Below are 56276 nucleotides of genomic sequence, written 5' to 3' on the forward strand. Positions count from 1 at the left end.
CCGCGGTCAGGAAATAGCGCCCGGACGCGTCCCAGCCGCCGTCGTGCAGAAAGCGCGAGGTATCGATCTCCACGGTGGACATGGCGTCCATGTCCTCGTAGTTGACCAGGCGCACCTTGCCGGTCTCCTTGATGTTGACGATGAACTCGGGGTGCTGGTGCGAGCCCACGATCGCCGCCACCCGCGGTTCCGGATGGTACTCCTGGGTATCCACCGTCATGCCCCGGGTGCTGACGATCTTCTTCGGCTCGAGCGTCTGGCCGTCCATGATCACGTACTGCGGCGGCCAGTAGGCGCCGGCAATGGCCAGGTCATCCTCGTACCCTTCGAACTTGGAGGTTTCCACCGAGCGCGCCTCCATGCCGATCTTGATGGTGGCCACGACGCTCGGGTCTTCCATCCACAGGTCAATCATGTCGACCTTGGCATCCCGTCCGATGACGAAGATGTAGCGCCCGGACGCCGACATGCGCGAAATATGCACGGCGTAACCGGTGTCGAGCACCTTGGCAATTTCCTTGGTCTCGCCGTCGATCAGCGCAATCTGGCCGGCGTCGCGCAGGGTCACCGAGAACAGGTTCTCGATGTCCCAGTCGTTCATCTTCTCGGTGGGCCGGTCTTCGGGCGCCACCAGCACTTCCCAGGTATCGCGCATCTCGGGCATGCCGAACTCCGGCGGCACCGGCGGCTCGTGCATCACGTACTTGGCCATGAGCTCGACTTCATCCGCGGTGAAATCGCCCGACGTGCCCCAGTTGGGCATGCCGGCGGGCGAGCCGTAGTTGATGAAGGTCTTGAGGTACTCGATCCCGCGCTCCTGGGTAATATCGGTGGTCAGCGGCTTGCCCGTGGCCCCCTTGCGCAGCACGCCGTGGCAGCCGGCGCAGCGCTGAAAGTAGATCTCCTTGGCCTTTTCGAACTCGGCTTCGGTCAGATCCGGCGCGCCCGGCGTTTTCACCACCTTCGCCGAATCCGCGTCTACCGCCGACTCGCCCCCTTTATACGCCGCCTCAGACTCGTCAATGTCCTTGTGCTGGGCGTTGGCGGCTCCCATTCCCAGCGCCAGTGCGGCAATGGCCACGGCCAGCGGCGTCCGGTATCCCTTTTTGATCGTCATCGTTTTACCTCTGTGTCATGAGACTGACTGCGTCAGCAAACTGCGCGGTTTTCGTCAGGTTCCGATGCTTGTTGTTTTCTGGGTTCAGTGTGGCGCACAAAGGTGCCTTTCTCATGCCTGTTCGCGCGGTTTTCGCGCTTATCCGCCGTCTTTTTGACGTGCGTCAACAACTCGGCGCGCATCGCCGAGGAAACGTTGCAGGGCCGATCAGGCTGTGAAGTTCGTGAGGCGCGAAACGCTATGCAACGGGGCGCAATAAAGACCTTGTCTGTGAAAACCGGGGGCAGCGGCGCTTTCTTGACGTGCATCAAGGCAGGGCCGGCGTTAGCCGGCAAGACTATAAAGAAGCATTGGGGATAGGCGTTCAATGCCGCTCGGAACCCACTGGCATTCAGGAGACACCATGGCTGTTCGTCACTGCGCGCAAAAGGCGCGTTACGCCGCGGGCGCAGGGCTCGCCGCCTGCCTGCTGGCAGCAGTTCTCGCGGGCAGCGCGGCCGCCGACGACGGGCTTTCCGCCGCGCGCCAGGACGAGCTCGACACCCTGCTCTATCAGGACTGCGGCTCCTGTCACGGCATGACCCTGCGCGGCGGTCTGGGGCCGGCCCTGGCGCCTGCGCGCATGCAGGCCTACGGCGAAGAGGCGCTGGCCGCGCTGATTCTCGAAGGCGTCCCCGGCACCGCCATGCCCGCCTGGAAGTCGCTGCTCACCGAGCAGGAGGCACGCTGGCTGGCCGATCAGCTGATCCATCACAACCCCTTGTCTACCCGCGCGCCACAGGAGTAAGCCATGACGCTCAAGCTTGACCGTATTTTCTACCCCCGGCCCCGGCGTCTCCAGGCGGTGGTCGCCGCCTCGTCCCTTGCCCTGCTGGCCGCCCAGCCCCCGGCGACGGCTGCCGCCGACGAGCTGCGCGGCACCGGGGATCTGGGGGTGGTCATCGAGCGCGCCTCCGGCCGGGTGGCCGTGGTGGACACCAGCGCCCGGGAAGTGCTCGAGCGGATCGAGGGCCTGGGCGATCTCTCCCACGCCTCGGTGAAGTTCGCCCGGGACGGACGCTTTGCGTTCATTTTCGGTCGCGACGGCGGGCTCAGCCGAGTGGACCTGCTGAGCGGCGAGATTACCCACCGCATCATTCAATCGGGCAACAGCATCGGCGGGGCGATTTCCCAGGACGGCTCGCTGGTCGCCGTGGCCAACTATGAACCCGGCGGCGTGCGGGTGTTCGACAGCCAAACCCTGGAACCGGTGGCCGAATTTCCCGCCCTGTACGAAGACAAGAACGGCGAGGAGCAGCGCTCCCGGGTGGTGGGGCTGGTGGACGCGCCGGGCAATCGCTTTGTCTACAGCCTGTTTGACGCCGGCGAAATCCGCGTGGCGGACATGAACCGGGAGCCCGGCGCCGCGCCGCCAGAGAACGGCAAGGCGGCGTTTGACGTCACCCGCTTTACCGACATCGGCAAAAAGCCCTACGACGCGCTGATCGGCCCGGACGGGCGCTACTATATCGCCGGGCTGTTCGGCGAGGACGGGCTGGCCATGCTGGATTTATGGCACCCCGAAGACGGCGTGAAGCGGATTCTGCCGGACTACGGGCGCGGGGAAGCGCGGCTGCCGGTGTACAAGATGCCGCATCTGGAAGGCTGGACCATGGCCGGCCGCCAGGCGTTCTTCCCCGCCGTGGGCCGCCACGAGGTGCTGGTCGCCGACACCGCCGACTGGTCGCTTGCCGATCGCATTGCCGTCCACGGCCAGCCCATCTTTGTCATGAGCCGGCCGGACAAGCGCCAGCTGTGGGTCAACTTTGCCCACCCGGACAACGACGTGGTGCAGGTGATCGACACCGAAAAACGCGAGGTGGTCGCCACGCTGTCCCCGGGCGAGGCGGTGCTGCACATGGAGTTTTCGCCCAAGGGCGAGCAGGTTTGGGTATCGGCCAGGGACAGCAACCGGGTGACGGTCTACGACACCCGCACCCTCGAGGAAATCGCCCGGCTGGAAAGCGAATCGCCCAGCGGGATATTTTTCACCCACCGGGCGCATCGTATCGGGCTTTAGGTGGGATCAGTCGCGCGGGCGGCGGTCGCCTTCGAGAAAGTTGGCGGTAAAGACGGCCTTGCCGTAGGTTTCAAACGACCATTTCATCACCGCGGAAAGCGCGTCCATTACCGCGTCGAACTCGCCAAACACCTGGGTGCCCAGGCGGTCGGGATAAACTTCGAGACCGCTGGCTTCCAGGCGCTGGACCACTTCTCTCACCGGCTGCTTGTAATCGTCTTTCAGCGGATAGTAGCTAAGCTTCACGGATAGATACATGATACCTCCATGAGGATCAGAGGGTGACCTGTGGGACACCCCACGCTAACACAGAAGACGCGCCGGCGGGCCACCGCCTCAAGACAGCGACCGCCTCAAAACAGCGAAAGCTGCGCCTCGGGCGCCGGATCAACCAGCCGGTAGCCCACGCCCAAAAGCCGCACCGGGCGGCGGCCACGCTGCCAGCCGGCGTCGAGCAGCGCGGCAAAGGGCGCGTCCTCCATGACCGCGCCGGCGTGCTCCACGGTGGTCTGGGTAAAGTCGTTGAACTTGATCTTGACCATGGCCCCGCGCACCCCGGGCGGCGGGTCCAGCCGCCGGTAGCGGCGCTGCAGATCCTCGATCAGCGTCGGCAGCTCGCCGTGGCAGGCCGCAAGCGTGGGCAAATCCCGGGGATAGGTCTGCTCGGTGCTCACCGACTTGCGCTCCCGGCGGGTTTTCACCGGGCGCTCGTCGATGCCCCAGCTCAGCTCGTAAAGCCGCTTGCCGAAGCTGCCGAAATGTTCGGCAAGCTCGGGAAGAGTGCGCTTGCGCACATCCGTGCAGGTGTCAATGCCCAGCGCCCTGAGCTTTTCGCCGGTACGCGGCCCCACGCCGTGGATCTTGTTCACCGGCAGCGCGCGGACAAACTCATCGATGGCGTCGGGGGGCACCACGCAGAGCCCGTCGGGCTTGTGCCAGTCGCTGGCAATCTTGGCCAGAAACTTGTTGGGCGCCACGCCGGCGGACACGGTAATGCCCACCTCCCGGGCGACCCGAGCGCGGATGGCCTGGGCCATGCGGGTGGCGCTGCCCTGGTGGGCGCTCACGCCGGTGACGTCGAGGTAGGCCTCGTCCAGCGACAGCGGCTCGATGCGCTCGGTGACGTCGCGGTAAATGGCAAACACCTCCTGTGCCACCGCCCTGTATTTGGGCATGTCGCCGCGGATCAGCGTCAGGTGCGGGCAGCGCTTGAACGCCTGGGCGGTGGGCATGGCCGAATGAATGCCGTACTCCCGGGCCGGGTAGTTGCAGGTGGAGACCACTCCCCGGCGCTCGACGCTGCCGCCGATGGCAATGGGAATGTCGGCAAGCGCGGGGTTGTCGCGCATTTCCACCGCGGCATAGAAGCAGTCGCAGTCGCAATGGATGATCTTGCGCACCGGCGGTGCGGAAAGTGCCATGCCCGACTCAGGTGCCGCAGAAGGTGCGCAGCACGCGCTCGCTGGCGGTGGCCGGCGCCGCCAGGCGCCGGGCTTCCGGCGTGTCGTCGAAGGGCGCGATCACCGCGCCGAGCAGCGTGTAAAACGGCTGATAGTCGCCCTCTTCGGCGGCGCTGATAGCCTCCTGCACGCGGTGGTTGCGCGGGATGATGATCGGGTTGGCTCGGCGCATGGCGGCAAGCCGCTCGGCGTTGTCGCCGGCCACCTGCTCGCCCTGCCACCGGGCAAGCCATTCCGCCAGCTTCCCGGGGGCTTCGCTCAGCGCCAGCAGGTCGTCGCGGCGCGCCTCGCCGGGGTCGGCGGCGAGATGGTAAAGGGCGTCGAAGGTGGCGGTCATGTCCATCCTGCCCCGCTCCATGGCGTCCTCCAGCCCTTCCATCAGCGGCGCGGCGCGCTCGCTTGCGGTGGCAAGGCCCAGCTTGTCGGCGTTCACCTGGCGACGCGCCTCGGCAAACGCCTCGTCGAAGCGGCGCAGCACGGCGGTGGCCTCGTTCACCCGCTCGTTTTCCTCGCCGTCCATGAGCAGCAGCAGGCACTCGGCCAGCCGGGCCAGGTTCCACTGGGCAATGGCCGGCTGGCGGGCAAAGGCGTAGCGCCCGCCTTCATCGATGGAGCTATATACCTGGTTGGGGTTGAACGCCTCCATGAAGGCGCAGGGGCCGTAGTCGATGGTCTCGCCGGCGATGCTGGCATTGTCGGTATTCATCACGCCGTGGATAAAGCCCACCCCCATCCAGCGCGCGACCAGGTACGCCTGGCGGCGCATGACGGCGTCAAACAGCGCCAGGTAGCGAGCGTTGCCGGTTTCTTCCCCTAGCGCCGGGTAGTGGCGCTCGATGGCGTGCTCCACCAGCGCCTCAAGCGCCTCGCGGTCGCCCCGGGCGGCGGCAAACTGAAAGGTCCCCACGCGCATATGGCTCGCCGCCACCCGCGTGATCACCGCCCCCGGCTCCGGCGGCATGCGCATCACCCGCTCGCCGGTGGTTACCGCCGCCAGCGCCCGGGTGGTGGGAATGCCCATGGCGGCCATGGCTTCGCTGACGAGATATTCGCGCAGCACCGGCCCCAGCGGCGCGCGGCCGTCGCCGCCGCGGGAGTACGGCGTGCGCCCGCTGCCCTTGAGCTGGATGTCCCGGCGCTCGCCGTCGGCGTCAAACGCCTCGCCCAGCCACAGCGCGCGGCCGTCGCCGAGCTTGGGCACAAAGTTGCCGAACTGATGGCCGGCGTAGGCCAGCGCCATGGGCCTGGCGCCGGGCAGCAGCTCGCTGCCGCTGAAATAGCGCGCCAGGGTCGCGTCGTCGGGCTGTTCTTCCATGCCCAGCTTCTGTGCCAGCGCGGCGTTGAACACGACCAGGCGCGGATCGGCGGCGGGGGCCGGCTTGCAGGCGGCCCACAGCGAAGCGGGAAGCTCGGCGTAGCGGTGGTGAAGCGTGAACACAAGGCTCTCCTTGAACGGGGAAAACAAAAGCCGACCGCTCAGGCCGCGCCGCGGGTCTGCTTCAGATGGCTCACGGCCTGCTCCAGCACCGGGGTCAGCGGCGCGCGCCACTTTGCCGTGAGCAGCGGATCGGCCCGGGTCACGCCCAGCGACAGCGACGCCAGCGGCATGCCCCGGGCGTGGGCCTCGCGGAAAAATCGGTAACCGGAAAACACCATCAGCGACGTGCCCACGGCCAGGGCCGCGTTGGCGCGAAAAAGCCCCTCCAGAGCCGCCTCGCGGCGCGCTCTGGGCACGACGTCACCGTAGTACACCACGTCGGGCTTGAAAATGCCGCCGCAGCGGCGGCAGTCAAGCACCCGGAAGGTGCTGAAGTCGATCTCCAGATCGGCGTCGCCGTCCGGCGCGTGGCCGGCGTCGAGCCCGGTGAAGGCCGGATTATAACGCGCCATTTCGGCGTGCAGGGCATAGCGCATCATCTTGTAGCCGCAGCTTGTGCAGCTCACGGTATCGGCGCGGCCGTGCAAGTCGATCACCCGGCGTGAGCCGGCGCGCTGGTGCAGGCGGTCGACGTTCTGGGTGACCAGCTGCTCCACGTAGCCCATGGCTTCAAGCTCGGCCAGCGCCCGGTGGGCGCCGCCGATGGTGGCCTCGCGCACGGCCTCAAAGCCCACCAGCGCCCGGGCCCAGTAGCGCCTGCGCACCGCCTCAGAGGTCATGAAGTCGCCGTGCTGCACCGGCGGCGAGCGCTTCCACTGCCCCTGGGCGTTGCGGTAGTCGGGGATGCCGCTGTCGGTGCTCACCCCGGCGCCGGTAATGATCCACAGGCGCTGTTCACGCCGGATAAAGTCGGCCAGCGCCTCGCCGGCGCGGGCCACGGCCTCTGCGGTATGGACGCTTTGCATCAATTCTCCCCTAGGCAAGGCAGGCACCCCTCGACGATACTGGGCTCAGGACCCGTTATACTACGCCATGACTCGTTTTTACCGGAGGATGCAACATGCAGCGCGATCATGAAATCGTTATCGTCGGCGGCGGCATGGTGGGCGCTGCGCTGGCTGCTCGGCTGGGTTACGCCGGTGTCAACGTGGGGCTTGTCGAGCGCGGCGACGCGCCCGCCGAGCCCCGGGGCGACTTTGACCTGCGTATCTCGTCGCTGAACACCCGTTCGCTCGCCTTTATCGAAGCCGGGGGCACCCGAATCCCCCCGGACCGCAGCTGCGTGTTCCGCCATATCGAAGGCTGGAACCAGGACGGGCACGGCCACAGCGTCTTTTCCGCCGCCGACAGCGGCCTCGACGACTTTGGCCGCTTCGTGGAAAACAAGGCCCTGCAGCATGCCCTCTGGCGCCAGCTCGAGCGCCTCCCCGGCGTCACCCTCTACACCCGCTGCGCGCCGCTTTCCACGGTGGCCGGCAACCACGCCCGACTGTTGGAGCTGGACAGCGGCAAGACGCTCTCCGCCGCTCTGGTGGTCGGCGCCGACGGCGCGGGCTCTCGCCTGCGCGAGCTTGCCGGGATCGAGGTGAGCACCTACGACTACCGCCAGCGGGCGCTGATCACCAACGTCGAAACCGAGCTGCCCCAGCAGGACGTCAGCTGGCAGTGTTTCACGCCTACCGGGCCCATGGCCATGCTGCCGCTGCCAGGCCACCACGCCTCGCTGATCTGGTACGACCGCGACAGCACCACCCGGGCCCGGGAGATGCTCAGCGACGACGCGCTTGCCCGCGCCATCGAGGCGGCCTTTCCCCCGCGGCTGGGCAACATCTTGCGCGTAACCGGGCGGGCGAGCTTTCCCATCAAGCGCCAGCACGCCCGGCGCTATATCGGCAAGCGCCTGGCGCTGATCGGCGATGCCGCCCACGTCGTCCACCCGCTGGCGGGCCAGGGGCTCAACATCGGCCTGCACGACGCCGACACCCTGGCCGAGCTGATTCTGGCCCGGCGCGACGCCGGCGAGACCCGCGCCCTGCGCCGCTTTGAAATCCAGCGCCGGCTGGCCAACCAGGCCATGCTGGCCGCCACGGACAGCTTTCATCACCTCTTTACCGGCGCCCGGCCGCTGCGCCAGATTGGCGACTGTGGCCTGACCCTGGCCGAGCGGCTGCCCGGCGCCAAGCGCATGATGTCGCGCCAGGCCAACGGGCTGAACCCGTTTTCCCGCCGCTGCCGTTGAGGCGACGGCAGACTAACCGGAAAGTTCTGGCACACAAGAGACCCTGGAGCCTTTATGCCCCGCTATCCGCACCATCTTGACGGCGACGGCCCGCATAACCCCTTCCCCGGCATCAAGGTGCTGGAGCGCAAGCTCGGCCACGCCATCCCCCACCGGCTGGGCTCCAACGAGGGGCTGGACATGCCCCACCGCGCCCTGCGCGAGCGCTTTGGCGACGCCGCCGTCGAGCACGCCTACGGCTACGGTGACACCGAGGCGCTGGGCGTGCGCCGGCGGCTGGCCGCCCAGCAGGGTATCGAGCTTGACACCCTGCTCGTCGACGCCGGCGCCGACAGCCTGATCGCGCTTTCGCTGCGCGCGCTGGTGGAGCCGGGCAACGCCGTCGTTGCCACCGCGGGCACCTACCCCACGTTTGGCTACTTTGCCCGGGGCCACGGCGCCGAGGTGGTGGAAGTTCCCTACCGCCAGGCGCCCGGCGTGCTTGCGCCGGACCTCGAGGCCCTGGCGGGCGCCGCCCGGCGTCACCGAGCCAGGCTTGTGTATCTGGCCAACCCGGACAACCCCGGCGGCCACCTGCATACCGACGCCGACGTGGCCGCGCTGCGCGCCGAGCTGCCCGACGGCTGCTGGCTGCTGCTCGACGAGGCCTACGGCGATTTTCGCCACGACGCGAACAGCGACTCGCTCGCCCGAGCGCTGCCCGACGCTATTCGCCTGCGCACGCTGTCCAAGGCCCATGGCCTGGCCGGGCTAAGGATCGGCTACGCCATCGCCGAGCCCTGGGTGGTAGCGCTGATGATGAAGGTAAGGATTCACTACGCGGTGTCGACGCTGACCCAGGCCATGGCGGAAACCGTGCTCGATCATCCGGGCGAGACCCGGGCGCATATCGAGGCGGTCAAGGAGCGCCGGGAGCGCCTGGCCGCGCACCTGCGGGGTCTGGGGGGCGAAGTGCTGCCGAGCGCCACCAACTTTGTCGCCCTGCGGCTGGAAAGCGCGGAGGCGGCGGCCCGGGTTCACCAGGCGCTGCTCGGCGAGGGCAAGCTCATCGCCCGCCCCGGGCATCCGGACATCGCCAGCCTGCTGCGCATCACCGCCGTGGAGGACGCCCTGGCCCCCGGCCGGCTGGCGCCGCTGGAAGCGGCGCTGCGCGCCGGCGCCGCGCCTAGCTGATCCGGCTGTAGCCGCCCTCGACGCCGTGCTTGCTCAGCACCAGCTGCCACAGCTGCAGCTCCCGGGCGCGGAAGGCGCCGGCGCAGCTGAGCAGGTAATAGCGCCACATGCGGTAGAAGGTATCGCCGTACGCCTCGCGGAACCTGGGCCAGTTCTCGCGAAAGTTGTCGTGCCAGGCCGTCAGCGTGTGATCGTAGTCGGCGCCAAAGTTGTGCACGTCTTCGAGCACGAACAGACCGTTGAAGGCCTCGGCAATGCGGTTGAACGAGGGAATTTCACCGTTGGGGAAAATATACTTGTCGATCCAGGGGTCCGGCGGCGTGGAGGCCACGTTCTTGCCGATGGTGTGCAGCAAAAACAGGCCGTCCTCTTTCAGGCAGCGCCTGGCCACCTCCATGAACTCGCGGTAGTTCTTGCGCCCCACGTGCTCGAACATGCCGATACTCACCACGCGGTCGAAGACTTCGGTTTCCTCACGATAGTCGCGCAGGCGAAACTCCACCGGCAGCCCTTGCTTCATCAGCCGCTTGCCGAACTCGGTCTGTTCCCGGGACACCGTCAGCCCCACGCACTCCACGCCGTAGTGCTCGGCGGCGTAGGCCATGAAGCTGCCCCAGCCGCAGCCGATATCCAGCACTCGCATGCCGGGCTCAAGGCCCAGCTTGCGGCACACAAGGTCAAGCTTGGCCTCCTGGGCTTCGTCCAGGGTGGCCGCGCCTTTCCAGTAGCCGCAGGTGTAGGTCATGCGCGCATCGAGCATGGCGGCGTAGAAGTCGTTGCCCAGATCGTAGTGCTCCTGGCCTACCTGCCAGGCGCGCTTGACGCTTTGCAGGTTGAGCAGCCGAGCGCGCAGCGCGTGATACATCAGCTGGGTTGACTTGACCCGGCGGTTGAGCCGGGCCCGCATCAGGCGATAAAAAAACTGGTCCAGCGCCTCGGCTTCCCAGTCGCCGTGCATATAGCTTTCTCCCAGCCCCAGGTTGCCCCGGGAGAGAGCGTGCTCGATCACCCCCGGCGCCTTGAGCTGAATATCCCAGGGGCGATCGCCGTTAATGCGGATATCCGCTTCGGCCAGCAGTTCCTCGGCGTAGCGGTGGGTCGACGAGGCCGGATCAAAGTAGGTATCTCGCTTGGTTGACATAGGCACAAGACCACTCAGGCAGGGTGAGAAACGTGACGCTTATCCAGGCAGCGCGCATTTATATAGCATGCTACCCATTTGCGCGCCCCCGAACCACCTCACTTTCGCCGCATACTGCCGCCGCATACCGGCGGCGTCAGCGTAAAATCAGCACCGGAATATGGGCGTTGCGCAGCATGCTGGTGGTCGTGCTGCCCACCAGAAACTGGCGAATGCGCGAATGGCCGTAGGCGCCCATGACGGTCATGTCGATGTTGTTGTCGGCCTCGAAGGCATGCAGGGTGGCCTCCACCTCGCCGGCGCGGATGGTGCCCTCGGCCTCGAGCCCGGCCTGCTGCAACACGTCCACCGCCCAGGCGAGCGCCATGCGGTGCTCGGCGGTATCGGCGCTCACTGACACCACGTGGCAGGCAACCCCGTGAAACAGCGGGCTTTTGGCCAGCATTTCCACGCCCTTGCGGGCGGTCTTGCTGCCGTCGAAGGCGATCATGACGTTTTCCGGCGCCTTGAAGCCGGTGCGCGGCACCATCAGAATCGGCCGGCGCAGCTCGCGCACCACGCGCTCCAGGTTCGACCCCAGATGACCGCTGGCCTGGTCGGCGTTCTCGCCGCGCTTGCCCAGCACCAGAAGGCGCGTCTCGCTTTCGTACTCGGCCAGGGTATCCACCAGGGTGCCGTTGCGCTGGCGCGAGCGGGCATCGCTCACTCCCTTTTCGCCGGCCCGGCGGCAGGCCTCTTCCAGCATCAGCCGCCCCTGCTCGCGGTTGATCCGGGCGCGCTTTTCGTCAAGCTCGGCAAGCTCGTTGAGCAGCGTTTCCCGAGCGCCCAGGCGCAGGCTGCCGGATAGGTCAGGGTCCTCCACCGTGGGCGGGTGGTTATCCACCGCGTGCAGAAACTGAAGCGGCGTGGAAAGCGCCCGGCTGGCCCAGGCGGCGTAGTCGCAGACGCTTTCGGAAAACGACGAGCCGTCGATCGCGGCCATTACGTATTCGGTCATCCTAGTCTCCAGATAAGGGCCCTATGCCGAGCCCGACGGGGCGAACGCCGACGGCTTTCAGCCCATGAGCTTTTCTACCGCTTCGGCGTCGTTATGGATCGCGTAGCGGTCAACGATGGTGGCACTGGCTTCGTTCAGCCCTACCAGATTCACCCTGGTGCCTTCCCGGCGGAACTTGATCACTACCCGGTCCAGCGCCTGAACCGCACTGATGTCCCAGAAGTGCGCCCGGGACAGGTCAATCGTCACCTCGTCGACGCTCTCCTTGAAGTCAAACCCTGCGCCAAAGCGGTCGCAGGAGGCAAAGAACACCTGCCCCACGACCTGGTATTCCCGGGCCCTGCCGGCTTCGACTTCATGCGAACCAATATAGAGGATATTGCCCACCTTGTTGGCAAAGTTCATCGCGGCAAGCAGCACGCCGACGAACACGCCCAGCGCTAGGTTGTGGGTGAACACGGTCACCGCCACCGTCGCCAGCATCACCATGTTGGTGCTCATGGGGTGCTTTTTCAGATCGCGGATGGACTCCCAGCTGAACGTGCCCACGGACACCATGATCATGACGGCCACCAGCGCGGCCATGGGAATCAGCGAGACAAAGTCGGACAGAAACACCACCAGCAGCAAAAGGCCAACACCCGCTACCAGCGTGGACGTGCGCTGGCGCCCGCCGGATTTCACGTTGATCACCGACTGGCCGATCATCGCGCAGCCGGCCATGCCGCCCAGAAGCCCGGCGCCGATGTTGGCTACGCCCTGGCCCTTGCACTCGCGGTTCTTGTTGCTCGGGGTATCGGTGAGGTCATCGACGATGGTCGCCGTCATCATCGATTCCAGCAGCCCCACCACGGCGAGCATCACCGAATAGGGGAAAATGATTTTGAGCGTTTCCAGGTTCAGCGGCACGTCGGGCCACAGAAACACCGGCAGGCTGTCGGGGAGCTCGCCCATGTCGCCCACGGTGCGGATGTCCATGCCCGTGGCCAGATACACCGCGGTGAGCGCCAGAATGCACACCAGCGGCGAAGGAATGGACGTCCCCACCTTGGGCAGGTAGGGAAAACCGTAGATGATCCCGAGCCCCGCGGCCGTCATGGCGTAGACGTGCCAGGTGACGCCGGTGAGCTCCGGCAGCTGGGCCATGAAGATCAGAATCGCCAGGGCGTTGACGAACCCGGTGACCACCGAGCGCGAGACAAAGCGCATCAGATCCGCCAGGCGCAGATAGCCCGCCGCAATCTGCAAAACGCCGGTGAGAAGCGTCGCGGCAAGCAGATACTCAAGCCCGTGCTCCTTGACCAGGGTGACCATCAGCAGCGCCATGGCGCCGGTGGCCGCCGAGATCATGCCCGAACGCCCGCCGGCAAAGGCAATGATCACGCAGATGGCGAAGGAGGCGTACAGCCCCACCTTGGGGTCGACGCCGGCGATGATGGAAAAGGCAATGGCTTCGGGAATCAGCGCCAGCGCGACGACGATGCCCGACAGCACATCGGCTTTCAGGTTGGAAAGCCAGGTCTGCTTGAACGACTCGATCATTGATCAGTTCCGCGGTTGGAAGGTTAAGACACGTAAAGAGAAACAGGGCCGCGCATTCTACCTGCCCCACACGCCTCTTGCATGTGCAGGCATCCGGGCGCCTTACGCCTCCGGCGGGAAGCCCTGGTTGTCCAGAGTGCGACGCCAGCGCATTTCCAGACGCCGCTCGATCAGGCTCTTGATCACCAGAGTGCCGATCACCAGGGCGCCGCCGATAAAGGCAAGATTCGAGGGTCGCTCGCCGAGCAGCCACCAGACCCAGAGCGTGCCGGTGACGGTTTCCAGCAGGAACAGCAGGCTGACCTCCGCGGCGGGCAGATACAGCGGGCCGCGCTGGATCAGGGTAAAGCCGATGGGAATCAGGATCAGGCACAGCAGGATCAAGTACCTGGCCTGGTCTGCGTCAGGCAGCGCCCAGCCGCCGCTGGCAAGCCAGGGGGACAGCAGCGCCACCGTCAGCCCCGCCAGCACCAGCATGGGGCTCATGTCCACCCCCGGGCGGGTGCGGCAAAGCGTAAAGTTGGCCGCCAGGGAAAGCGCCGCCAGCAGGGCGAAGCCGTTGCCGATCCAGGAGCCGGCACCGGCGTCGTCGAAGACGATCAGCGAGGTGCCGGACAGGCACAGCACAATGGCGATCCAGGTGCGAAGCGGCTGACGCTCGTGCAGGAAGAATCGCGACAATAGCGCGGCGATCAACGGCGCCCCGGCCAGGATCATCAGCACGTTGCCGCCCTTGGTATAGTGGTTGCCCAGCACGAAGCCGAAGTTGGAAAGCGTAAAGAGCCCCGCCACGCCGAGCCCCACCAGACCGCAGCGACGAAATACCGCCCAGGTTCGGCGGCCGCTGCGCAGAACCACGATGGTGAAAAAACCGATCGCCGTGAGCAGCCCCCGCCAGAACAGCATCTGGCTGTCCGGCAGGTCGATCAGCTTGATGAGAAGCGCATCCGGGGAAATGATCAAGGGCCCCGCCGCGGTGAGCAGAAGGCCTTTCTGGCGGCGGGAAAGAGCGTGGGTCATGCGCCGGATGTCTCCTCGGTTGAAATCCCTGAGTCAGGCCCCTGGCCGGCGCCTGAACCAGAGCCCGCGCCGCCTGATGCAGTTCCTTTTATTTTCATGTGCTTAAAAGCCTCCATGATATCCATGGGCAGCGGAAACACAATCGTCGAGGCATTCTTGTTGCTCATGTCGCTCATGGTCTGCAGATAGCGCAGCTGCAGCGCGGCGGCGTTTTCATTCATGGTGTTGGCCGCCTCCACCAGTTTTGCCGCGGCCTGTTGCTCGCCCTCGGCGTGAATGACCTTGGCCCGGCGCTCGCGCTCGGCCTCGGCCTGGCGCCCGATGGCGCGAATCATGCTCTCGTCCAGGTCCACGTGCTTGATCTCCACGTTGGCGACCTTGATGCCCCAGGCCTCGGTCTGGGTATCGATGATCTCCTGAATGTCGTTGTTGAGCTTGTCGCGCTCGGAGAGCATTTCGTCCAGGTCGTGCTTGCCCAGCACCGAGCGCAGGGTGGTTTGCGCGAGCTGGCTGGTCGCCACGATATAGTTTTCCACCTGGATAATGGCTTTTTCCGGGTCCACCACGCGGAAGTACAGCACGGCGTTGACCTTGACCGTGACGTTGTCCTGGGAAATGACGTCCTGCTCGGGGACGTCCATGGTGATCACCCGCAAATCGACCTTCTGCATCGACTGGATCAGCGGAATGACGATGATAAGCCCGGGCCCCTTGACCGCCTGGTAGCGCCCCAGAAAGAACACCACGCCGCGCTTGTATTCCGGCAGAATACGAATCGACAGCGCGATCAGCAGAACCAGCAGCACAATGGGGACAAGATACGCAAGCATCATGACGCAGCTCCTTCGGTTAACGATTCGTCAAAGATCTGACGCTGTCCTCCAGCCTAGCAGCAAAGCGCCCGGCCGTGCCCAGGGGCCGGCAGGGTGACGTTTTCCGCCCGCTTGGCGTACCATTACGCAGCGTTCACCCCCATCAGCGATCAGCTTAAGGAGCACGAAATGAGCCAGTCTATTGCGGTCATCAAGGGCGACGGCATTGGCCCCGAGATCATGGATGCCACCCTGCGCGTACTCGACGCGCTGGACTGCGGCTTCACCTACGACATCGTTGATGCCGGGCTCGGCGCGCTCGAGGCGCACGGCACCCTGGTTCCCCGCTCCTCGCTGGAGGCCATCGAAAAGCACGGCCTGGCGCTCAAGGGCCCGCTGACCACGCCGATCGGCAAGGGCTTTTCCTCGATCAACGTGCAGCTGCGCCGCCACTTCGACCTCTACGCCAACGTGCGCCCGGCGGTCAGCTTCCCCGGCACTCGCTCGCGCTACGACAATATCGACATGATCACCGTGCGCGAAAACACCGAAGGGGCCTACATGTCCGACGGCCAGGAAATGGTCGACGACGGCAACACCGGCATTTCGCAGATCAAGGTGACGCGCAAGGGCTCCGAGCGCATTGTCCGCTACGCCTTTGAGCTGGCCCGGCAAAACGGCCGCAGAAAGGTCACCGCGCTGCACAAGGCCAACATCATCAAAACCGCCTCGGGCCTGTTCCTCGACGTCGCCCGAGAAGTCGCCAGCGACTACCCGGACATCGAGTTCGAGGAAATGATCGTGGACAACGCCTGCATGCAGCTGGTGATGGACCCCTACCAGTTCGACGTGGTCGTCACCACCAACCTGTTCGGCGACATCACCTCGGACCTGTGCGCCGGCCTCGTCGGCGGGCTGGGCCTGGCCCCCGGGGCGAACATCGGCGAAAACGCCGCCATCTTCGAGGCCGTTCACGGCTCGGCGCCGGACATCGCCGGCAAGAAAATCGCCAACCCCTGCGCCCTGCTGCTGGCCGCCGCGCAGATGCTCGACCACCTGGGGATGAACGACAAGGGCACGGCCATCCGCGAAGGCATCCGCGACGTGCTGGAAAAGCGCCGCGACATGGTCACCCCGGACATGGGCGGCAGCGGCACTACCGACACCTTCGCCGAGGCGCTGGTGGAATACGCCACCGCCCGCGCCTGAAACGCCCACCGCCAGGGAGAAACGCCATGAGCCCACTCCGCCTGGGATTTATCGGCATCGGCCTGATGGGCACGCCCATGACCCGACGCCTGCTCGAGGCGGGCTTTGACGTCACGGTCTGGAACCGCTCGGCGGACAAGGCCCGCGCGCTCGAAGCCGACGGCGCGCGCCTGGCCGCGAGCATCGCCGAGCTCACCCAGGGCGTCGACGTCGTCATGCTGTGCCTGGCCAACACCGCCGTGGTAAAAGAGGTGGTGTTCGGCGACGGCGGCGTGGCAAGCGTAGGCAGCGCCGGCAAAACGCTGGTGGACTTCTCCAGCAGCGACCCGGCGGCCACCCGGGACATGGCCGCGAGGCTTGAAGCCGCCTGCGGCATGGGCTGGGTGGACAGCCCGGTTTCCGGCGGCGTGGCCGGCGCCGAGGCTGGGAGTCTCGCCGTCATGTGCGGCGGCGACGCCGACCGCATGGCGGCGGTTGAGCCGCTGCTGGCCCCGCTTGCCGCACGGGTGACCCACATGGGTGGCGTGGGCAGCGGCCAGGTGACCAAGGTGTGCAACCAGATGGTGGTGGGCTGCCAGGCGGCGGTGCTCGCGGAAACCGTGGCGCTGGCCGAATCCAGCGGGGTGGACTCCACCCGGCTGGTAGAGGCGCTGTCCGGCGGCTTTGCCGACTCCAAACCGTTTCAGATCCTCACCCCGCGCATGGCCTCAGCCGACTACGCCGAGCCGCCCTGGCACTTGCGCACCCTGCTCAAGGACCTCGACATGGCCGTGGCGCAAAGCCAGCGCAGCCAGAGCGCCACGCCCATGAGCGGCCTGGCCGCCCAGCTGATGCGCGCCCACGCCACTCGCGGCCATGCGGAAGACGACCCGGCGACGCTGGTGGAAAGCTACCGCGGGCCCCGTGACTAACCGCCGCCGGAGGCCCGGCGTGCCTGACGAATGCGCTGCAGCCAGCGCTGGCGGGCGTAGCTCTGCAGGTTGTCCACGCGGTCGGTCTCATCGACGATCTCCTGACCCAGCAGGGTTTCGAGCACGTCTTCCAGGGTGATCAGCCCCACGAAGCTTCCGTGGGCATCGTAGACCGCGCGCATATGGTGGTTATCGCCGAGCATGGCGGCAAACGCCTGCTCGACGTTTTGCTCCGCCTCCAGCCGGCCAATGGGATGCATCATCGAGGACATGGTGGCGTCCGGCTCGGCCTGGTACATATCCACCTTGTGCACGTAGCCAAACGCCTGTTCGCCTTCGTCCATCACCGGAAAGCGAGTAAACGGCGCCTGCCCGTATTCCTGCTCGAACTCCTTTACCGTCATGTGCGGCAGCACCGTCTGGCACACGATGCGCGGCGTCATCGCCCGGGACACGGGGATTTCGTGCAGGTTGAGCACGTTGGTAATGGTGCGGGTCTCGTCGGCGTCGAGCACGTTCTTCTCCTGGCCTACCCGGGCCAGCACCTTGATCTCGTCGCGCAGGTCGATGGCGTTTTCTTCCTGCCCGCCCAGGCGCCGGGTAATCTGTTCGGACAGCCAGATAAACGGCAGCAGCACGGCGGTCATCACGCGCAGCACCGGCGGCAGCATGACCGCCAGGCGCTTCCAGTGGGTAGCGCCCAGGGTCTTGGGGATAATTTCGGAAAATACCAGGATCAAGAACGTCATCACCGCCGAGACCATACCCACCCAGGACTCGCCGAAGACGGCTGCCGCCCGGGCCCCCACGGCCGTGGCGCCTACCGTATGAGCAATGGTATTGAGGGTGAGAATCGCCGCCAGCGGGCGATCAATATTGGCCTTAAGGCGTTCGAGGGAGGCGTGCAGCCCCGGGTTGTCCTCACGCTGGCGGGCAATGAAGCTCGGCGTGATCGACAGCAGGACAGCCTCGAGCACCGAGCACAGAAACGAAAAGCCGATGGCGAAAACGGCAATGATGATCAGCAGCAGCATGGGCCCTCGGCGCGGTCAGGTATCGCGCTGTTATAGACGGCCCGTGCGTTGACCGTCAAGGCCCGGCCGTTGCGATACCGAGCCTTGCTTCCCTCCTCTTCTCAGGGTATCAGGGTCTGTGCCGCTTCCAGGTACGTCTGGCCGCTGTCGGCCACCTGCTCCGGCGCACCGGTTTCCGAGCCCACGTGAACTTCCTCGAGCGATACAGCCATGCCCTCCACCTCATCATCGATTTTCGCCAGGGCGTTTTCCAGCGTATAGCTCAGCTGATGGATCTCGGCCAGCTGCTCGTCGTCCAGCGTATCGGCCTTTAGCAGCTCGGCCAGGCGCTGGTTGCCCTCGGAGAAGTTGGTTACCGCGGCTTCCAGCGTTTCTGCGGGCTTGCCGTCGAAATGATCGGGGCGGTCGTTGTCATCTGCGGCGGCGGTGCCGGTGACCAACAGCGCGGCGAACAGCGTCATGGCAAAATTTTTCATCTTTGTCTCCCGTTGAAAAGCGGTTCTCGTTAACAATAAATCGCGCGGCCGGTGGCCGCACAGCGAATGAACAAGGTAAGGCGAACAATTCGCATTAACTATAGTAAACAACGAAAGGCGTAGCGCAAGCGGTTTCGTTCGCCGCAACGCGGGGCTATGATCCAGGTCATGGTTTGCCGTCAACAAACGGCGCCGGCGGCAGTTAACCCCGCTAGATCGCTGTAAAAAAGCGTTTCTTCAGCAGAGCTTGACCGTTAAAATCGCCGCCCTTTAGCGCAAAACAACAGTGATAACCTTCACAGGAGACGCATCATGGCAGCCGGTTCCGCTTTTAATTTCTGGCGACGCATCCCGCTCTGGCAGCGCATTCTTGCCGGTTTGTTTCTGGGTATTCTCGCCGGTGCCCTGATGGGCGAAAACGCCGGCGTGTTCAAGCCGCTGGGGGACATTTTCATCAGCGCGATCAAGATGCTGATCGTGCCGCTGGTGTTTTCCACCCTGGTGGTGGGCATCACCGCCATGCGCGACCCGCAGAAAATGGGCCGCATCGGCGCGCGCACCATCGGGCTTTACCTGCTCACCACCGCTTTTGCCATCGCCATCGGGCTTTTGGCCTCGACGATTTTCCAGCCCGGCGCCGGCGTGGACATGAGCTTTGACAAGCCCATGGAATCCAAGGATGCGCCTTCGCTGGTCGAGATTCTTGTCGACCTTGTCCCGCAGAACCCCATTGACGCGCTGGCCGAGGGCAACATCCTGCAGATCATCGTCTTTGCCCTGGGCCTGGGCATTTCGCTGATGCTGATTGGCGAAAGAGGCGAGCCGGTAGTGCGCCTGTTCGAAAGCTTCGCCGAGGCCATGTACAAGCTCACCGAAATCGTCATGGCCTTTGCGCCGTTCGGCGTGTTCGGACTGATTGCCTTTGTCGCCGGCAACTACGGGCTCGAGGTGCTGCTGCCGCTGGCCAAGGTGATCGGCGTGGCCTATCTCGCAAGTGTGATTCACGTGCTGGTGGTGTACAGCGGGTTTTTGGCGCTGCTTGGCCGGCTCAACCCCAAACGCTACCTGAGCGGCATTCTCGATGCCCTGGTAGTGGCCTACTCCTCGGCGTCGTCCTCGGGCACGCTGCCGGTGTCGATCCGCTGCGCGCAGAAAAACCTCGGCGTCTCCGAGGGCGTCTCGGGCTTTGTGCTGCCGGTGGGTGCGACCATCAACATGGACGGTACCGCCATTTATCAGGGCGTGGTGGCCCTCTTTATCGCCCAGATGCTGGGGGTGGACCTGAGCGTGGCCGACTACGGCATGATCATCCTCACCGGCACGCTGGCCTCCATCGGCAGCGCCGGCGTTCCCGGCGCCGGGCTGATCATGCTCTCGATTGTGCTCTCCCAGGTCGGCCTGCCGCTTGAGGCCATCGCCGTGGTCGCGGGCATCGACCGCATCCTCGACATGGCGCGCACCAGCGTCAACGTCGCCGGCGACCTGATGGTCACCACCCTTGTGGGCAAGAGCGAAGGCGAACTGGACGAAGACGTTTACAACGGCCCGAACCAGGCTTGATAGATTAGTTGGCTTGGTAAGAAAAACGCCCCCTTCGTTGTGCGGTTCATGCAGCGAAGGGGGCGCTTTTCACGTTTGAGGAAGGTTTTTTTGGGTGGCTCGCCGTCTTGTTTGGAATATAACGCCCAAGCTCAGTTGCCGCCGGAGCGGCCGCAGGCCGCAGAAGAGAACCCAAAGCGCAGCAGCGCTTTGGGCGGTCAACTGAAGCGATCTGTTGGGCCTTCTCACTGAAGCGGACGAATAAATAGACTCCAAAGGTGTTCAGCCGCTCCTTGTTGGGAAAGCGCTTTCTCAGCGCGATTTCCAAACGACTGCATGCCCATGGGCGCTAGCGCGAGAGTGTGACCATCGTCAACGACAGATATCATTTCGTTGAAACTATTGCGGCTGTTGTCTTCTGAGTTTGAATAGCAAATACCATGGCCGCCGAACGTGCCACCAAACCAGATAGAACACGTAGCCGAGCGCGCTCCAGATGAATAGATTGAGCCTATAAAGCGCGTATTGTCGATGCGCTTAAACCGAGCTTGGATTTGCGGGTTCCGTTGTTCGAGCTCTTCTAAGGAGCCATCAAAGAAGCGCGCTATATATTCGTAGCTATTTTCTAAAAACTCGTCTTTTTCGTGATCATTAAAACTACGCTTAATCCCAGCTTATTCATGAGATCGGCCTGAAAACGAAGATGGCGAGTGGTTTTCTCTTGTAGAATCAGCATGTTCCTGCCAGAACACAATTCAAGAGGACCACTCGCCATGGGTGAAACCCTAACGACCTGGTCGCCCTCGTGCAACGGCTCTGTCCGTGTCGAGCTGAGCGGCCACCGCACCACCAGCGACAGCGGCGCTCTGTTGCTGCGTGAAGCCCTCGACAACAGCGGAGTGATCGAGGCGCTCGAAGACAACCTGGTCGATCGACGCCATCCGCTGCGTATCCGCCACTTGCTGGCCAGTCAGCTGCGAACCCTAGTCCTGCAGCGGGCGATGGGCTGGATCGATCTCAGTGACACCGACACATTGCGGCATGATCCCCTCTGGCAGCTGGCCTGCAGCGATGCCCGCGGAATGACGCCACTGGCCCAGGACCGGCCATCCCAAGCCACGTTGTCGCGGCTGCTGACCTGCCTCGGAAACAACGACAACATCGATGCCGTGCATGAAGGTCTGCTGCGGCTGGTGGTCTGGCGCCTGACCTCGCTGAAGAACGGCGAGTGCCCCAAGCAACTGACGCTCGATATCGACGGCCTGCCGATCAAAGTCCACGGTCACCAAGGTGGCTCGGCCTATCATGGCCTTTACGGGGTCCGCATCTACTCGCCGCTGGTCGCCTCGCTGGCCGAAACTGGCGACATGGTGGGCGGCCTGCTGCACGAGGGCAACGCTGGCCCGGCCGAGAACGCCGATACCTGGATCCCGCACTTGGTGAAGCGGCTCAACGAGAGCACCGGCGCCCAGATTCGGGTACGCATCGATGCCGGGTTCACCGACAACGACACGCTGGAGGCGCTGGAAAAGCGCGGCATCGAGTATCTGGGCCGGCTGCGCAGTCACACCGGCCTGCAGAAACTGGCGTCGCCGCACCTGAAACGGCCACGAGGCCGGCCACCCGAGCAGCCTCGGGAATGGTGTCATGACCTGGAGTACCAAGCTGGTTCCTGGCCTGAACCACGGCGCGTGGTGCTGGTGGTACAGGAACGCCCCGATGACCTGCTGCTGCATGCCTTCTTCCTGGTCACCAACCTCAGCAAGTTCGACTGGCCGCCGGAGAAGGTCCTGGCGCTCTACCGCAAGCGCGGCAGCGCCGAAGCGCACATGGGCGAGGTAAAGTCGGCGCTCGACGTGCATCCGGAACCTGTCAACCTGATTCGGACAGCTCGTTAAAAATTAATGTCGATTTCGTCGCGGTGTTGCTTGCCGCCGATAGTGTCGGGAAGTTCACCACGCTGTAGGGGGCCGGGCCGTCGTCATCGGGCTGTACCGGATTGATCGAGACACTGGCTGGTGGCATTGCCACCTTGGGGCGTCCGCGTATGAACCGCTCGGGGTGCACCTCGAAGCTGTCATCAAGTGCTCGCTGGCGAACCTCCGCGATCTCGCGATATCGGCCCGTGAAGACCTGCTCCGGCGTAAAGCCAGCCAGCCCGCTGTGATGGTGCTGCAGGTTGTACCAGTCGACATAGGCGCTGTACCACTGCCGGGCATGAACAATGCTCTCGAAGCGCCCGGGATAATCGGGCTGGTACTTGCTGGTCTTGAACTGGCTTTCACTGAAGGGGTTGTCATTACTCACTCGCGGGCGGCTATGGCTGCACGTCACCCCCAGCTCTCCCATGAGGTCCAGGTAGCTGCGAGCGATCATCGGCGAGCCTCTGTCCTGGTGGAGCGTCAGCGCTCCATGCGGGATTCCGTAGCGATCCACGGCCTCCTGAAAGAGTTGCTGGGCCAACGCTGCATTCTCCTTGTGAGAAACCATCCAGGCCACGATGAAGCGGCTGTATAGGTCCAGCACCACGTAGAGATTGAGGTAGACGCCGCGTCGCCGCGTGGGCAGTTTGCTTATGTCCCACGTCCACGCCTCATTGGCAGCCCTTGCCGTGATGCGTGGCACGGCATGGTGTTGAGGCGCACGTTGAGGGCGGCGGTCACCGCTTTCCTTGGCCTCACGCAGCTGTCGGTACCAGGTACTGAGCGAGCCGAGATAGATCCCTTGCTGCAGCAGGTCGTGGTAGATCTCATACACCGGCTGATCCCGGTAGGGCTCGCTATGCGCGATCTCGAGGATTTGCGCTCGCTCCTCGGCCGATAACGCTCTGGGCTGCGGACAGTGCCGGCGCGATGTGGGTGCCTTTGTCGGGGGCTCATGTCGCCGTTGTCGCCAGGCATACACCGTGCTTCGGTTGATGCCCAGAACTCGGCAAGCCCTGGTCAATGGGAGATGCGCCGGGCGCGCTTCGAGCACCGTGATCATGGTTTGCTCCCATTGTTCATGCGATCGAGCATCGATAATGCTTTTTTTTGGAGCGATAGGCAGTCTTCGGCAGTCGAGAGCTTCTGCTGAAGACGGGCGTTCTCACGCTCCAGTGCCTCGATCTGCTTCTGCTCCGGGGTCTTGCTCGGGTTCGGCCCCGGGGCGGTCTTGTGGAGCTTCTCCACGCCGTTCTCGGCAAGCTCCTTGCGCCATGTGGTCAGCTGGCTGCTGTACAGCTTTTCTCGGCGCAATAGCTCCCCGAGTTCGCCATGTTGACAGGCATCGGCTTCAGCCAGGATGCGCAGCTTGTACTCAGTCGAGAACTGGCGACGTGTGCGCTTCTCCAGCTTGGGGTTGGGCGTGACCTGGTGGTCGGGCAGCTCGCTTGGCGGTTTAGGCATGATACAGACTCCTGAACCTCGGGCTCTGATATTGAGCTTAACTCACTGAGCCGGTGTATGGATTCAGGTTGATACACAGGGCATCTCTCATCGACGGATCGCGGCGCTTCTACCGTTCAGGACGTGATGGCGCGCAACGAGGTGAGCCTGCTACTCAGCCTCTACGCCTACCAGGTTTTGCATGGCCTGCGATGTCTGCTGGAGCGACAGACCCGGCAAGGTTGGAGTCTGAGCCGGATGCGCGAGCAGGTACTCAAGGTTGCCGCCACGCTGAGACTGCACGCTCGGCGCATCACCGTTCACCTCGGCGCTGCGGCCGACAAGTGGTGGCCGACGTTGCTGAAGGGGTTGCCGAGACTGACCGCCCTGAGCTAATAGCTAGCGTAACCACCACATCACCAGGAATCGAGCGGTCGCATCGGCGGGCGACGCTCACGGCTGCATTGACGGCGGCCGTTGGTTCCTTAACGTTATAGAAAAGCGGCATGACAGCAGCATTTTGGCATGACTCGGCGGCTCATCACGGCATAGACAACGATTCTGATGGGAGAAGTCACCAGCTAGCCGTTTCAGACTGCCTGATCAGAGCCCTCGTGAATGAGGCGGGCTGAAGGGATCTCTGACATGGGACCGGGGCACAGAGCTGGCGGCACATAAGGACTTCACCATTGCTACAAATATCCAGGTCTACTTTTGTGACCCGCAGAGCCCATGGCAGCGGGGAACCAACGAGAATACCAACCGCTTGCTGAGACAGTACTACCCAAAGGGAATGGATTTATCCACGCTCACCCAGCAAGCCCTTGACCAAGTAGCTCGGCGGCTAAACGAGCGTCCCAGAAAGACTTTGGGCTACAAGACACCCGCCGAGGTGTTATCAACCACTGTTGCATTGACCGGTTGAGCACAAGGCGGCCTTTTTTGTTATGGCCAATTCCTCTGACATTTCAGCGAGTTGCCGCTTAAGTCGGGCATTTTCTTCAGCCAGTGACCGCTCGCGTTCGGAGGTGTTTTTCTTCTGCTGGGCCTCGGCACGCCATTGATAAAGCTGGCTGGGATGCAAGCCCAGCTCACGGGCGGCAGCGGCAGCCCCCACCTGGTCAGCGAGGGCAAGTGCTTCCTCGCGGTAGGCATCGGAGTAACGGACACGTGTTTTCTTCATCGGGGTAGCTTGCTTTGCCATGGGTCACCTCGTTCAGTGTAATACCTTAACGGGGGGACCACTGTTGGTGGGCAAGATCAGACATCACATGCCGCCTCCGCACTCCAGCGAGCACGATCCAACAGGCACTGCACGCCATCGGGAGTGGCATCACCGAGCCACTCGGCAAATGCTAGCTATTCTTGCGTTCGCACTGACCGAGCAGTCCCTGAAGGTAACGTAAGGCACGATCAAGTGTCTCGGATCGCACAAAGAGCGGGCCTAACCGCGCTGCCAGGTCATCCAATAATGCCTGACGAATCCCCACGAATATGTTGCTACTCGCCGCATAGGCTCTGCTCCCTGACTTCCTCGCGAAGTCGTGCTCGGAGGGTTGTCCAAGCAGGCCAAGGCACGGCGTCGGGTTGATGACGACGAAGACATTCCAAGCCCAGGCGCCACACGGAAAGCACGCTCCGGTGCCGGATACTGTTGCTCTGATAGCGCCGCTGTTGCCCCCGGGCTCGGACATCCAGGCCGGCCACCATCATGGCCACGTTCGCCAACATGGCGATCAGCAGCAGGACCTCGATGCGCTTGCCCTGGCGAGACTGATGCATGCCGAAGCCCAGCCCGAACAAGGGACTTTTGACATCGCGGAACCCTTCCTCAATCTGCATGCGCTGTCGGTAGATCGTTACCACTTTATTCGCCAGCGTTGAGCGGTCCGGCAGATTGCTGACCAGCACCCAGGGCTCCTGCTGACGCCGGGCGATCGTCCGGCTGCCGCCGTCCCGAGAGATCCGGCCTTGTTTATTGCGATGCTTACGTCCCCGTGGCGGTCGATAATAGAGCACCATCTGAGCGCGGAACGGATGGTTTTCGGCGATCCGGACGGAGCCCCACGCCTGCGGTTCCGATGTCGCGTGTTGAAACAGGGTCTTCACGGGTTGCCATGCTTCGCCTGACGCCTGGTAACGGGCGGGCTGACGGACCCGTCCAACGATATACCAGCCGCGCGCTTCAACGGCCCGAAACCACGGGTTACGAAAGCCGGCATCGGTCACCAGGATCGGCGTGGCCTTGTCGGGCAGGATCCTTGCCAGCGCATCCAGCAGATAGGCTTCACAGTATGGGCATCCTTCCTTGTGATGAACCTTCTCGAAGATGGGCAGCGATCGCCCGGCGAAGGGCACCGCCGCACGCAGCAGGAAATGCCTGCCGCGGTCATCAATCGGCGACCAGTCCACCAGAATCAGTGGGCGCGTTGTATGGCCGATCAGCAGCGAGGCCATGAGCCAATAGAACAGCGGTCGTTCCTGATGAAGGTGAGGGTTGCCTAATAGTCGATCGACTCGTTTGATGGCGTGCTTGGCATCCCCTGTGTGTCAACCTGAATCCATACACCGGCTCAGTGAGTTAAGCTCAATATCAGAGCCCGAGGTTCAGGAGCCCGTATCATGCCTAAACCGCCAACCGAGCTGCCCGATCATCAGGTCACGCCGAATCCCAAGCTGGAGAAGCGCACGCGTCGTCAGTTCTCGACCGAGTACAAGCTGCGCATCCTGGCAGAAGCCGATGCCTGCCGGCATGGCGAACTCGGAGAGCTGCTGCGCCGAGAAAAGCTGTATAGCAGCCAGCTGACCACCTGGCGCAAGGAGCTTGCCGAGAATGGCGTGGAGAAGCTTCACAAGACCGCCCCAGGGCCGAACCCGAGTAAGACCCCGGAGCAGAAACGTATCGAGGCACTGGAGCGTGAGAACGCCCGTCTTCAGCAGAGACTCTCGACCGCCGAAGACTGCCTATCGCTCCAAAAAAAAGCGTTATCGATGCTCGATCGCATGAACAATGGGAGCGAACCATGATCACGGTGCTCGAAGAGCGCCCGGCGCACCTCCCATTGGCCATGGCCTGTCGAGCCTTGGGCATCAACCGCAGCACGGTGTACGCCTGGCGAAAACGCCGCCATGAGCCTTCTACCGGGGCATCTACGTCGCGCCGGCACTGCCCGCAGCCCAGAGCCCTATCGGCCGAGGAGCGAGCGCAAATGCTTGAGATCGCGCATAGCGAACCCTACCGGGATCAGCCGGTGTATGAGATCTACCACGACCTGCTGCAGCAAGGGATTTATCTCGGCTCGCTCAGCACGTGGTACCGGCAGCTGCGTGAGGCCAAGGAGAGCGGTGACCGCCGCCCTCAACGTGCGCCTCAACACCATGCCGTGCCACGTATTACGGCAAGGGCCGCCAATGAGGCGTGGACATGGGACATCAGCAAACTGCCCACGCGGCGACGCGGCGTCTACCTCAATCTCTACGTGGTGCTGGATCTCTACAGCCGCTTCATCGTGGCCTGGATGGTCTCCCACAAGGAGAATGCCGCCTTGGCTCGGCAGCTCTTCCAGGAGGCGGTGGATCGCTACGGCATCCCGCATGGCGCGCTGACGCTCCATCAGGATCGAGGCTCGCCGATGATCGCCCGGAGCTATCTGGACCTCATGGGAGAGCTGGGGGTGACGTGCAGCCATAGCCGCCCACGAGTGAGCAATGACAACCCCTTCAGCGAAAGCCAGTTCAAGACCAGCAAGTACCAGCCCGACTATCCCGGGCGCTTCGAGAGCATCGTCCATGCCCGGCAGTGGTATAGCGCCTACGTCGACTGGTACAACCTGCAGCACCATCACAGCGGGTTGGCTGGCTTCACGCCGGAGCAGGTCTTCACCGGCCGATATCGCGAGATTGCGGAGGTCCGCCAGCGAGCGCTCGATGACAGCTTCGAAGCGCACCCCGAGCGGTTCATCCGCGGACGCCCCAAGGTGGCAATGCCACCGGCCAGTGTCTCGATCAATCCGGTACAGCCCGATGACGACGACCCGGCCCCCTACAGCGTGGTGAACTTCCCGACGCTATCGGCGGCAGGCGACACCGCGACGAAATCGACATTAATTTTTAACGATCTGTCCGAATCAGGTTGACAGGTTCCGCATCCGTCGAGCTCGGCAACGCACGGCCAATGGCCGTTAATCCCAGACGTCGCTCGCCCAGCAGAGCGCCAACGGTATCGAGGACGGTCTGTAGCCGCTTGGCATGGATCACGGAGAGTGAAGACGTCAGCAAGTTATGCAAGAATCGAGGGGCCTGCATGGGTCTCCTTCGCATGTTGTTGTGTGTCGTAACTCACAACATGCATGACTCATGCAGGCTTTTTCAATCCTATCATGCTGATTTTATTACCCATTTCATGGGGATTCCTCAGCAATAATGCTGAAAAAGAGAAATCCAGTTCTTGCACCTTTTACCCTGTAATTGCTTCCATATCAACCACATGCATTGTAGCTTATACAGTTACGGCTGTAGTACTAAGTTGACTGCATCTCTTAAAGATTGGATATAACCTATATGCTCGTAAAGAATATGATCTCAGACGATATAGCCTGAGCCCGCATTCTCACGCTTGTCATTGACAGTTTGTCGCTTTGATGTAAATCGCTCCAAAACACCTGGGTTGTACATTTTCACATCTATATAAATTCCTAACTCATCCTTTAAATATTTCTTGAGATTTTCTGAAACATTGTAAACATGGGATCTTTCAAGATTGTGTTTTCCTCGTGCTAGCTCCACATTGAGAATAACATTATCTGAAAACCCACGCCTTTCTATTTCCAACAAGTAATATGGCGATAGGTCTGAATAGTTGCATAAAACAGCCCCCACTTGGCTTGGGAATATATTAACCCCTTTGACAATCAGCATGTCATCAGACCGAGAGGCTATACGTTCCACCCATACACCATAAAGCCCATTTCTCTTTATAATACGAGTAATGTCACCAGTTCTATATCTTATAAGCGGAATCGCTTCTTTCAAAAAACTCGTAATCACTAACTCTCCATAACATCCATCAGGGACTAATTCACCTTTTTCGTTCACAATCTCCACATAAAAATGATCACCCCACAGTATAAGGCTGTTACTATCATCCGGGTCTTCAATCCCAACACCTGGCCCCATTATTTCTGACAAGCCATATATATTCACAGCTTTAATACCAAGTCTTTTTTCTATTTGACTTTTCATGTTGTCTGGCCATGGTTCGGCCCCCATAAAACCTAGTCTTAGAGGACTTTTCGCAATGTCAAAATTTAGTTTTTCTGATTCATCAGAAAGATGCATTGCAAAGGAAGGGGTGCTCAAAAGAACGGTGGCTCCAAGGTCTCGTAATAGGTCTATCTGTTTTGCTGTTTTTCCAGTAGAAGCAGGTATCAAAGTTGCGCCGCTAGCTTCAACTCCAAGCTGAAGACCTAGGCCACCGGTAAATACCCCGTACCCAAACGAGTTAAGTACAATGTCCTCTTTTGATAACCCATGCATCATTAGACAACGAAGAACAAGTGCTCCCCAGTTCCTAATGTCATTCTTGGTATATCCAACAATCTTTGGCTTACTTTTTGTGCCACTTGAAGAATGAATCCTAATGACTTCAGAAGTCGGAACGGCGAATAATCCATAAGGGTAATTATCTTGGAAATCTGCTTTCGTAGTAAATGGAAGGGATTCTATATCATTCAAAGAGGTAACATTTTGATATGATACGTCGAAATCCAGGAGTTTTGACTGATAAGCTGAACCACCGAAATGAATCCTCTTCAGAGCATTCGAAATACAGTTCACATAATATTCTTCCAGAATATGGTTTGAATTTTTCTCCCCATTGAAATCTGAAATTTCAAACATTGCTATTACCTCCCAAAGTCAGAGCAACGATACTTGAAATAGAAAAAACGATACCTAAAACTCTAATACGGCTAACTCTTTCCTTAAGGTATATCACACCGAGAATCACAGGAATTAGAGGGTACATTGAAATAATCAGAACACTAATTATAACTAACTGTCCTTCTTTAGCGATAGTATAGAGAACAAGACCAAGAGCGCTTGTTGCACCGGCAAACATAGCTTTTCTTGCCTGACTCCTGGTCACCTCAAAAATACTAGGCTTTGCATAGGGAAAAATTGCTGTGGCGCCAACAAACATACTCACTGCGACAGCAGCTAAGGCTCCTGAAGAAGGTACATTCCCTAATGTTACTAATTGACATGCAAATCCAAGCCCAGAAAAAATAGCTTGACTAACTCCACCTTTTTTCCGCTCAGTTATATAGTTACTATTAGAATGATTAGTATTCAAAGTCATAAGTATAATTGCTGGGATTGAAAAAACAATCCCTAGACTACTGAATAAACCAATACGTTCGCCAAGAAATAAAATGGATATAATTAGAGAGAAAACTACCATTGAAACGCCGCTAAGCGGGACAATGGCACTAACGGCACCAGTACTCATGCCTCGATAAAGAAAAATTGCGCCCCATGCTGAAGCAATACCTGACAACGCCCCCCAATAAAGAGAACTAAAGGTAAAATTAGAGAAAAAAATCGCGGCCATTAATACTATTAAAAAACCGCCCATATGTGTAAAGAAGCTTATCTTCTTCACCTCATAATGCCTAGACAACATACCATTTATAAAGTGAGTAAGCCCTAGACACGCCATTGCTATAATTGAAATAAAAATAGACAATCCGTCTACTCCACCAGGTCATCTATTGGAGGATACCCCCCTGCTTCATCATGTACCTCATCGCCTCTTGTCGGTGGCGTGAAAATACAGATCCCCCGCAGATCAGTAATGGCATGCAACTCATGCCCATCACCGATACTCAGGTAATAACACACCCCCGGATATAGCACGTGCCTGACTCCACTAAAAAAGTCATCAACATACCCAGTTCCAGAAATTATATAAACAAATTCTTCTTGATACTTGTAACAAATATTTAAAGTTTCACCAGAGCGTATGATCGTATCATGCACCGAATATATAGCGCCGTCATCACTAACAAGAAGTCTATAGCTATCAAAGTGATGATTATCTACATGCTGAAAAGATTTCCTTATCTTATCCTTGCTCCACACCCTCATTTAGCCAACTCCTCTTTCCTTTCAAGTCGTATCAGAGTTTCTTTATGATGATTGCTAAAAAAATCGCATTCTAAAAATAAATCTTTTTGAGTTATATTAGCGTTATAAGTTTTGGCAAGTGATATCAACCCGCCTTATTCACGAAGACGCTGACTGGGCGGCGTGAAGAGGCTGGCTGGCGGCGTCGCTCATCAGGATCGGCCTCTCCGACGCGAGAGGCCGCTGAGTAATGCCCGAACATGGCTTTCTTCCCGGTTTCTTATAGCTCTTGGGAATCCATTGCGACCGTCAAAGCAGCCGTGACCGCCGGCCGCTGCAGCGGTCGCTCGATTTCAGGTCCTGAAGCCGTCTCGCCGGGCGTCAACTCAGCGCCGTCAGCTTCGGCAGCCCCTTCAGCAACGTCGGCCACCACTTATCGGCGGCGGCACCCAGATGAAGGGTGATCCGCCGGGCATGCAGCTTCAGTGTGGCGGCGACCTTAAGCACCTGCTCGCGCATCCGACTCAGGCTCCAGCCTTGCCGAGTCTGCCGCTCCAGCAGGCAGCGCAGGCCATGCAGGACCTGATAAGCATAGAGGCTGAGTAGCAGGCTCACCTCGTTACGCGCCATCACGTCCTGAACCGTGGAGGCGCCACGATCCGTCGACGAGAGGTGTACGTCGAGCGCTGATTTCACCTCGCCCATGTGCGCTTCGGCGCTACCGCGCTTGCGGTACAGTGCCAGGACCTTCTCCGGCGGCCAGTCGAACTTGTTGAGGTTGGTGACCAGGAAGAAGGCATGCAACAGCAGGTCATCGGGTCGCTCTTGCACGACCAGTACCACGCGCCGTGGTTCAGGCCAGGTGCCGGCCTGGTACTCCAGGTCATGACACCATTCCCGTGGCTGCTCGGGCGGCCGACCTCGGGGCCGCTTCAGGTACGGCGCCGCCAGTGTCTGCAGCCCCGTGTGACTGCGCAGCCGGCCCAGGTACTCGATGCCGCGATCTTCCAACGCCTCCAGCGTGTCGTTGTCGGTGAACCCGGCGTCGATACGCACCCGAACCTGGGCGCCGGTGCTTTCGTTGAGCCGCTTCACCAGGTGCGGGATCCAGGTATCGGCGTTCTCGGCCGGGCCGGCGTTGCCTTCGCGTAGTAGGCCGCCCACCATGTCACCGGTTTCGGCCAGCGAGGCGACCAGCGGCGAGTAGATGCGGACCCCGTAAAGGCCATGATAGGCCGAGCCACCTTGGTGACCGTGGACCTCGATCGGCAGGCCGTCGATGTCGAGGGTCAACTGCTTGGGTCGCTCGCCGTTCTTCAGCGAGGTCAGGCGCCAGACTACCAGTCGCAGCAGGCCTTCATGCACGGCATCGATGTTGTCGTTGCGTCCAAGGCAAGTCAGCAGCCGCGACAGCGTGGCTTGAGACGGCCGGTCCTGGGCCAGTGGCGTCATTCCACGCGCATCGCTGCAGGCCAGCTGCCAGAGGGGATCACGCCGCAACGTGTCGGTATCGCTGAGGTCGATCCAGCCCATCGCGCGCTGCAGCACCAGGGTTCGCAGCTGGCTGGCCAGCGAGTGGCGGATGCGTAGCGGGTGGCGTTGATCGACCAGATTGTCTTCGAGCGCCTCGATCACACCGCTGTTGTCGAGGGCTTCACGCAGCAGCAGAGCGCCGCTGTCACTGGTGGTGCGGTGGCCGCTCAGCTCGACACGGACGGAGCCGTTGCACGAGGGCGTCCAGGTAGATAGGCTTTCACCCATAGCGGATGGCTCTCTTGGTTCAGGTTCTTGGCGGAACACATTGAATTTTCAAGAGAATACCATCCGCTATCTTCGTTTTCAGGCCGGCCTCATGAATAGGCCGGGATCAACGTGTTGTATGCTGCATCATTACTAATATCAATTGTAGCTTCAAATGCCCTAACATTTTCGCCTAAACTATCGATCAATCTTTTCACTAAAGCAAAACCCAAACCATAACTTCTTACATCAGGATCAACAGCTATCTGCCACAAAAAAAGTGTCTTGCCATCGGGTCTGATATATGCAAGTATGTAACCAAATAATTTATTCCCAGACTTGGCCATCAGAGATGTATTTCTGAAATCTCGCGACCAAACAAGATAAAAATACTCAGGACACAAATCCAAATCATCATTGCATGCTGCCATTCGAAACAAGCTTTTAGCATCACCTACCGACGGATGCTCGAATCTAATTCCACTTTGGTTCATTGCAACACCTGATTAATTTCTGTTTGATTTAGGATGCCGCAAAAATTAGGATATATAAAATCAATCCACGTCATCTTTAATATGAGGTGATTCGATGAGCAAAAAAAATGAAATAACCCTGTCACAGCTTCGCGCTTTCAAAAGTGTCGCAGATACACAATCTTACACTAAAGCTGCCTCATGCATGGGAGTAAGCCAGTCGGGCATAAGTCACTCTTTAAAAAGGCTTGAGGATTTTTTTGAGACTCCACTTTTTTCCTACAATGGACGAAACATTTCTGGACTTACTCCTGTCGGAATCGAACTATATACTTGTTCTGAAGACATTATAGTAGAACTAAACAATATTAATGCACTTGCAGATTTTTCCAGAAGCTCGCCCAAGGAACGGCTTAATATCGCTTCAATCAATAGCGTTGCCACATCATATCTAAACAATATAAAGAACAAAAAAATTGAGAGCTGTATTGGAAACATACTCACTGGTTTTGAGCATGAAGTTGAAAGGTGGGTCGTGGATGGAATAGCTGATGTCGGATTTACAACTGATATTTCAAATACTGTCTCGCAAAAGTGGAAAGGGACGTTTTATGGGAAAGTTGCATTCCAAGACGAGCTTGTTGTGGTGGTCCCCAAAGAACACCCTCTAGCTAGGGCCTGTTGACGTTTCACATTGGTAGCCATAAAAAGCCGCATGCCAAGGCCACCATGCTTTCGTAATTTCGTTTGAGCTTATCGTAGCGCGTCGCAATGGCGCGATACGGTTTCAATCGAGCAAAGGCATTCTCAACCAGATGCCGGTAGCGATATAACCCTCTGTCCAGATTGGCATTTCCTTTTTTCGAGTTACGCCTGCGTGGAATGACGGCAGCCATTCCTTTGGCTTCGACCTGCTCACGGATACGTTCACTGTCATAGCCTTTGTCAGCCACCAGCGCGTCACCTGCCGGCAAACCGTCAATCAATGCCTGGGCTTCCGTGCTGTCGTGCACTTCACCCCCGGTTATTCTGAAGGCGATCGGCAACCCATAAGCATCCACGGCCAAGTGGATCTTGCTGGTATTGCCTGCACGACTTTTGCCAATGGCTTCTGCATCTTCCGTGGCAGCCCCAGTGCTATCTTGGTGAGCCTTGACGTAGGAACCATCAATAAATAGCCACTCGACATCAGGATCTTCCACCAGAGAGATGAAAATCCTCATCAGCTTTCCACTCGCTGACCAGGCGTTGAAGCGCTTGTAGACCGTGTTCCAGGGGCCAAACGCCTCCGGTAGGTCCCGCCACGGGCAGCCGGTTCGCATCCGATAAAGGATGCCTTCCACCGTGGTACGCAGATCGGTCTTGTCATAAATACCTTGTTGAAGCAGGATAGATTTCAGCTTCGGCCAGTGTTCATCCGTGAGCATTTGTCGGGGCATGGCAGGCTTGCAGTTTGTTGGCTTAGGAACCTTTATTCTGTGAGCTTGCCCCTATCCTGCCAATACCCCTGCCATGAAACGTCAACAGACCCTAGTAACCTTGAGGTTTCCCTTGATCAAGCTAGTGACTTCCCACTAATAATTTCTTCAGGTGGATGCGAGGATTTAGTATATAAATTTTTCGAAGAATCAGGGGTTTCACGAAATGAACTTTTGATTCGCTTATGGGTTAATGATTTCAGCACTTTAATTCAAATGGTTAGAAGTGACATTGGCGCCTCTATTGTTCCTAGACTTGCACTACGCAAGGAAGACAGTAGAGGCATTGAGACACTAAGCCTAAAGCCTAGCTTGTATAGATCTATCATAGTTTTCGGACTGACGATAAATATGGATCGTCCTGAGGTAAAATATTTCTTCGAAAACTTCAAGAGCGAGTCAAAATAATTACTAATAATGAAATAAAACAGGCGATAAATTAGCCTATTTGAAAAATCACATTGTTGATGCGCCTGATAACTTTATTCTGCGGAAGAGCACTCAACAATTACTAAGAAGTACCCGCATGAAGATAAACATGTATAAATATCGAGGCACCTATAGCGAATAGGGTGATTTTTCCTGAATTCACGACACGTACCGATATCTGAAACAGCGTACTTAGATTCATAAAATAACTACAACCATTTGGACCACAAGATAGAAGCAGGAGGGTCTGCACCGTTGCCCTCCCTGCTTTACCGACCAAAGTGAAGCAGAACATGGATTCCGACAGCTGACCCAGACACAACGATACCAGATTTACGCTCGTGATGACTTAGATATGAGCCAGCGGCAGATCGCTAGAGAGCTCGGGCTCCACGGCAGACAAGGGTTACGACAGCAATGCATTACGACATTACTGCACACGTTACGGCATGCGCCCGATTATCCCCCGACGCCTTTTGGATCGACGCCCACGGCCAGTCCTACCGCATCAGTTTGACCGGCCCAAGTATCGCCAGCATAATATGGTAGAGTGGCTCTTTGGCTGGCTCAAGGAAAAACGCCAACTTAATACTCGGTACGATAAGCTCGCCAGCAGTTACAGAGCGATGGTGACGCTGGCTTGCATTGAGCGGTGTATGAGAGTCGACTTTTCAGACAAAACCTAGGGGGCGTTAACAATTAGGCCAGCCATATGGCGGCTGACACGAGGCAGAGGAGTGACTGGTAGTTTCTTGCCAGTCGCTCATAGCGTGTAGATAACCGCCGGAACTTCTTGATTTTCTGAAAGAACCTCTCCACCAGATTGCGATCTTGGTAACAGTGCCAGTCTACTTCAATGCGCGCCAAACGATTCTTTTTCGGAGGAATCACCGGCTCGGCACCTGCGGCCTGAATCATGTCCCGCAGAGCAGTGGAGTCATACCCCTTGTCGCCCAGCACTGCTTGCGGGGAAAAACCTTCCAGTAGAGCGGGAGCAGCACCATACTCCGACGCCTGGCCCGGTGTGAGAACCAATCGTACTGGGTTACCTAACGCATCGACTGCGGCATGAATTTTGGTGCTCAATCCGCCTCGAGATTTGCCCATGGCTTCGACGTCTTGCGTGTTTTTTTTGACGCTCCATGCTGGTGCACCCTGACGATGCTACCGTCGATCATCAGCTGCTCTAGATCGGGATCGTCGGCTACTGTGTCAAAAATACGCTGCCAAACGCCCTTTCGTGACCAACGGTTATACCGCATGTAGACGGTGTGCCAGCGCCCAAAAGATTCGGGAAGATCACGCCACGGGGCGCCGGTCCGAGCGATCCAGAGCACGGCTTCCACGAACAGGCGATTGTCCTTGGCAGTTACCCCACAGTCTGAGGCTTTGCCGGGGAGCAGGTGCTCGATTCGCTCCCACTGATCATCGCGTAACTTCAACCGACTCATGGCCCACCAAAATCTATGAATACTAAATCAATTTAAACGAAACTAATGATTGTTAACACACCCTAGTACTACAGCCGTAACTACTGCTGTGATCGTTCATGCATTGCCATCCGGGTTTGCTGCTGCCGACAGTGGCACTGCCAAGCTCGGTATTGGTGCTTTCGTCGCCAGTCCGACCAATGAAGCACATGGGACAGGGCCTGTTGACCTTGCCATAGATATCTCCCGATTAGTCGTCTGAGCTCGGAGAGTGTCCACTGAATCCTGTCGGAACGAGTTTTTTTTGCTGATGACTCGCTTGCCGTATCGCCACCAACAAGGCGTGGGCGAGCAGCGACAAGGTTATGTGGCGATGCCAGCTGGCCCAGCGCCTCACCTCATACTCATCCAGACCGCATTCCCCCTTGGCCGCCTGAAAACCCTGCTCGATTTTCCAGCGCTGACCCGCGACTCGAACCAGCGTCTCTATTGATACCCAGTCTCTGGGCGCATGGACCACATAATAGGCCAACTCATCCGGTGTCGAGAGGCTGCGTCGGATCAGGAGGTAATGTCCCCAGTGGCGTGCCTCTTCCGTAGGCTGCAGCCTTGTCAGCGGCGTCAATGCCCAGTCGTACCAGCGTTCGCCCTTGCTGCCTGAGCCGGCGGACAAGGTCTGCCAGGCGTCATCCGGCAGTGCCGCCGCGATGTCGTCAGCTCGCGTATACTGAAAGCTCTGCCACCACAAGGGCTCGTTGCAAGCCACTTCTAAAACAAAGGGTTGCGACCGTTCCTCCAGCCATAGGCGCAGGCTACGGTTGCCACCATAGACACTATCCCCCGTCACCCAGGCGGCCGGTATGCCCTGATCCATCGCGCGCTCCAGCATCCGGCGAGCAAGCTCGGGTTTGCTGGCGAATTCGACGTCATCTGGGATCCCGGCACGCCGACAACGTTCACGATCCTGTGTCCAGGACTTGGGCAAGTACAGGGCGCGATCCAGAAAGGCATGCCCTGTCGGACCGGCATAGAGGAGAAAGACCCCGATCTGACTATTTTCGATACGGCCGGCGGTGCCACTGTACTGGCGTTGCACGCCGGCCGAATACTGGCCTTTCTTGATAAAGCCGGTCTCGTCCAGGACCAGGACACCCTCTGAGGAGCCCAGCGTATCGATGACCCATTGGCGGAGGACATCGCGTGCTGCGTCCACATCCCAGCGGGCACGATCCAACAAGTACTGCACCCCATCCGGGGTGGCATCGCCAAGCCACTCGGCAAGATGCCAGCTATTCTTACGTTCGCACTGACTGAGCAGCCCTTGAAGGTAGCGTAGGGCACGATCGCGCGTCTCAGAGCGCGGGAAGAGGGGGCCTAACCGATCTGCCAGGTCATCCAACAATGCTGAGACAGAGAGACCTGAATTCATAGAATAACTGCAGCACTTTGGACCACAAGGTAGAGGCAGGAGGGCCAGTGCCGGTACCCTCCCTGCTTTACCGACCAAAGTGAAGCAGAGCATGGGATACCAACAGCTGACCCAGACACAACGATACCAGATTTACGCCCGCCATGACTTGGGCAGGAGCCAGCGACAGATTGCCAGGGAACTCGGGCTCCACAGCAGCACGATTAGCCGTGAGCTGCGCCGCAACGCGACGGCCAGTGGCTATGATCCTGAACAGGCTCAGGCTTGTAGCGATCACCGACGACGTACCGCCCGCAAGTGGACGAAGCGCTTGCCCAGCTTGATCGCGGCGGTGGCCGACCGACTTCGTGAAGAATGGAGCCCAGAGCAGATCAGTGGATTCATGGCACCGTTGGCCGGTATCGGCGTTAGCCATCAGTGGATTTATTCCCTGGTCTGGGAGGACAAGGCCCGCGGCGGCACGCTTTGGCAGCATCTCCGGCAGCCCAAGAGGCGCAGCAAGCACCGTGCTCACGCCAAAAACGCCGGGCTTGGCAAGATACCTGATCGCGTGGGCATCGAGCATCGTCCGGCCGAGGTTGAGAATCGGCGCCACATCGGCCACTGGGAGGGTGACACGGTGCTTCAGGGACATAAGCAATCAGGCATTGTCACGCTGGTTGAGCGCCGCAGCGGCTATCTATTGGCGGCACGGCTACCCAGCATTACAGCGGCGTTGACGAAAGCGGCCATGATCCGCCTGCTGAAGCCTCGTCGAGGTGCGGTGAAAACGATCACGCTGGATAATGGCTCGGAGTTTTCGGAGCACCAGGCCGTGGCGAGCGCCGTAGCAGCGAGAACCTACTTTTGCGACGCCTATTGCTCAGGGCAACGTGGCACCAATGAAAACACCAATGGCTTGATTCGGCAGTATTTTCCCAAGGGAACCAGCTTCCGCCAAGTCACCGATGCCGAGCTACGCAGGGTGGTGAGAAAGCTCAATGACCGCCCCCGAAAACGACTCGGCTATCGAACACCGGCACAGGTGTTTCTGGGGGAGTACTCTGGAGCACTGAATACCGCAGGTGCTGCGCTTATTGTTTGAATCCAGGAGATCCAGTTCTTGCATTCTTCACCCTATGATCGCTTCCATATCAACTACATGCATTGTAACTGATGAAGTTACGGCTGTAGTACTAGGGCCTGTTGACGTTTCATGGCAGGGGTATTGGCAGGATAGGGGCAAGCTCGCAGAATAAAGGTTCCTACACCAACAAACTGCAAGCCTGCCATGCCCCGACAAATGCTCACGGATGAACACTGGTCGAAGCTGAAACCTATCCTGCTTCAACAAGGTATTTATGACAAGGCCGACTTGCGTACCACGATAGAAGGCATCCTTTATCGGATGCGCACCGGCTGCCCGTGGCGGGACCTACCGGAGACGTTTGGCCCCTGGAACACGGTCTACAAGCGTTTTAACGCCTGGTCAGCGAGTGGAAAGCTGATGAGGCTTTTCAGCTCTCTGGTGGAGGAGCCTGATGTTGAGTGGCTGTTCATTGATGGCTCCTACGTCAAGGCCCACCAGGACAGCACCGGAGCTGCCACGGAAGACGCAGAAGCTATTGGCAAAAGTCGTGCAGGCAATACCAGCAAGATCCACTTGACCGTAGATGCCTATGGGCTACCGATCACCTTCAGAATAACCGGGGGTGAGGTGCACGACAGCACGGAAGCCCGGGCATTGATTGACGATTTGCCAGCGGGTGATGCATTGGTGGCTGACAAGGGCTATGACAGCGAGCGTATCCGTGAACAGATCGAAGCCAAGGGCATGGCTGCCGTCATTCCACGCAAACGCAACTCAAAGAAAGGAAATGCCAATCTGGACAGAGGCTTATATCGCTATCGGCATCTGGTTGAGAATGCCTTTGCTCGATTGAAGCCGTATCGCGCCATCGCAACGCGTTACGACAAGCTCAAGCGAAACTACGAAAGCATGGTGGCCTTGGCCTGCGGCTTTTTATGGCTACCAATGTGAAACGTCAACACGCCCTAATTGTTTAGTCCCGAGGTGTAGTGGTCTATCCCGCCTATTTCATCACAGCCTTCGCCGAGCGGCATTTCGGGGCTTCCCGACGGTGCTGACTGAGTGACCGCTGAATTCCGTCTCCGAACAGCGCGGCATTGATAGCCTTTAGTTTTCATTTCTGTCGATTTTATTGCCCTCAGCTATTGATCGCTGTCGATCGGCCACGGGCGATGCTCGGCGAGACGCCGATCTCGGTAGCTATTCGTGCTGTCGTGGCGTGAGCTACGCTAAGGCGCCCCATCGGGGTAGCGCCTTCAGCGCCGAGGGCCACCATCGGTTTGCGGCAGCGCCCAGCCGCAGCGTGATCTGCCGGGCGTGCACCGTGATCGTCGCCGCGACCTTGAGCAGTTGCTCTCGCAGCCGTATCAGGCTCCAGCCCTGCTGCGTCTGACCCTCGATCAGGCAGCGCAGCCCATGCAAGACCTGGTAGGCGCAGAGACTCAGCAACAGGTTGACCTGGTTGCGTGCCATCACGTCCTGCACCGTGGAGGCGCCGCGATCCGTCGACGAGAGGTGAACGTTGAGGGCCGACTTCAGCTCCCCCATGTGGGCCTCGGCCTTGCCACGCTTGCGGTACAGCGCTAACACCGTCTCCGGTGGATAATCGAGCTTGTTGAGGTTGGTGACCAGGAAGAAGGCGTGGAACAACAGATCGTCGGGATTCTCCTGAACCACCAGCACCACGCGGCGCGGTGACGCCCAACTCTCCGCCTGGTATTCCAGGTCATGGCACCATTCGCGGGGTGTCTCGGGCGGTCTGCCAGGCGGCCGGGTGAGGTAAGGCTCTGCCTTGGCCTGCAATACCGAGTTGCTCTTCAGCCTCCCCAGATAGGCGATGTCCCGGGCGTCCATGGCACGCAGCGTCTCGCCATCGGTGAAGCCGGCATCCAGGCGCACCCGGATCTGCGCCACGTCCAGATTCAGGCCTTCCGCCATGCGCTGCACCAGATGGGGAATCCAGGTATCGGCATCCTCGGCCGGTCCGACATTGCCCTCGCGCAACAGGCCGCCCAGCATGTCGCCGGTCTCGGCGATGGAGGCAATCAGCGGCGAGTAAATGCGGGCCCCGGCATAGCGATTGAAGGCGGAGCCACCTTGGTGACCAAAGACCTCGATCGGCAGGCCGTCAATATCCAGGGTCAAGTGCTTGGGCCGTTTACCGCTGTATAGCGAGCGCAGTCGCCAGATGGCCAGGCGCAGCAAGCCCTCGTGGAGCGTATCGATGTTGTCATCCATCCCCAGACAGCCGAGTAGCCGTGACAGGGTCGCTTGGGAGGGACACGCCTGGCCCAGGGGGGTCAGTCCACGGCCTCGCTACATGCCAAGTGCCAGAGCGGGTCCTGCTGGAGCGTGCCGGTATCGCTCAGGTCGTACCAGCCCATGGCGCGCTGGAGCACCACGGTGCGGATCTGACGGGCCAACGAATGGCGGACCCGCAGCGGGTCACGCGGGTCGATGAGGTGGTCTTCCATGGCCTCGATGACACCGCTGCGATCGAGGGCTTCACGGAGCAACAAGGTGCCGGCATCACTGGTGGTCGCGGCGCCGCTGAGCTGGACGTTGATGGAGCCGTTGCAAGAGGGCGACCAGGTCGTTAGGGTTTCACCCATGGCGGTTGGTCCTCTGGAATCAGGCTCTTGGTCGAATTTTCTGATTTATCAAGAGGATACCATCCGCCATCTTCTTTTCCAGGACTGCCCGGTGAATATCCAGGGATCATGTGCAATACCCTAGCGCCGTCGTTACATCTGTCTTTCGATGCTTATACGGCTCCAAGCGCCAAATTAGCATTTCCCCATTCAGCCTTCCACATTCCTGCCACATTTCTCATGCTTTTTTCGTAGTGGCACAAAAAAGCGCCTTCGTAGAGGTGCTTTTCCATCAGGGCGGGCGGCTGTAAGCTTCATCCGGTGTGGTCTGCGTTATTTACCCGCGACGACGGGCAGTTCCACCATCACTTTTAACCCGCCGGCGCTGGCGCGGCTCAGCTTCATACGACCACTGTAAAGAGCCACCAGATCAGTCACAATCGCCAGCCCCAGGCCACTACCCGGGCGCTGTTCGTCCAGTCGTTTGCCGCGCTGTACCGCCTGCTGACACTCCGCTTCGGACATACCGGGGCCATCATCGCTAACGGTTAAGGTTAACTGCTGCTCGCCTCCTGCTACCTTTAGCTGCACATCGCCGTGTGCCCAGCGCAGCGCATTATCCAGCAAGTTGCCTACCAGCTCCTGGATATCCTGCTCATCCATATGCACCTTGATGTCACCCGCCCAGGTGGGGCGCAGCGCAATGCCGCGCCGCTGGGCAAGCCTGGCCAGCCCATGGAGCAGCGGCGCCAGGGTGACGTGCAAATCAATGGGCGCAAAGTGTGCGCCTTCGCCCGCTGCCGATGCCCGCGCCAGGTGGTGGCGTACCGCACTATCCACGCGCGCCAGCTCCACTTCCCAGGCGGCACGGTTCTCTTGTGGCAGTTGTCGTAGCTGTAAGCGCATCACACTCAGCGGTGTTTTCAGCGCATGGGCAAGGTTGCCAGCGGTATGGCGTCCGCGCTCGATCAGGCGCTGATCGCGGACCAGCACCGCGTTCATCGAGGCTGCCAGGGTCGCCAGTTCATCAGGCAAGCGGGTATCCAACTGCTCCGCACTCCCCTGCTCTACATCCTTTAGATTGGCGTGCATGCGGCGCAGCGGCGCCAGCCCCCAGCGCACCTGCAGCGCCAATACGCCCAGCAGCAGCACGCCAAGGCCGGCCATACCACCCCACAGCAGGCGTTGAAATTCACCAATATCCCGGGCTAATGCATCGTCTTGCGCGGCCACACTAATATGCAGCGGCGCTGCTAACGGCGCCAGGTAGATATCGCGCTCCACCACCCGCAGCGACTGGCTTCGGGGGCCGGGTATCGAGCGGGCGCTAATCGCGTCATTGTCGATGACCGGCAGGCGCTGATCCCACAGTGAACGCGAAGCCAGGGTGTTTTCCGCGCCATCGGTAATTTGCCAGTACCAGCCGGAGTAGACATTCTCAAAACGCGGATCTCCCAACGCCCGGTCGTGGACGAGCTGCTGTTCAAGGCGATCATAGGTAACGCCCGCGATAATGACGTTCAGGGTGGCCCCCAGGCGCTCGTCAAAGGCCTGCGTGGCCGAAGTACGGTAGTGATGAAACAGCAGCGTACCCGCGATGGGCAGCGCCAGCCCGACCATCACCAAGGCGGCCAGCAGTAGCCGCACGCTGATAGAGCGCTTTGCCCAGCGGTCTTTCCAGGCGGTGGTATTCTGGCTCATTCGCCAGCAGGCTCTTCAGCCAATAGCCGATAGCCCTGACCACGCAGGGTAGCAATGCGCCAGCTACCCAATTTTCGGCGCAGACGGCTGACCTGAACATCAATCACGTTGGAGTCCGGTTCGTGGTCGCGGTCGTAAACGTGCTCTGAAAGCTCAGTACGGCTGACGATCCGCGGCGCGGCGTGCATCAAATAACCCAGCAGACGGGTCTCCTGGGCGGTTAACCCCACCGGGCGACCTGCAAGCGAAACGTGCTGAGTATGAGTATCCAGACTCAGCTCGCCCACTTTCAGCACCGGGTGGGCGTGACCATGACTGCGGCGCACCAGGGCGCGCAGGCGAAAGAGTACTTCCGCCGATTCGAACGGTTTGGTGACGTAATCATCGGCACCGGCGGTAAATCCTGCGGCTTTATCGGCCCAGCGCTCTCGGGCGGTAAGGATCAGCACCGGCAGGTCGATGCCATCTTCCCGCCAGGCGGAAAGCCAGCGGGTGCCATCGCCATCGGGCAGTCCAACATCCAGAATCAGCGTGTCGTAGGCTTCCGTACGCACTAGAAAATCAGCGTCCTGGCCCGTCGCCGCATGCTCTACCAACCAGTCTCCGTCGCGTAGCGCCTGGCTGAGTTCACGGGTGAGCGCCTGGTCATCCTCTACCAACAAACACTTCATCGGCTAACTACCCTTCTTTTGATATGGCAAATGGGAGCAACAGGCTAGGGCCTGTTGACGTTTCATGGCAGGGGTATTGGCAGGATAGGGGCAAGCTCGCAGAATAAAGGTTCCTACACCAACAAACTGCAAGCCTGCCATGCCCCGACAAATGCTCACGGATGAACACTGGTCGAAGCTGAAACCTATCCTGCTTCAACAAGGTATTTATGACAAGGCCGACTTGCGTACCACAATAGAAGGCATCCTTTATCGGATGCGCACCGGCTGCCCGTGGCGGGACCTACCGGAGACGTTTGGCCCCTGGAACACGGTCTACAAGCGTTTTAACGCCTGGTCAGCGAGTGGAAAGCTGATGAGGCTTTTCAGCTCTCTGGTGGAGGAGCCTGATGTTGAGTGGCTGTTCATTGATGGCTCCTACGTCAAGGCCCACCAGGACAGCACCGGAGCTGCCACGGAAGACGCAGAAGCTATTGGCAAAAGTCGTGCAGGCAATACCAGCAAGATCCACTTGACCGTAGATGCCTATGGGCTACCGATCACCTTCAGAATAACCGGGGGTGAGGTCTGAGGAATCCCCATGAAATGGGTAATAAAATCAGCATGATAGGATTGAAAAAGCCTGCATGAGTCATGCATGTTGTGAGTTACGACACACAACAACATGCGAAGGAGACCCATGCAGGCCCCTCGATTCTTGCATAACTTGCTGACGTCTTCACTCTCCGTGATCCATGCCAAGCGGCTACAGACCGTCCTCGATACCGTTGGCGCTCTGCTGGGCGAGCGACGTCTGGGATTAACGGCCATTGGCCGTGCGTTGCCGAGCTCGACGGATGCCAAGCACGCCATCAAACGAGTCGATCGACTATTAGGCAACCCTCACCTTCATCAGGAACGACCGCTGTTCTATTGGCTCATGGCCTCGCTGCTGATCGGCCATACAACGCGCCCACTGATTCTGGTGGACTGGTCGCCGATTGATGACCGCGGCAGGCATTTCCTGCTGCGTGCGGCGGTGCCCTTCGCCGGGCGATCGCTGCCCATCTTCGAGAAGGTTCATCACAAGGAAGGATGCCCATACTGTGAAGCCTATCTGCTGGATGCGCTGGCAAGGATCCTGCCCGACAAGGCCACGCCGATCCTGGTGACCGATGCCGGCTTTCGTAACCCGTGGTTTCGGGCCGTTGAAGCGCGCGGCTGGTATATCGTTGGACGGGTCCGTCAGCCCGCCCGTTACCAGGCGTCAGGCGAAGCATGGCAACCCGTGAAGACCCTGTTTCAACACGCGACATCGGAACCGCAGGCGTGGGGCTCCGTCCGGATCGCCGAAAACCATCCGTTCCGCGCTCAGATGGTGCTCTATTATCGACCGCCACGGGGACGTAAGCATCGCAATAAACAAGGCCGGATCTCTCGGGACGGCGGCAGCCGGACGATCGCCCGGCGTCAGCAGGAGCCCTGGGTGCTGGTCAGCAATCTGCCGGACCGCTCAACGCTGGCGAATAAAGTGGTAACGATCTACCGACAGCGCATGCAGATTGAGGAAGGGTTCCGCGATGTCAAAAGTCCCTTGTTCGGGCTGGGCTTCGGCATGCATCAGTCTCGCCAGGGCAAGCGCATCGAGGTCCTGCTGCTGATCGCCATGTTGGCGAACGTGGCCATGATGGTGGCCGGCCTGGATGTCCGAGCCCGGGGGCAACAGCGGCGCTATCAGAGCAACAGTATCCGGCACCGGAGCGTGCTTTCCGTGTGGCGCCTGGGCTTGGAATGTCTTCGTCGTCATCAACCCGACGCCGTGCCTTGGCCTGCTTGGACAACCCTCCGAGCACGACTTCGCGAGGAAGTCAGGGAGCAGAGCCTATGCGGCGAGTAGCAACATATTCGTGGGGATTCGTCAGGGGTGAGGTGCACGACAGCACGGAAGCCCGGGCATTGATTGACGATTTGCCAGCGGGTGATGCATTGGTGGCTGACAAGGGCTATGACAGCGAGCGTATCCGTGAACAGATCGAAGCCAAGGGCATGGCTGCCGTCATTCCACGTAAACGCAACTCAAAGAAAGGAAATGCCAATCTGGACAGAGGCTTATATCGCTATCGGCATCTGGTTGAGAATGCCTTTGCTCGATTGAAGCCGTATCGCGCCATCGCAACGCGTTACGACAAGCTCAAGCGAAACTACGAAAGCATGGTGGCCTTGGCCTGCGGCTTTTTATGGCTACCAATGTGAAACGTCAACACGCCCTAACGTCGCATATCGTTGATACGCACTCCCTCGATGGACATCAACTGGCCGTTATGGCCGTCAAATTCGAACTCGACGACTTGCCCTTGCGGACCCAGCAGCTTGATTTCGTACTCGACCTCTCCCTCTTCACGCTCTACCTCAACCTCCAGCACTTCACCTATATAGTGGGCTTCCAGCCAATCCAGAATGGAGTCGAGAGGCACCACTTCACCACGGCGTACTTCGTCGTGTAACGATTCCCAATGCTGATTGCCCGCAGCGCTGCCCACCAGCAGTAGCACCAGGCCTAAACCAGTGACATTGCGGCGAGCGCTTCGCTGGAAGCTGCCCAGCGGCTGTATAAGACGACGGAATAGGTTACGCATAATACCAGCATGCCAAAAGCAACATGAACGCTAGATGAACAGCTTCTTCAGCTTAAGGAAAGTATCGCAGTGGTATAAATTCCCTATCGCATCCGCTGAATGCGATTGATCCATTCTCGTACAGAGACTCCTGTACAAATACGTAAGGAAGGAATTTGCCATGAACACCATGAAAAAAATGCTGCTGGTCCCGACCTCTGCCCTGCTGCTTGCCGCTGCTGCAGGTAGCGCCCAGGCCGATTCACTGCCGATGGACCGCATCGATGACGTATTGACCCACGCCAGTGAATACGGCTTCAGCCACTACGAAGAAGTCAGCATTGAAAACCGTGGCCGCGTAGAGGTGGAAGGTTGGCTCGACGATGAGTGGTCCGCCGACGTGGAGTTTTCCCTCGATAACGGTGACACACTGCACGAACAGCGTGAGCGCCTGATCACCAGTGCCTGGGGCATGAGCGAAGACGATATCCGCCAGGCGCTGGACGTGGCAAGTCAGGAGGGAATGGTTGAGTTTGAAGATCTCGATATCGACAAGACCGGTATCATCGATGTGGAAGGCCGCGATAAGGACGGGCGTGAGCTGGAAATCAGCGTGCGTCAGGGTTCTTCCGAAGTCACCCAAATTGAGCGCGATTAATGTCTCCAGCTAAGCGCTTCGCAGGCTCCCCACGGGGAGCCTGCGAAGCTTTTGTCAGTGCAGCCTTCAGTGCGCGGCCTGCTTACCCGCCGCAAGGCGCGCCATCAGCTCGCGGGATTCCATGTTCAGTTCGGTATCCCGGCTCTTATGCCGGTATTAAACACCACAGCGAGGTAACTTCCGCGCTGCGTGCGGCATGGAGCGGGTCTGCGCTGTCCTGGCTGCGGCCGTGCTTGGGCTCGGTGTCGAGCCGGTATTTAACCTCCAGTTTCGCCTCGGCAAACCACGCTAGCAGCTGCTCTCGGGTACGCAGCTGCAGGTGCTCGGCCAGATCGGACAGGATCAGCCACACCTCCCCGTGCGGAGCCAGGTGCGCACGGACGCCCTGCAAGAAGCCGCGCAGCATCCGGCTTTTGGGATCGTAAACGGCAAGCTCAAGAGACGAGCTGGGCTTCGCCGGCAGCCAGGGCGGGTTGCACACGATCAGGTCGGCCAAAGGCTGCCCCGTCGGGAACAGGTCAACCTCTTGCAGCTGGACTGCCGAGAGCCCGGCACGCTCAACGTTATCTGCCGCGCAGGCCAACGCCCGCGGGTTTGAGTCCGTGGCGACGATCTGTCCTACCCCGCGCTTCGCCAGAATAATCGCCAGTAACCCCGTGCCGGTGCCGATATCAAAGGCCACCTCGTGCCTGGCCGGCAGCGGTGCGTCTTGCAGCAGCGGCACATACTCATGCCGCGTGGGCGCAAACACCCCGTAATGCGGAAAGATCGGCTGATCCAGCCCTTCAATGGGCACGCCTTTCTCGCGCCACTGGGCGGCCCCCAGCGCGCCCTGCAGGTCGCGAAGCGACATCAGGCAAGGCTCATCCAGCACGCCAAAAGCGGCTTCGCAGGCAGCGCTCAGCTCGGGCGCGCGGCGCAGGCGGCTGACGTAGCCGGCATCCAGCTTCAACAGCAGTCGCCCTAACGTTCTCGCCCGCTGGGCCTGGGCCTGACGCTGCTGGTGGAAGGCGCTGGCCGTGGTATTTTCGGCAGAAGGCTGCTTGGCAGACTTGGCGGCTTTGCTAGCCTTACGCTGCTCGGCACGGTTGATGCGACAATTCATGGCCTGCATCAACTGCAGGGCATTATGAAAATCACCGCGCCACAGCAGGTAGTTGCCCTCGCACGCCAGGCGGTAAGCGTGATCGGCCGTCGTCTGGTCATCCACGGGTACGATGTGCGCCGGCGCAGCGTAACCACTCTCGGAAAGCCAAAGCGCCTTGCGAGGTGTCTACCCGTCCTGCCACTGCACGTACGGTTTTTCTGCCTGGGACACGTTCATACCTTTATCTTGTGGATTTTGGGGGTAAGCCAAATGCTTCGTTTCGACTGCCGACCAGGCGCCACGATAGCAGATTCACACCTTCGGTTGACGCCGCCTAGCATCACTCAGGCCAGCGCCCATATATGGCGGTGTAAGGAATGGAGGGGTTCGCGAAATTCTGTACCATTCCCCATGTGAGTGCCACGCCCAACGCTGAAATAAGCGGCGGCGCGTACCCCCTCTGTCAGCCTAGTTGTCCAGTTGGCGATTTCGCCTGAACCAATATCAGAATGGGCGGCACAGGATGGTTTATGCCACGTTATTCCGAAGAGCGTAAGGCCGCGGTACTCAAAAAATTGTTACCGCCAGAAAGCCGCAGTGTGGCGTCGGTTGCCACCGAGGAAGGCATCGCGAACGCAACCCTGTATGGTTGGCTGAAAGCATGCCGACAACAAGGAGTGCCTGTGCCAGGCAAGCGTAAAACCGGGGATGAATGGACAGCTGACGCCAAGCTGGCCGTCGTGATCGAAACCGCCCCTCTGTCAGCGACCGAGCTGGGCGCCTATTGCCGCGAAAAAGGGCTGTATCCCGAGCAAGTGCAGCGCTGGAAGGAGGCGTGCCTTCAAGGGGCGGGCCAGCAGGAGGCGCAGGAAAAGGCGGCTCGGCAGCAGCGTAAAAAAGATCGTCAGACGATCAAGACCCTACAGTCGGAGCTCCAGAAAAAAGAGCACGTTCTGGCAGAGACAACGTCGTTACTGGTGCTCTCAAAAAAGCTCGAGGCCTTGTACGGGGAAGCCCCGGACAACGAGGACGACTGACGTCGCTGAACGAACGTACAAGGCTGTTGAAGGACTTTGACGAAGCGGTCGCCAGTGGTGCCGCCCGCTACAAGGCGGCAGAGCTGATGGGGCTCAGTCAGCGCACGTTGAAACGCTGGCGGTATGCCAGCGGCCAGGTGGCACCAGACCGGCGCCCACAAGCGGAGCGAGTGACACAGCCTCATCAGCTCACCCAGGCGGAGGAAACGGCCATGTTGACGCTATGCAGCGAACCCGAATATCAAAGCTTGCCGCCGTCACAGATCGTCCCGCGCCTGGCCGACCAGGGCCGCTATCTCGCCTCGGAGTCGTCATTTTATCGGGTACTGAAAAAGCATCGGCAGCTGAATCACCGTGGCCGGATGGCACCGGTCCGTCAGGTGACCCAGCCGACCAGTTTTACCGCGTCGGAGCCAAACCAGGTCTGGAGCTGGGACATCAGTTACTGTCCCTCTGCGGTTCGTGGCGAGCACTGGTACCTGTATCTGATCCTGGACGTGTATAGCCGCAAGATAATCGCCTGGGAAGTGCATGACAACGAGTCCGGTGAGCTGGCGAAGCGGTTGATGGAGCGTGCCCTGTTGCGTGAGCGCTGCTGGCACACGCCGCCGATACTGCACTCGGATAACGGCGCGCCCATGACCTCGTACACCCTGCGCGCCCGGCTGGCAGAACTGGGCATGTTGATGTCGCATAGCCGTCCTCGGGTCAGCAACGACAACCCTTACTCGGAGGCGTTGTTCCGTACGGTCAAGTACTGCCCGGCATGGCCAACAAAGGGCTTCACCTCGCTGGGTGCGGTGCGTCAATGGATGCTGACGTTCGAGCATGCCTATAACGAGCGACACCTTCATAGCGGTATCAACTTCGTGACGCCGGCCGACCGGCATCAAGGTAAAGATAAGCAACGTCTGCTCGATCGAAGAGCAGTCTATGAACGTGCCAAGCGTCAGAATCCCGGGCGCTGGTCAGGCGATATCCGGTGCTGGGAAGCCACTGGATCGGTATCGCTCAACCCAGGCAGGCCGCAGGAAATAGAGGGCAATAAAGAGGCTGCTTAGTGGCAGCCATATGGACAACTAGGTTGAAAACTACCGCGTAGCGGCGTCCGCTGCATGCTGTTGTTAGCTCTCACCAGTACCATGTTCAACAATCATCTACGCAAACTGCTGTCCGTCCACAAGCTCAATCTTCCTCCCGACGCTCTCCAAGCACTCATTTGCGGCACGAACAGCATCATCAGAAAATGCCCCCGTAGTAATAACCATCCCAAGATCCGCGCTTTCAGCTTCCATTCCTGATACAAGCTGATCGATAACTTGACGGTCCACCGGAGGCTCGGGTTGCCAATGCTTGGCCTGAACCGCCACTACCAATGGAAATGTCTCTGCAACTAGAAAAGTGGCCACAACATCAGCCCCCTTGTCTTGACTGCGTGGAACCACTCTCGCTTCCTTGGCTCCGAGGCTTTGGAGTAGGTTCTTTATTAGATTCTCGAATCCAAAACTATCTATCCGTCCTTTTTGGAGCTCGTTAAGCGCCTGTGTAATAAGGCTAGCCTGTAGATCAGAGTGAAAGCTCGGTGAAGCTCCAGAAGTTGCTATATCCAAACAATCTCGAATTTCATCCAGGAGATCGGTTGCTAAAGCCGATGTGCCCTGTATCTTCATGCGTGAGATCAATGCCGATTTAGCGTACGATCGTGGAATTGGCTGCTTGGTATTCAACCACTTCACCGGCCTTCTATACGCGGAGTCCTCGCTCTGTTTGCCTTGCAGATAAATAGCTTCGCCTGCCACCTCAGCAAGATAGAATTCCGACCCGTAAGGAACAACGACTAAATCGCCCGCTTCCATTTCACGGATAAACCGCCACAGATGTCCTGCCGCTGCTCCCGCGCGGTGTAATGTCTTATCGTCTCGGTAATATGTAGCCCTCACGATCTCCCGAAAGCCGACCCAATCCAGCGCCTTATCCAAAAGGCCGTCCGCATTAGCCCAACCAATAATAATCTGATTGAATTCTAACGCCTCTGGTACCCTGTCGATTTCGCTAGGCGCGACTCGTAGAACGAAAGCTTGCACTCACTTCTCCTTCTTAGAGCTAACGCCCAAGCTCAGTTGCCGCCGGAGTGGCCGGAAGGCCACGGAGGGAACCCAAAACGCGCCAGCGTTTTGGGCGGTCAACTGCAGCGATTTGTTAGTTAGAGCAAATGTTGAAGCGCAGATGGTACAACATACTCGTCTCCGTGCTCTTGCGCTCGATCTTTCAACGACGCTATAACCGCCTCATTGACATTGCTTGGCAACGAAGACAGCTCGCGTTGAAAGCGACCAACACCTAACTCGCTGAATGATGCCGGAAATATTTTGGTGGCAATGAATCCGTGTGGGAAGTCCTGCTCGATTTCCGCTTTCAGCCCAAAATAATACGCAAGGGTTTCCGTCGTCAGCTGCACCCAGTAAGGAACCCGAACGACTCGGTACCCCAACTTACTGGCAACTCCGTCCTTTTCTTTATCGACCTTTATTTTCAGGCTATTCCAATAATGCGCGTCACCGTCGAATTCGACGACCGTTGTTTGATCCCCAATTTGATAAGCCATATCCCATCGTCGACGACTATTCGGAACTTTTAGCTCCCTGCCAAGCCAAGCGTCTTCACCGACGATCTGGATGAGCGCCGCTTCTAATTTTCTTTGGAGAAGGTAGCCATCAATCTCTATTCTCATAACTGCTCTAACGCCGCCAACACAGGCGAGCGAAACGTAGTGTAGCGAGTCCAGCCCCCTGTGTGTCAACCTGAATCCATACACCGGCTCAGTGAGTTAAGCTCAATATCAGAGCCCGAGGTTCAGGAGTCCGTACCATGCCTAAACCGCCAACCGAGCTGCCTGATCACCAGGTCACGCCCAACCCCAAGCTGGAGAAGCGTACGCGTCGCCAGTTCTCGACCGAGTATAAGCTGCGCATCCTGGCGGAAGCTGATGCCTGCCAGCATGGCGAGCTGGGGGAGCTATTGCGCCGAGAAAAGCTGTACAGCAGCCAGCTGACCACATGGCGCAAGGAACTCGCTGAGAACGGCGTGGAGAAGCTTCACAAGACCGCCCCGGGGCCAACGCCGAGCAAGACCCCGGAGCAGAAGCGTATCGAGGCACTGGAACGTGAGAACGCCCGTCTTCAGCAGAGGCTATCGACCGCCGAAGACTGCCTATCGCTCCAAAAAAAAGCGTTATCGATGCTCGATCGCATGAACAATGGGAGCGAACCATGATCACGGTGCTCGAAGAAAGCCCAGCGCACCTCCCGTTGGCCATGGCCTGTCGAGCCCTGGGTATCAATCGCAGCACGGTGTATGCCTGGCAACAACGGCGTCATGCGCCCTCGACAAAGGCATCCACGTCGCGTCGGCACTGTCCGCAGCCCAGAGCACTATCGGCCGAAGAACGAGCGCAAATGCTCGAGATAGCACACAGTGAGGCCTACCGGGATCAGCCGGTCTATGAGATCTACCATGACCTGCTGCAGCAAGGGATCTATCTCGGCTCGCTCAGCACCTGGTACCGGCAGTTGCGTGAGGCCAAGGAAAGCGGTGACCGCCGTCCTCAACGTGCCCCTCAACACCATGCCATGCCGCGAATCACGGCACGTGCCGCCAATGAGGCGTGGACGTGGGATGTGAGCAAACTGCCGACACAGCGCCGTGGCGTCTATCTCAATCTCTACGTTGTGCTGGACCTGTACAGCCGCTTCATCGTGGCCTGGATGGTCTCCCACAAGGAAAATGCGGCGCTAGCTCAACAGCTCTTCCAGGAGGCAGTGGATCGCTACGGCATCCCGCATGGAGCGCTGACGCTCCACCAGGATCGAGGCTCACCGATGATCGCGCGCAGCTACTTGGACCTCATGGGAGAGCTGGGAGTGACGTGCAGCCATAGTCGGCCGCGGGTCAGCAACGACAACCCCTTCAGCGAAAGCCAGTTCAAGACCAGCAAGTACCAACCCGATTATCCCGGGCGCTTCGAGAACATCGTCCATGCCCGGCAGTGGTACAGCGCCTATGTCAACTGGTACAACCTGGAGCACCATCACAGCGGGCTGGCTGGCTTCACGCCGGAGCAGATCTTCACCGGGCGGTACCGCGAGATTGCGGAGGTCCGCCAGCGAGCTCTCGATGATAGCTTCGAAGCGCATCCCGAGCGGTTCCTACGCGGACGCCCCCAGGTGGCGATGCCGCCGGAAAGTGTCTCGATCAATCCGGTACAGCCCGATGACGACGACCCGGCCCCCTACAGCGTGGTGAACTTCCCAACGCTGTCAGCGGCCGGTGGTACCGCGACGAAATCGACATTAATTTTTAACGACGTGTCCAAATCAGGTTGACAGGTTCCGAGCCCGCGTTTTTGCGGGCGGTTGTGCTTGGCCTTGTTATGCCAGTTACAATATTGCCCAAGCAATGATAGCTCCAGGTAAAGCAATAGACGCAATTACAAGGCGCGCTTGATGAGATAAAAAGCCAGCGATTATTGCGCCTACAATGACTTCACCAATTGCCATGAAACCAAACTTTGCTGAATATGCGCCAAACGTATAAATAATCCAAACCACAGCGACAAGCGGGGCAGTGCCAGCAGAAAAGTTAAACCACCCCCTTTCAACAGGGGCTAATGCTGGGTTGGAATTTGCCGTTGTCATTGCTTTGGCTGAGCCCCCAGCCAAAAAACCCATAATCAATCCAAGTATAATTTTCGAACCCACGTAATTCTCCTTTCAGGCATAACGCTGAAGCTCAGGTTCGCCGGAGCGCGTAGCGCGGAGGGAACCCAAGCCGCGACAGCGGGTTGGGCGTCACCTGCAGCGCCTCGTTATACTTTCAATTCTCCACTCGACTCGCTTCATACGTTAACGAAAAACTAGGAAATATCATTACTTAGCTGTGCTCTCACTCCGCAGCGGCCATTGCTACAAATGGAATTGCGACATCACCTGGGTACAGGCCTTCCAGCGTAGAAATCATCTCGTTGGTAAGTTGAATAACATCAGGTTCAACAGAATTTAGACTCCTATGTACAACTCGTGGTATTCGATGGAGGCGATGAAGAGGATTGTGACAAGTAACAAAATTTGTATCACGAATTGCTGCCCAGTTACCGTGAATAAAACTGGAAGACCAGTCGTAATATTTATCATAAAGTTCTTTAGCGCCACATTCCTGTGACAATTTCCTTAAGTTACTCTTGGCCCAATGACCAACATCAATATCCAAAAATTCCTGCCAAAAGTCTTCGTTTGCTATCGAGTGCAGAACATTCTCATCAAGAAAATTTGGTAGATCGCCGTGCGTTTGTTGGGTTTTAAGAAATGCTAACTTTGCTTGGCCCGCGCCGTAAACGCGATACATTTTCCATAATTCAGATGAGTCTGCATGTGAAAGGTACTTGAAGGTAATGCAAACCTCGACCAAGCTTCTGAGCGCTATCGAACCGACAATTTTACTATGGACGCGATGCATTCCAATATCTTCTACAATACTCAGCGCATATAGCACCATACCGAACGCGGCATCCAATCTGGGATTGACTCGTTCGGCTTGCAGGTTACAAAGAAATCTCTGTATTACAATATGACGCGCAGCATATACCGTGTCTGAATCGATGCGGGTTTCAGTAGACTCGTAATCTTGCTTATCAGACGGGTCGATACAGTGTGTTTCGTAAAGCGATTGTGCCCAAAATTTGTTAATCCATTCTGCTGGGTTACTGCGTCTGAGCGACATTTCCATAGCCCGAATGGACGGTCGAACGGATCTCATGTCACCTTTATCAGGAAGCACGCGTAGCTCTTCCAATCTCTCAGCGAATGATGGCGGGAATTTCATACGACCGGAAATGATAGGGACGATTACTTTGAACCAACGAATGTCCGTAGATTCTTCCGAGTGATGATCTAGTACCTTTGCAATCGCATGTGCAAGCGTATTCCAATCATCGCACGCTGGCTCAACATCGAGCTCTCGTTTCCATCTGTCTATTCCCGGTAGGTCGTCGATAAGTAGCAATGGTCGTAAAGCTGCGTAACCTAGTGGATGAGTCAGTGCTATAGAAATGTAACTATGAAATTCATCGTCGGAAACTTCGGCCAATTTTGTTTGGTCAACGACGACCGTAAAATTAATGCCTGTCTCTTTATCTGAATCGCTGCTTCTCGCAATGTCACCGTCTGACTCTTCGAACCAGTTGCGACAGTACATCGCAATTTTTCGAAAAATATTGAGGTAGTCTCGGCGTTCCAACACGCTAACCAGAAGTACTGCCCAAAGCATTTCCGGCATGTGGTCATCAGACCACGATGAATTTGACATCTGCGGGATTTGCGCTAGCGGTGGAACCAACTTACTGCCAAGTCGCTTGTGCTGGTCAGTAGTACTAATATTAAGATCCGAAAACTGTGAGTTTTTTCTCCTTGTCTGGGATTTTCCTGACTTCTTACGCCTCTTTTTATTTGAGCGCTTGCTCATTGTGCACCCTTCGCGTTAAAGGTGATCGTTGTGCGCTAAACGGTATAACGTCGCACTCTTGGGCAAACCGAAGCGCAGCGTAGGTTTGTCCCTAGCAGTGCTTTGTTATGTTTTCCTATTTAAACTGGACATTAGAAAATCATTTTGTGAATTCTATATCCACTACTTTTGCAGTAGCCTTACCTTCCTGCCAATCAGATAAAGCTGATTCGAGAGTGTAAAACTTATCTTTTTCCATTTCCTTAACATATCCAGGTTTTAGAGGCTTATTATCACCACTAAACGAATATTTGCTCACAAGAACAGGATGAAAATCCTCTTCAAAGATCGTGTTACCAGCTTTGTCTTTGAAATAAACAACAACTTTTACTTTATCCAGCGAACGATCACCTTTGTTTTTTAGTGAAATTCTAACTGCCGGAATTTCTTTTTTTCGGTAAGTGTCTACTCGTTTAGCTAGAAATTCAGTTATTTCAACCTTATCCATGTAACTCACTTTTTCCGTGAATTCTTCCATAGCCTTAGTGGTTTTTTCGATACCAATCTCGGCAGCTTCAACTCCCGATGAGATTTCGCTCAATGCTTTGTATCTAGAAAGGGCTTCTTCAAACTTATTGCTATCAAGAAGCTCCTGAGCTTCCTTCTTAAGACTTTTAACTTTCTGCCTTTCTGCTTCTTCTTTTTCTCTCTTGATACGGTCTTGCTCAAGGCTCGAACGGTATTTTTCAAGAATTTGTTCGCCGGTTAGACCGTCAATTGCTTTTAAGTTTTCTGCC

At 58.8% G+C, this 56276-nt stretch carries 51 protein-coding genes and 8 pseudogenes (2 of these 59 running past the window's edge); 24 read left to right on the forward strand and 35 right to left on the reverse strand.

Annotated features, from left to right (window positions below):
* A protein-coding gene (locus tag P1P91_RS11950; protein WP_311882890.1) for a cytochrome D1 domain-containing protein crosses the window boundary here: on the reverse strand, window positions 1-1117 show its 5' portion. It extends 608 nt beyond the left edge of the window; the window shows 1117 of its 1725 coding nt (coding positions 1-1117); its start codon is at window positions 1115-1117; the stop codon falls past the left edge of the window.
* A gap of 403 nt (window positions 1118-1520) precedes the next feature.
* Here P1P91_RS11950 and P1P91_RS11955 point away from each other — a divergent pair, with 403 nt between their 5' ends.
* Complete coding sequence (locus tag P1P91_RS11955) at window positions 1521-1904, forward strand: c-type cytochrome (RefSeq protein WP_311882892.1); 384 nt, start codon at window positions 1521-1523, stop codon at window positions 1902-1904.
* A gap of 3 nt (window positions 1905-1907) precedes the next feature.
* Window positions 1908-3176, forward strand: a complete 1269-nt coding sequence (locus P1P91_RS11960; RefSeq protein ID WP_311882894.1) for a cytochrome D1 domain-containing protein — start codon at window positions 1908-1910, stop codon at window positions 3174-3176.
* A 6-nt stretch (window positions 3177-3182) separates the two neighbouring features.
* On the opposite strand, the gene P1P91_RS11965 is transcribed toward P1P91_RS11960, so the two are convergent.
* From P1P91_RS11965 to P1P91_RS11980, 4 genes are all read right to left on the reverse strand, one after another.
* Window positions 3183-3434, reverse strand: coding sequence for a YkoF family thiamine/hydroxymethylpyrimidine-binding protein (locus P1P91_RS11965; RefSeq protein WP_311882895.1), 252 nt, complete (start codon window positions 3432-3434; stop codon window positions 3183-3185).
* A 95-nt stretch (window positions 3435-3529) separates the two neighbouring features.
* Window positions 3530-4576, reverse strand: a complete 1047-nt coding sequence (dinB, locus tag P1P91_RS11970) for a DNA polymerase IV (RefSeq protein WP_311885797.1) — start codon at window positions 4574-4576, stop codon at window positions 3530-3532.
* A gap of 28 nt (window positions 4577-4604) precedes the next feature.
* Window positions 4605-6074, reverse strand: a complete 1470-nt coding sequence (locus P1P91_RS11975) for a protein adenylyltransferase SelO (RefSeq protein WP_311882897.1) — start codon at window positions 6072-6074, stop codon at window positions 4605-4607.
* Between the two features lie 38 nt (window positions 6075-6112).
* Entirely contained in the window at window positions 6113-6979 is an 867-nt protein-coding gene (locus P1P91_RS11980) for an NAD-dependent protein deacetylase (protein WP_311882898.1), read from the reverse strand.
* 95 nt (window positions 6980-7074) lie between these two features.
* Here P1P91_RS11980 and P1P91_RS11985 point away from each other — a divergent pair, with 95 nt between their 5' ends.
* A complete protein-coding gene (locus P1P91_RS11985) occupies window positions 7075-8253 on the forward strand; it encodes a UbiH/UbiF/VisC/COQ6 family ubiquinone biosynthesis hydroxylase (protein ID WP_311882899.1) in 1179 nt (392 codons plus the stop codon).
* A gap of 54 nt (window positions 8254-8307) precedes the next feature.
* A complete protein-coding gene (locus P1P91_RS11990; RefSeq protein WP_311882900.1) occupies window positions 8308-9426 on the forward strand; it encodes a pyridoxal phosphate-dependent aminotransferase in 1119 nt (372 codons plus the stop codon).
* On the opposite strand, the gene cfa is transcribed toward P1P91_RS11990, so the two are convergent.
* From cfa to P1P91_RS12015, 5 genes are all read right to left on the reverse strand, one after another.
* Window positions 9419-10567, reverse strand: coding sequence for a cyclopropane fatty acyl phospholipid synthase (cfa, locus tag P1P91_RS11995; protein ID WP_311882901.1), 1149 nt, complete (start codon window positions 10565-10567; stop codon window positions 9419-9421). The two genes, P1P91_RS11990 and cfa, sit on opposite strands and share 8 nt — an antisense overlap.
* 136 nt (window positions 10568-10703) lie before the next feature.
* Window positions 10704-11564: a universal stress protein gene (locus tag P1P91_RS12000; RefSeq protein ID WP_311882903.1), complete on the reverse strand. Its 861-nt coding sequence runs from the start codon at window positions 11562-11564 to the stop codon at window positions 10704-10706.
* A gap of 57 nt (window positions 11565-11621) precedes the next feature.
* The gene (locus tag P1P91_RS12005) at window positions 11622-13106 is read right to left on the reverse strand and encodes a SulP family inorganic anion transporter (RefSeq protein WP_311882904.1); all 1485 of its coding nucleotides are present in this window, start codon (window positions 13104-13106) and stop codon (window positions 11622-11624) included.
* Between the two features lie 102 nt (window positions 13107-13208).
* Window positions 13209-14126: a DMT family transporter gene (locus P1P91_RS12010; RefSeq protein ID WP_311882905.1), complete on the reverse strand. Its 918-nt coding sequence runs from the start codon at window positions 14124-14126 to the stop codon at window positions 13209-13211.
* Window positions 14123-14959, reverse strand: a complete 837-nt coding sequence (locus P1P91_RS12015; protein WP_311882907.1) for a slipin family protein — start codon at window positions 14957-14959, stop codon at window positions 14123-14125. Before P1P91_RS12015 ends, P1P91_RS12010 begins: the two co-directional genes overlap by 4 nt.
* 168 nt (window positions 14960-15127) lie before the next feature.
* Here P1P91_RS12015 and P1P91_RS12020 point away from each other — a divergent pair, with 168 nt between their 5' ends.
* A complete protein-coding gene (locus tag P1P91_RS12020; protein WP_311882908.1) occupies window positions 15128-16147 on the forward strand; it encodes an isocitrate dehydrogenase in 1020 nt (339 codons plus the stop codon).
* Between the two features lie 26 nt (window positions 16148-16173).
* Window positions 16174-17058 (forward strand): NAD(P)-dependent oxidoreductase, encoded by an 885-nt coding sequence (locus tag P1P91_RS12025; protein WP_311882909.1) that lies wholly within the window; start codon window positions 16174-16176, stop codon window positions 17056-17058.
* Here P1P91_RS12025 and P1P91_RS12030 read toward each other — a convergent pair.
* Entirely contained in the window at window positions 17055-18092 is a 1038-nt protein-coding gene (locus P1P91_RS12030) for a CNNM domain-containing protein (protein ID WP_311882910.1), read from the reverse strand. The genes P1P91_RS12025 and P1P91_RS12030 overlap by 4 nt on opposite strands.
* Before the next feature lie 101 nt (window positions 18093-18193).
* Window positions 18194-18568: a DUF6746 family protein gene (locus P1P91_RS12035; RefSeq protein WP_311882911.1), complete on the reverse strand. Its 375-nt coding sequence runs from the start codon at window positions 18566-18568 to the stop codon at window positions 18194-18196.
* Window positions 18569-18880: 312 nt separating this feature from the next.
* On the opposite strand from P1P91_RS12035, the gene P1P91_RS12040 reads away from it, so the two are divergent.
* Window positions 18881-20128: a dicarboxylate/amino acid:cation symporter gene (locus P1P91_RS12040; protein WP_311882912.1), complete on the forward strand. Its 1248-nt coding sequence runs from the start codon at window positions 18881-18883 to the stop codon at window positions 20126-20128.
* Window positions 20129-20841: 713 nt separating this feature from the next.
* Window positions 20842-21969: pseudogene (locus tag P1P91_RS12045) on the forward strand (IS1380 family transposase); the annotation flags it as partial.
* A gap of 10 nt (window positions 21970-21979) precedes the next feature.
* Here P1P91_RS12045 and P1P91_RS12050 read toward each other — a convergent pair.
* On the reverse strand, window positions 21980-23092 hold the full coding sequence (locus P1P91_RS12050; protein ID WP_311882913.1) for an IS3 family transposase: 1113 nt from the start codon (window positions 23090-23092) through the stop codon (window positions 21980-21982).
* Window positions 23089-23493, reverse strand: coding sequence for a transposase (locus P1P91_RS12055; protein WP_311882914.1), 405 nt, complete (start codon window positions 23491-23493; stop codon window positions 23089-23091). Before P1P91_RS12055 ends, P1P91_RS12050 begins: the two co-directional genes overlap by 4 nt.
* Window positions 23494-23574: 81 nt before the next feature.
* On the opposite strand from P1P91_RS12055, the pseudogene P1P91_RS12060 reads away from it, so the two are divergent.
* Window positions 23575-23868 (forward strand): annotated as a pseudogene (locus P1P91_RS12060) (transposase); the annotation flags it as partial.
* Between the two features lie 232 nt (window positions 23869-24100).
* Window positions 24101-24397: pseudogene (locus P1P91_RS12065) on the forward strand (IS30 family transposase); the annotation flags it as partial.
* 12 nt (window positions 24398-24409) lie between these two features.
* Here P1P91_RS12065 and P1P91_RS12070 read toward each other — a convergent pair.
* Both P1P91_RS12070 and P1P91_RS12075 read right to left on the reverse strand, forming a co-directional pair.
* A pseudogene (locus P1P91_RS12070) lies at window positions 24410-24676 on the reverse strand (transposase); the annotation flags it as partial.
* A gap of 296 nt (window positions 24677-24972) precedes the next feature.
* Window positions 24973-25998 (reverse strand): IS4 family transposase, encoded by a 1026-nt coding sequence (locus tag P1P91_RS12075; RefSeq protein ID WP_311885798.1) that lies wholly within the window; start codon window positions 25996-25998, stop codon window positions 24973-24975.
* A 96-nt stretch (window positions 25999-26094) separates the two neighbouring features.
* On the opposite strand from P1P91_RS12075, the gene P1P91_RS12080 reads away from it, so the two are divergent.
* Both P1P91_RS12080 and P1P91_RS12085 read left to right on the forward strand, forming a co-directional pair.
* Window positions 26095-26499: a transposase gene (locus P1P91_RS12080; protein WP_273142024.1), complete on the forward strand. Its 405-nt coding sequence runs from the start codon at window positions 26095-26097 to the stop codon at window positions 26497-26499.
* Complete coding sequence (locus P1P91_RS12085; protein WP_311882916.1) at window positions 26496-27608, forward strand: IS3 family transposase; 1113 nt, start codon at window positions 26496-26498, stop codon at window positions 27606-27608. Before P1P91_RS12080 ends, P1P91_RS12085 begins: the two co-directional genes overlap by 4 nt.
* Here P1P91_RS12085 and P1P91_RS12090 read toward each other — a convergent pair.
* The 6 genes from P1P91_RS12090 to P1P91_RS12115 all read right to left on the reverse strand — a co-directional run bounded on the left by P1P91_RS12090 (window position 27583) and on the right by P1P91_RS12115 (window position 32831).
* A complete protein-coding gene (locus P1P91_RS12090; protein ID WP_311882919.1) occupies window positions 27583-27777 on the reverse strand; it encodes a hypothetical protein in 195 nt (64 codons plus the stop codon). The two genes, P1P91_RS12085 and P1P91_RS12090, sit on opposite strands and share 26 nt — an antisense overlap.
* Before the next feature lie 276 nt (window positions 27778-28053).
* Window positions 28054-29370 carry a phenylacetate--CoA ligase family protein gene (locus P1P91_RS12095; protein WP_311882921.1) on the reverse strand — a complete coding sequence of 439 codons (1317 nt, stop codon included), beginning with the start codon at window positions 29368-29370 and terminating at the stop codon, window positions 28054-28056.
* Window positions 29363-30217, reverse strand: coding sequence for an EamA family transporter (locus P1P91_RS12100; RefSeq protein ID WP_311882923.1), 855 nt, complete (start codon window positions 30215-30217; stop codon window positions 29363-29365). The genes P1P91_RS12095 and P1P91_RS12100 overlap by 8 nt, the downstream gene beginning before the upstream one ends.
* Before the next feature lie 5 nt (window positions 30218-30222).
* Window positions 30223-30618, reverse strand: a complete 396-nt coding sequence (locus P1P91_RS12105) for an ectoine synthase (RefSeq protein ID WP_311882924.1) — start codon at window positions 30616-30618, stop codon at window positions 30223-30225.
* Window positions 30619-30978: 360 nt separating this feature from the next.
* Entirely contained in the window at window positions 30979-32358 is a 1380-nt protein-coding gene (locus tag P1P91_RS12110; RefSeq protein ID WP_376717491.1) for an IS1380 family transposase, read from the reverse strand.
* An 89-nt stretch (window positions 32359-32447) separates the two neighbouring features.
* A complete protein-coding gene (locus P1P91_RS12115) occupies window positions 32448-32831 on the reverse strand; it encodes a GNAT family N-acetyltransferase (protein WP_311882928.1) in 384 nt (127 codons plus the stop codon).
* 94 nt (window positions 32832-32925) lie between these two features.
* Here P1P91_RS12115 and P1P91_RS12120 point away from each other — a divergent pair, with 94 nt between their 5' ends.
* Complete coding sequence (locus P1P91_RS12120; protein WP_311882930.1) at window positions 32926-33495, forward strand: LysR family transcriptional regulator; 570 nt, start codon at window positions 32926-32928, stop codon at window positions 33493-33495.
* A gap of 4 nt (window positions 33496-33499) precedes the next feature.
* Here P1P91_RS12120 and P1P91_RS12125 read toward each other — a convergent pair whose 3' ends face one another.
* Window positions 33500-34249, reverse strand: coding sequence for an IS5 family transposase (locus P1P91_RS12125; protein WP_311881913.1), 750 nt, complete (start codon window positions 34247-34249; stop codon window positions 33500-33502).
* A 39-nt stretch (window positions 34250-34288) separates the two neighbouring features.
* Here P1P91_RS12125 and P1P91_RS15180 point away from each other — a divergent pair, with 39 nt between their 5' ends.
* Window positions 34289-34696, forward strand: a complete 408-nt coding sequence (locus P1P91_RS15180) for a LysR family transcriptional regulator substrate-binding protein (protein ID WP_407650539.1) — start codon at window positions 34289-34291, stop codon at window positions 34694-34696.
* Between the two features lie 416 nt (window positions 34697-35112).
* Window positions 35113-35403, forward strand: a pseudogene (locus tag P1P91_RS12130) (transposase); the annotation flags it as partial.
* Between the two features lie 13 nt (window positions 35404-35416).
* Here P1P91_RS12130 and P1P91_RS12135 read toward each other — a convergent pair.
* Together P1P91_RS12135 and P1P91_RS12140 are read right to left on the reverse strand one after the other, a co-directional pair.
* Window positions 35417-36168, reverse strand: a protein-coding gene (locus P1P91_RS12135; protein WP_407650535.1) for an IS5 family transposase whose coding sequence is annotated in 2 segments (ribosomal slippage) — window positions 35417-35833 and window positions 35836-36168 — 750 coding nt in all. Because the reading frame shifts where the segments join, the coding sequence is not laid out codon by codon here.
* Window positions 36169-36397: 229 nt separating this feature from the next.
* The gene (locus tag P1P91_RS12140) at window positions 36398-37576 is read right to left on the reverse strand and encodes an IS701 family transposase (protein ID WP_311882931.1); all 1179 of its coding nucleotides are present in this window, start codon (window positions 37574-37576) and stop codon (window positions 36398-36400) included.
* 91 nt (window positions 37577-37667) lie between these two features.
* Here P1P91_RS12140 and P1P91_RS12145 point away from each other — a divergent pair, with 91 nt between their 5' ends.
* Complete coding sequence (locus tag P1P91_RS12145) at window positions 37668-38660, forward strand: IS30 family transposase (protein ID WP_311882932.1); 993 nt, start codon at window positions 37668-37670, stop codon at window positions 38658-38660.
* 186 nt (window positions 38661-38846) lie between these two features.
* Window positions 38847-39596 carry an IS5 family transposase gene (locus P1P91_RS12150; RefSeq protein ID WP_311881892.1) on the forward strand — a complete coding sequence of 250 codons (750 nt, stop codon included), beginning with the start codon at window positions 38847-38849 and terminating at the stop codon, window positions 39594-39596.
* Window positions 39597-39869: 273 nt separating this feature from the next.
* Here the strand turns inward: P1P91_RS12150 and P1P91_RS12155 are convergent.
* From P1P91_RS12155 to P1P91_RS12165, 3 genes and pseudogenes are all read right to left on the reverse strand, one after another.
* Window positions 39870-41257 (reverse strand): annotated as a pseudogene (locus P1P91_RS12155) (IS1380 family transposase).
* A 312-nt stretch (window positions 41258-41569) separates the two neighbouring features.
* On the reverse strand, window positions 41570-42937 hold the full coding sequence (locus tag P1P91_RS12160) for a sensor histidine kinase (protein WP_311882933.1): 1368 nt from the start codon (window positions 42935-42937) through the stop codon (window positions 41570-41572).
* On the reverse strand, window positions 42934-43608 hold the full coding sequence (locus tag P1P91_RS12165; RefSeq protein ID WP_311882934.1) for a response regulator transcription factor: 675 nt from the start codon (window positions 43606-43608) through the stop codon (window positions 42934-42936). The genes P1P91_RS12160 and P1P91_RS12165 overlap by 4 nt, the downstream gene beginning before the upstream one ends.
* Before the next feature lie 139 nt (window positions 43609-43747).
* Here P1P91_RS12165 and P1P91_RS12170 point away from each other — a divergent pair.
* The 3 genes and pseudogenes from P1P91_RS12170 to P1P91_RS12180 form a co-directional block, all read left to right on the forward strand.
* Window positions 43748-44176 (forward strand): annotated as a pseudogene (locus tag P1P91_RS12170) (IS5 family transposase); the annotation flags it as partial.
* Between the two features lie 111 nt (window positions 44177-44287).
* Window positions 44288-45484, forward strand: coding sequence for an IS4 family transposase (locus tag P1P91_RS12175; RefSeq protein ID WP_311882096.1), 1197 nt, complete (start codon window positions 44288-44290; stop codon window positions 45482-45484).
* Window positions 45485-45522: 38 nt separating this feature from the next.
* A pseudogene (locus P1P91_RS12180) lies at window positions 45523-45840 on the forward strand (transposase); the annotation flags it as partial.
* Window positions 45841-45854: 14 nt separating this feature from the next.
* Here the strand turns inward: P1P91_RS12180 and P1P91_RS12185 are convergent.
* Window positions 45855-46223 (reverse strand): hypothetical protein, encoded by a 369-nt coding sequence (locus P1P91_RS12185; protein ID WP_311882936.1) that lies wholly within the window; start codon window positions 46221-46223, stop codon window positions 45855-45857.
* 160 nt (window positions 46224-46383) lie between these two features.
* On the opposite strand from P1P91_RS12185, the gene P1P91_RS12190 reads away from it, so the two are divergent.
* Window positions 46384-46860 (forward strand): PepSY domain-containing protein, encoded by a 477-nt coding sequence (locus P1P91_RS12190; RefSeq protein WP_311882937.1) that lies wholly within the window; start codon window positions 46384-46386, stop codon window positions 46858-46860.
* Window positions 46861-47005: 145 nt separating this feature from the next.
* Here P1P91_RS12190 and P1P91_RS12195 read toward each other — a convergent pair whose 3' ends face one another.
* Complete coding sequence (locus tag P1P91_RS12195; protein ID WP_311882938.1) at window positions 47006-48070, reverse strand: class I SAM-dependent methyltransferase; 1065 nt, start codon at window positions 48068-48070, stop codon at window positions 47006-47008.
* 407 nt (window positions 48071-48477) lie between these two features.
* Here P1P91_RS12195 and P1P91_RS12200 point away from each other — a divergent pair.
* Window positions 48478-50045, forward strand: a protein-coding gene (locus P1P91_RS12200; RefSeq protein ID WP_376717216.1) for an IS3 family transposase whose coding sequence is annotated in 2 segments (ribosomal slippage) — window positions 48478-48931 and window positions 48931-50045 — 1569 coding nt in all. Because the reading frame shifts where the segments join, the coding sequence is not laid out codon by codon here.
* A gap of 96 nt (window positions 50046-50141) precedes the next feature.
* On the opposite strand, the gene P1P91_RS12205 is transcribed toward P1P91_RS12200, so the two are convergent.
* Window positions 50142-51068 (reverse strand): restriction endonuclease, encoded by a 927-nt coding sequence (locus P1P91_RS12205; RefSeq protein WP_311882941.1) that lies wholly within the window; start codon window positions 51066-51068, stop codon window positions 50142-50144.
* 119 nt (window positions 51069-51187) lie between these two features.
* On the reverse strand, window positions 51188-51715 hold the full coding sequence (locus P1P91_RS12210) for a hypothetical protein (RefSeq protein ID WP_311882942.1): 528 nt from the start codon (window positions 51713-51715) through the stop codon (window positions 51188-51190).
* 137 nt (window positions 51716-51852) lie between these two features.
* On the opposite strand from P1P91_RS12210, the gene P1P91_RS12215 reads away from it, so the two are divergent.
* Window positions 51853-52257, forward strand: a complete 405-nt coding sequence (locus tag P1P91_RS12215) for a transposase (protein ID WP_301515141.1) — start codon at window positions 51853-51855, stop codon at window positions 52255-52257.
* A complete protein-coding gene (locus tag P1P91_RS12220; protein ID WP_301515142.1) occupies window positions 52254-53366 on the forward strand; it encodes an IS3 family transposase in 1113 nt (370 codons plus the stop codon). The genes P1P91_RS12215 and P1P91_RS12220 overlap by 4 nt, the downstream gene beginning before the upstream one ends.
* Before the next feature lie 54 nt (window positions 53367-53420).
* On the opposite strand, the gene P1P91_RS12225 is transcribed toward P1P91_RS12220, so the two are convergent.
* The 3 genes from P1P91_RS12225 to P1P91_RS12235 form a co-directional block, all read right to left on the reverse strand.
* Complete coding sequence (locus tag P1P91_RS12225; protein ID WP_311882947.1) at window positions 53421-53741, reverse strand: hypothetical protein; 321 nt, start codon at window positions 53739-53741, stop codon at window positions 53421-53423.
* Between the two features lie 184 nt (window positions 53742-53925).
* Window positions 53926-55500, reverse strand: a complete 1575-nt coding sequence (locus P1P91_RS12230) for a DUF5677 domain-containing protein (RefSeq protein WP_311882949.1) — start codon at window positions 55498-55500, stop codon at window positions 53926-53928.
* 139 nt (window positions 55501-55639) lie between these two features.
* Window positions 55640-56276, reverse strand: the 3' portion of a protein-coding gene (locus P1P91_RS12235; protein ID WP_311882950.1) for a DUF6694 family lipoprotein. The gene runs 254 nt beyond the window's last position; the window shows 637 of its 891 coding nt (coding positions 255-891); its start codon lies off the right edge, out of view — the gene reads right to left on this strand; the stop codon is at window positions 55640-55642.

This window comes from Halomonas piscis, from assembly GCF_031886125.1.
In the GTDB taxonomy this organism is placed as follows: domain Bacteria; phylum Pseudomonadota; class Gammaproteobacteria; order Pseudomonadales; family Halomonadaceae; genus Vreelandella; species Vreelandella piscis.

Bases quoted from the DNA above. Each gene is read 5' to 3' on its own strand.
- P1P91_RS12095 (WP_311882921.1), bottom strand. From the start codon at position 29,370: ATGTTTGAAATTTCAGATTTCAATGGGGAGAAAAATTCAAACCATATT.
- P1P91_RS11955 (WP_311882892.1), top strand. From the start codon at position 1,521: ATGGCTGTTCGTCACTGCGCGCAAAAGGCGCGTTACGCCGCGGGCGCA.
- P1P91_RS12090 (WP_311882919.1), bottom strand. From the start codon at position 27,777: ATGCAGGCCCCTCGATTCTTGCATAACTTGCTGACGTCTTCACTCTCC.
- P1P91_RS12055 (WP_311882914.1), bottom strand. From the start codon at position 23,493: ATGCCTAAACCGCCAAGCGAGCTGCCCGACCACCAGGTCACGCCCAAC.
- P1P91_RS12080 (WP_273142024.1), top strand. From the start codon at position 26,095: ATGCCTAAACCGCCAACCGAGCTGCCCGATCATCAGGTCACGCCGAAT.
- P1P91_RS12110 (WP_376717491.1), bottom strand. From the start codon at position 32,358: ATGGGTGAAAGCCTATCTACCTGGACGCCCTCGTGCAACGGCTCCGTC.
- P1P91_RS12015 (WP_311882907.1), bottom strand. From the start codon at position 14,959: ATGATGCTTGCGTATCTTGTCCCCATTGTGCTGCTGGTTCTGCTGATC.
- P1P91_RS12020 (WP_311882908.1), top strand. From the start codon at position 15,128: ATGAGCCAGTCTATTGCGGTCATCAAGGGCGACGGCATTGGCCCCGAG.
- P1P91_RS12025 (WP_311882909.1), top strand. From the start codon at position 16,174: ATGAGCCCACTCCGCCTGGGATTTATCGGCATCGGCCTGATGGGCACG.
- P1P91_RS12005 (WP_311882904.1), bottom strand. From the start codon at position 13,106: ATGATCGAGTCGTTCAAGCAGACCTGGCTTTCCAACCTGAAAGCCGAT.
- P1P91_RS11990 (WP_311882900.1), top strand. From the start codon at position 8,308: ATGCCCCGCTATCCGCACCATCTTGACGGCGACGGCCCGCATAACCCC.
- P1P91_RS11960 (WP_311882894.1), top strand. From the start codon at position 1,908: ATGACGCTCAAGCTTGACCGTATTTTCTACCCCCGGCCCCGGCGTCTC.
- P1P91_RS12165 (WP_311882934.1), bottom strand. From the start codon at position 43,608: ATGAAGTGTTTGTTGGTAGAGGATGACCAGGCGCTCACCCGTGAACTC.
- P1P91_RS12050 (WP_311882913.1), bottom strand. From the start codon at position 23,092: ATGATCACGGTGCTCGAAGCGCGCCCGGCGCATCTCCCATTGACCAGG.
- P1P91_RS12160 (WP_311882933.1), bottom strand. From the start codon at position 42,937: ATGAGCCAGAATACCACCGCCTGGAAAGACCGCTGGGCAAAGCGCTCT.
- P1P91_RS12140 (WP_311882931.1), bottom strand. From the start codon at position 37,576: ATGAATTCAGGTCTCTCTGTCTCAGCATTGTTGGATGACCTGGCAGAT.
- P1P91_RS12210 (WP_311882942.1), bottom strand. From the start codon at position 51,715: ATGAGAATAGAGATTGATGGCTACCTTCTCCAAAGAAAATTAGAAGCG.
- P1P91_RS12185 (WP_311882936.1), bottom strand. From the start codon at position 46,223: ATGCGTAACCTATTCCGTCGTCTTATACAGCCGCTGGGCAGCTTCCAG.
- P1P91_RS11980 (WP_311882898.1), bottom strand. From the start codon at position 6,979: ATGCAAAGCGTCCATACCGCAGAGGCCGTGGCCCGCGCCGGCGAGGCG.
- P1P91_RS12120 (WP_311882930.1), top strand. From the start codon at position 32,926: ATGAGCAAAAAAAATGAAATAACCCTGTCACAGCTTCGCGCTTTCAAA.
- P1P91_RS12000 (WP_311882903.1), bottom strand. From the start codon at position 11,564: ATGACCGAATACGTAATGGCCGCGATCGACGGCTCGTCGTTTTCCGAA.
- P1P91_RS11985 (WP_311882899.1), top strand. From the start codon at position 7,075: ATGCAGCGCGATCATGAAATCGTTATCGTCGGCGGCGGCATGGTGGGC.
- P1P91_RS12085 (WP_311882916.1), top strand. From the start codon at position 26,496: ATGATCACGGTGCTCGAAGAGCGCCCGGCGCACCTCCCATTGGCCATG.
- P1P91_RS12215 (WP_301515141.1), top strand. From the start codon at position 51,853: ATGCCTAAACCGCCAACCGAGCTGCCTGATCACCAGGTCACGCCCAAC.
- P1P91_RS12125 (WP_311881913.1), bottom strand. From the start codon at position 34,249: ATGCCCCGACAAATGCTCACGGATGAACACTGGCCGAAGCTGAAATCT.
- P1P91_RS12150 (WP_311881892.1), top strand. From the start codon at position 38,847: ATGCCCCGACAAATGCTCACGGATGAACACTGGTCGAAGCTGAAACCT.
- P1P91_RS12220 (WP_301515142.1), top strand. From the start codon at position 52,254: ATGATCACGGTGCTCGAAGAAAGCCCAGCGCACCTCCCGTTGGCCATG.
- P1P91_RS12030 (WP_311882910.1), bottom strand. From the start codon at position 18,092: ATGCTGCTGCTGATCATCATTGCCGTTTTCGCCATCGGCTTTTCGTTT.
- P1P91_RS12175 (WP_311882096.1), top strand. From the start codon at position 44,288: ATGCAGGCCCCTCGATTCTTGCATAACTTGCTGACGTCTTCACTCTCC.
- cfa (WP_311882901.1), bottom strand. From the start codon at position 10,567: ATGTCAACCAAGCGAGATACCTACTTTGATCCGGCCTCGTCGACCCAC.
- P1P91_RS12115 (WP_311882928.1), bottom strand. From the start codon at position 32,831: ATGAACCAAAGTGGAATTAGATTCGAGCATCCGTCGGTAGGTGATGCT.
- P1P91_RS12145 (WP_311882932.1), top strand. From the start codon at position 37,668: ATGGGATACCAACAGCTGACCCAGACACAACGATACCAGATTTACGCC.
- P1P91_RS12230 (WP_311882949.1), bottom strand. From the start codon at position 55,500: ATGAGCAAGCGCTCAAATAAAAAGAGGCGTAAGAAGTCAGGAAAATCC.
- P1P91_RS12035 (WP_311882911.1), bottom strand. From the start codon at position 18,568: ATGAAAAATTTTGCCATGACGCTGTTCGCCGCGCTGTTGGTCACCGGC.
- P1P91_RS12040 (WP_311882912.1), top strand. From the start codon at position 18,881: ATGGCAGCCGGTTCCGCTTTTAATTTCTGGCGACGCATCCCGCTCTGG.
- P1P91_RS12190 (WP_311882937.1), top strand. From the start codon at position 46,384: ATGAACACCATGAAAAAAATGCTGCTGGTCCCGACCTCTGCCCTGCTG.
- P1P91_RS11965 (WP_311882895.1), bottom strand. From the start codon at position 3,434: ATGTATCTATCCGTGAAGCTTAGCTACTATCCGCTGAAAGACGATTAC.
- P1P91_RS12105 (WP_311882924.1), bottom strand. From the start codon at position 30,618: ATGAGGGTGTGGAGCAAGGATAAGATAAGGAAATCTTTTCAGCATGTA.
- P1P91_RS12010 (WP_311882905.1), bottom strand. From the start codon at position 14,126: ATGACCCACGCTCTTTCCCGCCGCCAGAAAGGCCTTCTGCTCACCGCG.